At 64.4% G+C, this 57,671-nt stretch carries 37 protein-coding genes and 7 pseudogenes (1 of these 44 cut by a window edge); 18 read left to right on the top strand and 26 right to left on the bottom strand.

Annotation, left to right across the window (positions count from 1 at the left end; genetic code table 11):
- Nucleotides 1-13: 13 nt before the first annotated feature.
- Entirely contained in the window at nt 14-304 is a 291-nt protein-coding gene (locus tag FOM02_RS43195) for a hypothetical protein (protein WP_027563590.1), read from the bottom strand.
- 150 nt (nt 305-454) lie between these two features.
- Between FOM02_RS43195 and FOM02_RS43190 the strand changes: the two genes are divergently transcribed.
- Nucleotides 455-1,090 carry a response regulator transcription factor gene (locus FOM02_RS43190; RefSeq protein ID WP_027563589.1) on the top strand — a complete coding sequence of 212 codons (636 nt, stop codon included), beginning with the start codon at nt 455-457 and terminating at the stop codon, nt 1,088-1,090.
- 78 nt (nt 1,091-1,168) lie between these two features.
- Here FOM02_RS43190 and FOM02_RS43185 read toward each other — a convergent pair.
- The 3 genes and pseudogenes from FOM02_RS43185 to FOM02_RS43175 form a co-directional block, all read right to left on the bottom strand.
- Nucleotides 1,169-4,764 (bottom strand): annotated as a pseudogene (locus FOM02_RS43185) (PAS domain S-box protein).
- A complete protein-coding gene (locus FOM02_RS43180) occupies nt 4,742-5,161 on the bottom strand; it encodes a response regulator (protein ID WP_027563587.1) in 420 nt (139 codons plus the stop codon). Before FOM02_RS43180 ends, FOM02_RS43185 begins: the two are co-directional and overlap by 23 nt.
- A 248-nt stretch (nt 5,162-5,409) precedes the next feature.
- On the bottom strand, nt 5,410-6,114 hold the full coding sequence (locus tag FOM02_RS43175; protein WP_027563586.1) for a GntR family transcriptional regulator: 705 nt from the start codon (nt 6,112-6,114) through the stop codon (nt 5,410-5,412).
- A 94-nt stretch (nt 6,115-6,208) separates the two neighbouring features.
- Between FOM02_RS43175 and FOM02_RS43170 the strand changes: the two genes are divergently transcribed.
- The 6 genes from FOM02_RS43170 to FOM02_RS43145 all read left to right on the top strand — a co-directional run bounded on the left by FOM02_RS43170 (nt 6,209) and on the right by FOM02_RS43145 (nt 12,608).
- A complete protein-coding gene (locus FOM02_RS43170) occupies nt 6,209-7,228 on the top strand; it encodes an ABC transporter substrate-binding protein (protein ID WP_027563585.1) in 1,020 nt (339 codons plus the stop codon).
- The gene (locus FOM02_RS43165; protein ID WP_027563584.1) at nt 7,228-7,989 is read left to right on the top strand and encodes an ABC transporter ATP-binding protein; all 762 of its coding nucleotides are present in this window, start codon (nt 7,228-7,230) and stop codon (nt 7,987-7,989) included. Before FOM02_RS43170 ends, FOM02_RS43165 begins: the two co-directional genes overlap by 1 nt.
- 11 nt (nt 7,990-8,000) lie before the next feature.
- Entirely contained in the window at nt 8,001-8,861 is an 861-nt protein-coding gene (locus FOM02_RS43160) for an ABC transporter permease (protein WP_027563583.1), read from the top strand.
- On the top strand, nt 8,858-10,594 hold the full coding sequence (gene araD, locus FOM02_RS43155) for an L-arabinonate dehydratase (RefSeq protein WP_027563582.1): 1,737 nt from the start codon (nt 8,858-8,860) through the stop codon (nt 10,592-10,594). Before FOM02_RS43160 ends, araD begins: the two co-directional genes overlap by 4 nt.
- Before the next feature lie 126 nt (nt 10,595-10,720).
- Complete coding sequence (locus FOM02_RS43150) at nt 10,721-11,440, top strand: ribonuclease activity regulator RraA (RefSeq protein WP_265441093.1); 720 nt, start codon at nt 10,721-10,723, stop codon at nt 11,438-11,440.
- Nucleotides 11,441-11,516: 76 nt separating this feature from the next.
- The gene (locus tag FOM02_RS43145; protein ID WP_027563580.1) at nt 11,517-12,608 is read left to right on the top strand and encodes an SMP-30/gluconolactonase/LRE family protein; all 1,092 of its coding nucleotides are present in this window, start codon (nt 11,517-11,519) and stop codon (nt 12,606-12,608) included.
- A 212-nt stretch (nt 12,609-12,820) separates the two neighbouring features.
- Here FOM02_RS43145 and FOM02_RS43140 read toward each other — a convergent pair whose 3' ends face one another.
- Nucleotides 12,821-14,926: a S9 family peptidase gene (locus FOM02_RS43140; protein ID WP_265441092.1), complete on the bottom strand. Its 2,106-nt coding sequence runs from the start codon at nt 14,924-14,926 to the stop codon at nt 12,821-12,823.
- 264 nt (nt 14,927-15,190) lie between these two features.
- Between FOM02_RS43140 and FOM02_RS43135 the strand changes: the two genes are divergently transcribed.
- Complete coding sequence (locus FOM02_RS43135; RefSeq protein WP_027563578.1) at nt 15,191-16,627, top strand: MBOAT family O-acyltransferase; 1,437 nt, start codon at nt 15,191-15,193, stop codon at nt 16,625-16,627.
- Nucleotides 16,627-17,730 carry a hypothetical protein gene (locus tag FOM02_RS43130; protein WP_265441091.1) on the top strand — a complete coding sequence of 368 codons (1,104 nt, stop codon included), beginning with the start codon at nt 16,627-16,629 and terminating at the stop codon, nt 17,728-17,730. Before FOM02_RS43135 ends, FOM02_RS43130 begins: the two co-directional genes overlap by 1 nt.
- A 168-nt stretch (nt 17,731-17,898) precedes the next feature.
- Here FOM02_RS43130 and FOM02_RS43125 read toward each other — a convergent pair whose 3' ends face one another.
- From FOM02_RS43125 to FOM02_RS43115, 3 genes are all read right to left on the bottom strand, one after another.
- Entirely contained in the window at nt 17,899-19,086 is a 1,188-nt protein-coding gene (locus tag FOM02_RS43125; RefSeq protein ID WP_027563577.1) for a pyridoxal-phosphate-dependent aminotransferase family protein, read from the bottom strand.
- 106 nt (nt 19,087-19,192) lie between these two features.
- Complete coding sequence (locus tag FOM02_RS43120) at nt 19,193-19,915, bottom strand: thermonuclease family protein (protein WP_027563576.1); 723 nt, start codon at nt 19,913-19,915, stop codon at nt 19,193-19,195.
- A 236-nt stretch (nt 19,916-20,151) separates the two neighbouring features.
- Entirely contained in the window at nt 20,152-21,879 is a 1,728-nt protein-coding gene (locus FOM02_RS43115) for a hypothetical protein (protein WP_027563575.1), read from the bottom strand.
- A gap of 427 nt (nt 21,880-22,306) precedes the next feature.
- On the opposite strand from FOM02_RS43115, the gene FOM02_RS43110 reads away from it, so the two are divergent.
- Nucleotides 22,307-23,155 (top strand): caspase family protein, encoded by an 849-nt coding sequence (locus FOM02_RS43110; protein ID WP_027563574.1) that lies wholly within the window; start codon nt 22,307-22,309, stop codon nt 23,153-23,155.
- A gap of 129 nt (nt 23,156-23,284) precedes the next feature.
- Here FOM02_RS43110 and FOM02_RS43105 read toward each other — a convergent pair whose 3' ends face one another.
- The 3 genes from FOM02_RS43105 to FOM02_RS43095 all read right to left on the bottom strand — a co-directional run bounded on the left by FOM02_RS43105 (nt 23,285) and on the right by FOM02_RS43095 (nt 25,744).
- Nucleotides 23,285-24,172 (bottom strand): efflux RND transporter periplasmic adaptor subunit, encoded by an 888-nt coding sequence (locus FOM02_RS43105; RefSeq protein ID WP_027563573.1) that lies wholly within the window; start codon nt 24,170-24,172, stop codon nt 23,285-23,287.
- A 192-nt stretch (nt 24,173-24,364) separates the two neighbouring features.
- Nucleotides 24,365-25,480 (bottom strand): lactonase family protein, encoded by a 1,116-nt coding sequence (locus FOM02_RS43100; RefSeq protein WP_027563572.1) that lies wholly within the window; start codon nt 25,478-25,480, stop codon nt 24,365-24,367.
- 126 nt (nt 25,481-25,606) lie between these two features.
- Entirely contained in the window at nt 25,607-25,744 is a 138-nt protein-coding gene (locus tag FOM02_RS43095) for a hypothetical protein (protein WP_156950903.1), read from the bottom strand.
- A gap of 132 nt (nt 25,745-25,876) precedes the next feature.
- On the opposite strand from FOM02_RS43095, the gene FOM02_RS43090 reads away from it, so the two are divergent.
- Nucleotides 25,877-26,053, top strand: a complete 177-nt coding sequence (locus FOM02_RS43090; RefSeq protein WP_156950902.1) for a hypothetical protein — start codon at nt 25,877-25,879, stop codon at nt 26,051-26,053.
- Between the two features lie 96 nt (nt 26,054-26,149).
- Nucleotides 26,150-26,272, top strand: a complete 123-nt coding sequence (locus FOM02_RS43085) for a hypothetical protein (protein ID WP_265441090.1) — start codon at nt 26,150-26,152, stop codon at nt 26,270-26,272.
- A gap of 61 nt (nt 26,273-26,333) precedes the next feature.
- Here FOM02_RS43085 and FOM02_RS43080 read toward each other — a convergent pair.
- The 3 genes and pseudogenes from FOM02_RS43080 to FOM02_RS43070 form a co-directional block, all read right to left on the bottom strand.
- Nucleotides 26,334-26,692, bottom strand: a pseudogene (locus FOM02_RS43080) (hypothetical protein).
- 142 nt (nt 26,693-26,834) lie between these two features.
- Nucleotides 26,835-29,531 (bottom strand): EAL domain-containing protein, encoded by a 2,697-nt coding sequence (locus tag FOM02_RS43075; RefSeq protein WP_265441089.1) that lies wholly within the window; start codon nt 29,529-29,531, stop codon nt 26,835-26,837.
- Between the two features lie 234 nt (nt 29,532-29,765).
- A complete protein-coding gene (locus tag FOM02_RS43070; RefSeq protein ID WP_027563569.1) occupies nt 29,766-30,461 on the bottom strand; it encodes a hypothetical protein in 696 nt (231 codons plus the stop codon).
- A gap of 170 nt (nt 30,462-30,631) precedes the next feature.
- Here FOM02_RS43070 and FOM02_RS43065 point away from each other — a divergent pair.
- Nucleotides 30,632-31,551, top strand: a pseudogene (locus FOM02_RS43065) (LysM peptidoglycan-binding domain-containing protein).
- A gap of 136 nt (nt 31,552-31,687) precedes the next feature.
- Nucleotides 31,688-32,958: pseudogene (locus tag FOM02_RS43060) on the top strand (Spy/CpxP family protein refolding chaperone).
- 286 nt (nt 32,959-33,244) lie between these two features.
- On the opposite strand, the gene FOM02_RS43055 reads toward FOM02_RS43060, so the two are convergent.
- The 4 genes from FOM02_RS43055 to FOM02_RS43040 form a co-directional block, all read right to left on the bottom strand.
- Nucleotides 33,245-35,995: a beta strand repeat-containing protein gene (locus FOM02_RS43055; RefSeq protein ID WP_051378265.1), complete on the bottom strand. Its 2,751-nt coding sequence runs from the start codon at nt 35,993-35,995 to the stop codon at nt 33,245-33,247.
- Nucleotides 35,996-36,121: 126 nt separating this feature from the next.
- Entirely contained in the window at nt 36,122-36,988 is an 867-nt protein-coding gene (locus tag FOM02_RS43050; RefSeq protein ID WP_027563565.1) for a hypothetical protein, read from the bottom strand.
- A 226-nt stretch (nt 36,989-37,214) separates the two neighbouring features.
- Nucleotides 37,215-39,662, bottom strand: coding sequence for an adenylate/guanylate cyclase domain-containing protein (locus tag FOM02_RS43045; protein ID WP_027563564.1), 2,448 nt, complete (start codon nt 39,660-39,662; stop codon nt 37,215-37,217).
- A 256-nt stretch (nt 39,663-39,918) separates the two neighbouring features.
- Nucleotides 39,919-41,979 carry an AsmA family protein gene (locus FOM02_RS43040; protein ID WP_027563563.1) on the bottom strand — a complete coding sequence of 687 codons (2,061 nt, stop codon included), beginning with the start codon at nt 41,977-41,979 and terminating at the stop codon, nt 39,919-39,921.
- 235 nt (nt 41,980-42,214) lie between these two features.
- Here FOM02_RS43040 and FOM02_RS43035 point away from each other — a divergent pair, with 235 nt between their 5' ends.
- Nucleotides 42,215-42,889, top strand: a complete 675-nt coding sequence (locus tag FOM02_RS43035) for a Crp/Fnr family transcriptional regulator (RefSeq protein ID WP_027563562.1) — start codon at nt 42,215-42,217, stop codon at nt 42,887-42,889.
- Between the two features lie 31 nt (nt 42,890-42,920).
- On the opposite strand, the pseudogene FOM02_RS43030 reads toward FOM02_RS43035, so the two are convergent.
- The 4 genes and pseudogenes from FOM02_RS43030 to FOM02_RS43015 all read right to left on the bottom strand — a co-directional run.
- A pseudogene (locus tag FOM02_RS43030) lies at nt 42,921-46,069 on the bottom strand (efflux RND transporter permease subunit).
- Nucleotides 46,069-46,998 (bottom strand): efflux RND transporter periplasmic adaptor subunit, encoded by a 930-nt coding sequence (locus FOM02_RS43025; protein ID WP_027563560.1) that lies wholly within the window; start codon nt 46,996-46,998, stop codon nt 46,069-46,071. Before FOM02_RS43025 ends, FOM02_RS43030 begins: the two are co-directional and overlap by 1 nt.
- A gap of 158 nt (nt 46,999-47,156) precedes the next feature.
- Nucleotides 47,157-47,831 (bottom strand): OmpA family protein, encoded by a 675-nt coding sequence (locus FOM02_RS43020; protein ID WP_027563559.1) that lies wholly within the window; start codon nt 47,829-47,831, stop codon nt 47,157-47,159.
- A 146-nt stretch (nt 47,832-47,977) separates the two neighbouring features.
- Nucleotides 47,978-48,556, bottom strand: a pseudogene (locus FOM02_RS43015) (tetratricopeptide repeat protein); the annotation flags it as partial.
- Here FOM02_RS43015 and FOM02_RS43010 point away from each other — a divergent pair.
- Nucleotides 48,456-49,178, top strand: coding sequence for a response regulator transcription factor (locus FOM02_RS43010; RefSeq protein ID WP_265441088.1), 723 nt, complete (start codon nt 48,456-48,458; stop codon nt 49,176-49,178). The pseudogene FOM02_RS43015 and the gene FOM02_RS43010 overlap by 101 nt on opposite strands.
- Before the next feature lie 220 nt (nt 49,179-49,398).
- On the opposite strand, the gene FOM02_RS43000 is transcribed toward FOM02_RS43010, so the two are convergent.
- Entirely contained in the window at nt 49,399-49,698 is a 300-nt protein-coding gene (locus FOM02_RS43000; protein ID WP_265441087.1) for a transposase, read from the bottom strand.
- 100 nt (nt 49,699-49,798) lie between these two features.
- Between FOM02_RS43000 and FOM02_RS42995 the strand changes: the two are divergent.
- Nucleotides 49,799-50,985: pseudogene (locus tag FOM02_RS42995) on the top strand (IS5 family transposase); the annotation flags it as partial.
- A 124-nt stretch (nt 50,986-51,109) separates the two neighbouring features.
- Here the strand turns inward: FOM02_RS42995 and FOM02_RS42990 are convergent.
- Nucleotides 51,110-53,365 (bottom strand): hypothetical protein, encoded by a 2,256-nt coding sequence (locus tag FOM02_RS42990; RefSeq protein WP_265441086.1) that lies wholly within the window; start codon nt 53,363-53,365, stop codon nt 51,110-51,112.
- Between the two features lie 976 nt (nt 53,366-54,341).
- On the opposite strand from FOM02_RS42990, the gene FOM02_RS42985 reads away from it, so the two are divergent.
- Entirely contained in the window at nt 54,342-55,070 is a 729-nt protein-coding gene (locus FOM02_RS42985) for a hypothetical protein (RefSeq protein ID WP_265441085.1), read from the top strand.
- A 256-nt stretch (nt 55,071-55,326) separates the two neighbouring features.
- Here FOM02_RS42985 and FOM02_RS42980 read toward each other — a convergent pair whose 3' ends face one another.
- Together FOM02_RS42980 and FOM02_RS42975 are read right to left on the bottom strand one after the other, a co-directional pair.
- Nucleotides 55,327-56,616 (bottom strand): glutamine synthetase, encoded by a 1,290-nt coding sequence (locus tag FOM02_RS42980; RefSeq protein ID WP_265442268.1) that lies wholly within the window; start codon nt 56,614-56,616, stop codon nt 55,327-55,329.
- Between the two features lie 47 nt (nt 56,617-56,663).
- Nucleotides 56,664-57,671, bottom strand: the 3' portion of a protein-coding gene (locus FOM02_RS42975) for an ATP-grasp domain-containing protein (RefSeq protein WP_265441084.1). 279 nt of this gene lie beyond the right edge of the window; the window shows 1,008 of its 1,287 coding nt (coding positions 280-1,287); its start codon lies off the right edge, out of view; the stop codon is at nt 56,664-56,666.

The raw sequence follows: 57,671 nt of genomic DNA, 5'->3' as shown, positions 1-57,671 counted from the left end.
CGCTGATTGCGACTTACGCTGCGCTGCCAGATTCGGACAATTGTTGCAGGGCGTGACTGAGCTCCGCCCGGCAGGCGTTGAGGGCGGCACTCGCCGTGGCATAACGCGGCGTGACGTCGTCGAGCACGACAATCTCGGTGGAACCCGCGAATGCGCTGTCGTCCTCGCTCTCCATCGCCGCGTCGATCAGACGCATGCTGATCTCGATGCGCGCGATCAGAGAGCGAAGTTCGGCTGCGATCAACTGACGGCTGTCAGTATCGGCCATCGCGGCGAGCGGGGGTATGCCGGCGTAATTTAGCATGGATATTCTCCGTACCCCGCAATTAGGCACCCTGCCGCTACTTGTGCGTTAAGTCCATGTCCCGTACAAATACGGGTGGGCCGAATCCGCGCCGATCGCCATAACGGTTTGGCGCGGACGCGAGTCCTTCATGCCAACTGGATGTGGCACATGGCCGAACAAAGCTCTCGCGGTGAAATCTTCGTGGTCGACGACGACCCTGCCGTTCGCGACACCTTGTCGATGGTGTTGAAGGCGGCGGGTTATGAGGTGATCTGTTTTGCGGACGGCGCTGCGCTGCTCTCCGTCGCGCGAAACCGCACACCGGCTGCGATCCTGCTCGACGTGCACATTCCCGGAAAGTCGGGCCTCGACATCCTGAAGGAGCTGCATGGCGAGGACTATCCGGCACCGATCTTCATGATCTCCGGGCAGGGCGACATCACCATGGCGGTGGGCGCCATCAAGAGCGGCGCGCTCGATTTCATCGAGAAGCCGTTCCGCGGCAGCGAGATCGTCGGCCGGCTCGACGAGGCGATCGGGGCCTATGCTCGCAGGCAGGCGGAAAACGCCTCGCCGAAATTCGGCTCGCTGCATTTCCCCGGACGCGAGCCGTTGACGCGCAGGGAGCGCGAGGTGCTGGAGCAGTTCGCCTCCGGTGCGTCCAACAAGGAAGCCGGCCGCACGCTCGGCATCAGCCCGCGCACCATCGAGGACCATCGCGCCAACATCATGAAGAAGCTCGGCGCACGCAACGCCGCCGACCTGATCCGCATCGTGATGACCGCGGCCCAGCGCGCGTCGTAAGCGCTGGTTCGTTCTGGGTTCCGGCTCTGCACAGCAGCGCTGCGCGCTGCAGTGCGTCCGGGACACGAGAGCGAGGCCTCAAGCGCTCAGGGCCTTGCGGATGATCCGCGCGAGATCCGACTTGCGGTAGGGCTTCGCCAGCAGCAGCACGCCCGAATCCAGCCGGCCGTGATGGATGATCGCGTTCTCGGTATAGCCTGACGTGTAGACCACCTTCAGATCGGGACGCGTCTTCGTCAGCTCGTCGGCGAGCTGCCGTCCGTTCATCTTGCCGGGCATGATGACGTCGGTGAATAGCAGGTCGAACGGCTTGCCGGTGGCGACGATCGCGAGCGCCTCAGCGGCGTTCGCGGCCTGCAAGGTGACGTAACCCAGCGAATGCAGCTGCGCCAGCACGTAGTCGCGCACCAGCCGGTCGTCCTCGACCACGAGGATCGTCTCGTGTCCGCCCTCGATCGTCACCGGTGTCACGCCCTCTGTGGCCACCGTCGGCGTCTTGCCGGGCGGCAGGTACATCTTGATCGTGGTGCCGTGGCCTTCCTCGCTGTAGATCTTGATGTGTCCCGCGGACTGCTTGATGAAGCCGTAGACCATCGAAAGCCCGAGCCCCGTGCCCTTGCCCGGTCCCTTCGAGGTGAAGAACGGGTCGAACACCCTCGCCAGCATGCTCGCCGGAATGCCGGTGCCGGTGTCGCTCACGGCGATCAGCACGTAATGCCCGGGCCTGACATCGTTGACGCTGGCATAGACCTCGTCGAGATAGGCGGCACCCGTCTCCACGATCAGCTTGCCGCCGCCCGGCATGGCGTCGCGGGCATTGAGCGCGAGGTTGAGGATCGCGGTGGTGAGCTGGTTGGGGTCGACGATCGCGACGCAGTTCTCGTCCTCGAACACCGATTCGATCTGGATCTGCTCGCCCAGGGTCGGCCGCAACAGCTTCGCGGTGTCGATGATCAGCGAATTGATGTCGATCTCGCGCGGCTGCAGCGGCTGCTTGCGCGCGAAGGCGAGCAGATGCTGGGTCAGCTCGGCGCCGCGCGCGGCGGCCTCGTCGATCATCTTGGTGATGGCCGCAAGCTGCGGCTCCTTCTCGACCGCCTCCGCCAGGATCTCGATCGTCCCGGTGATGACGGTGAGGATGTTGTTGAAGTCGTGCGCGACGCCGCCGGTGAGCTGGCCGACCGCCTCCATCTTCTCGGCGTGGCGGATACGCTCCTCGGCCGCGATCTTGTCGGTGAGGTCGCGGTAGAACACGTTGAACAGCAGGCCCTCGCGGCGCTTCAGCGCGGTGACGCTCAGCTCGGCCTTGAATTCCTTGCCATCGCGCCGCCGGCACATGAGCTCGCGGCGGCGGTTCAGCGTCCTACCGTCCTCCTCTTCCAGGAAGCGCTTCAGGCCGGCCTGGACCCGCGCGCGATCGCTCTCGGCCACGATCAGGTCGATCGTGCTCTTGCCGAGCACCTCGTCGCGGCGCCAGCCGAACAGCTGTTCCGCCTGCGAGTTCCAGTTCAGGATCCTGCTCGCCTCGTCGGTCTGGACGAAGGCGTCGAGCGAGGTCTCGACGATGTTGCGGGCGAGCCGTTCGCTCTCTTGCAGGGATTCCTGCGCGAGCCTTGCCTCCGTCATGTCGCGTCCGACGAAGAAGAACCGGTGCGCCTGCTCGGACCAGCTGCCGAGCCATGACAGCCAGACCTCGTGCCCGTTCTTGTGGAAGCAGCGGGTGTCGTCGAGCTTGGGGCGGTCACCGCGCCGCAGCGCGCGCATCTCCGCGCGGGAATGCTCCAGATGATCGGGATGAACGAAATCGGCGCCGCTGCGGCCGATCATCTCGGCCGGCTTGTAGCCGAGAATGGTCTCGCTGCTCGGACTGATCTGCGCGACATGGCCGCGTGCGTCCATGATCATGATCAGATCCTGCGAGGTGTCGAAGATCTGGCGGCGCTCCTCGAGCCGCTGCTGCAGCACGCGCTCGGCCCGCCGCGCCTCGGTGAGGCTGCGCGCGCTGCCGGAGGCGCCGACGATCTCGCCCCGAAGGTCCCTCGATGGCGAGAGGCTGAGCGAGATCTCGACCGGCGTGCCGTCCTTGCGCACGCGCACCGTCTCGAAGCGCTCGATCGGCTCGCCGCTCGCGATCCGCCGCAGATAGTCCTTGCCCTGCTCGCGGCGGTCGGGCGGGACTATGATGGAGGTGGGCTGGCCGATCGCCTCGTCCGCCGAATAGCCATAGAGGCGCTCTGCCGCCGGATTCCAGCCGGTGATGATGGCCGCGAGCGTCTGCATCACGATCGCATCGTCGGACGATTCGACCGCGGCGCTGAACAATTGCTCGCGCGCCGCATGATGGCTTCGCGCGGCCTCGGTGCGGCGATGCTCTCGGACCTCGCGCTCGAGCGCGGCCGTGTTCGCCCTGGTCTCTTCGACCATCTGGGCAAAAGCGCGCGCCAGCACGCCGGTTTCGCCGCTGGCGTCGACCGGAATGTCCGCCGGCCGTCCGCTGCCGATGGCCTCCACCGCCGCGGTCAGGCGTCCGATCGGCCGGGTCAATGAGCGCGCCAGCAGCACCGCGAGCGCCGCCGCGGCGAGCACGGCGAGCACGCCGACGAGCAGGGACGTCTTCTGAATGGCGGCCGGCACGCGGCCGAACACGGCCGGGGGAACGGTCACGATGATCGCGATCCACTCCTTGCCCGACGCAGCGCCGGCGCGAGCGCAGCGCCGCTTGACCGGCCCGCGACGTCGGTTGTGAGGTGCGTCGACACGTCGGGCGTGCCGGCCGCGGCTGAAAAATACGGAAAATCATTGCGCCAGTTGGTGGGATGGCCATGCAACGAGCCGAATTCCCGCGTGCGGTCAGGATTGACGAGATAGTCGCCGCGCGAATTCACGACATAGATTTCGCCTCCCGAGCTCGTCGCCGCGCGGACGCGCTCGAGTGCCGGACGCATGTCGATATTGGCGACGATGATGCCGAACGGCTTGCCCGCCGCCGTGAAAAGCGGCGTCGCGACCCGCAGGGTCGGAATGTGCAAGTCCGTGGTCCCGCCCTGCCGGGTCGCGAGGTCAATCGGCGACACGTAAATCTCGCCCGGCGCGAGCTTGATCGTTTCCTGGAAGTAGGTTCGCTCGGTCTTGTGCGCCAGCTCGCTGTTGGGGACGATCCGTGCCGCCCCATTCGGGCCCGAGCGATCGACGCGGACCAGCTCGCGCTGGTCGTCGTCAATGCCGATGATTCGAAACTGCCCGTAGCTGGGCTTGGCCTCGATCTCGGCCACGAGCCGGGTTGCGATGCGCTCGCGCCAGGTCTGCTCCGAGACGCCGTCAGACGCGTCAATTCCGCCGCCGATGTGCGCGCGGATCAGGCCGTTGATGGCTGCGGCGGAGCGATAGCCGATCAGATCGCCGCGAACGCCGGAAACGTAGGATTCGAGATTGGTCGCCAGCAGCCGCGACTGGGCTTCGACCCGCTCCAGCACGCGCGGAATGACGGCTTGCGTGATGTTGCGATAGCCGAGCCAGCCGACGGCGGCCACGGTCACCGCCACCAGCAGGATCATCGCGATGGCCAGCCGCGTCGTGAGCGTCATGGGGATGTTCGCTGGACGTCCCGTATGGCCACGCTTGTTCTGGACTGGAGCAGAGGAGCCGTCCTCGTCATCGCTGGCCGGAGCTGACATCGGACCTCTCCGGCAGAGCCGCCTTCAGGCAGCCATCGACCGCGGCGAGCAGGGCGCCGGGCCCGAACGGCTTTTGCAGGCTCGCCACCGCGCCGAGCTTGGTCGCCATCTTCAGGAAATCCGGCTCCGCATAGGCGTCCGGCGTGGCCGAACGGCCGGAGATCACGATGATCGGAACGGCCGGCCGCTGTGCCCGGATGTGGCGCATCGTCTCCAGCCCATCCATGCCGGGCATGAAGATGTCGAGAAACAACAGGTCGAAATGGCTGGCCTCGAACGCTGCAAGTCCCTGGCGGCCGTCGCCGGCGACGGTGACGTGATGTCCGGCCCTCTCCAGGAGCAGCCGGATCGTGATCTGCACGGCGGGGTCGTCATCCACGATCAGGATGTTGGCCACGTCTGAAATCCTCCGGGGCGGAGGGGACATTCCAGCGCCCCCAAATCAAGCCATCAAATATGAAATTGTTGCGCGGATTCCGCCCAGCCTGCAAGCACTTCGCAACGATGCGGCGGTTTCCCGGCGCGGCACGTCCCGGTGCCGCCATTATGCATGCTTTCGTGCACATGGCTTGCCGGATGTGCCGCAAAAGGCAGTGGAACTGTCCGAACGGTTATTCCAGGGTTCGGTGACGGTTCATCGCAGCCCTAGTCGGTCAGGTACTCGGGATAGCGGCTCCGGATCTTGTCCAGCTCGCTCAGGGTGCCCGACAGGTGCGTGCGCAGGTGCTGCTGCGCGGCATCGGGGTCGCCGGCCTCGATCGCGCGCGTGATCAGCTTGTGATGGCGCACGATGTTCTGGGCCTTGCCGGGTGAGGGCAGATGCAGCCGGCGCAGCCGGTCGATATGTCCGCTGCGGCTGCGCACCAGCGACCAGAGCTCCTGCTTGCCCGCGGCGGCGTAAAGCTGCGCGTGAAAATCATTGTCGCCGGCGATGAAGCTCTCGAAATCGCCGGCCCTGGCGAATTGCTGCTGGAGCGCGATCGCGTGGTCGAGCCGGATCACCAGGGCCGCGTCATGCTCTTCCGCGAGCAGCCGGACGATTTCGAGCTCCAGCGCCTGGCGCAGGAAATGGGCCTGCTCGGCGCGGCCGACATCGACCCGGCTGACCACGGTCGCGTGCTGCGGAAACACCTCGACCAGTCCTTCTTCCTCCAGCCGCATCAGGGCGTCGCGGATCGGGGTCGAGCTGACGCCGAATTGCGTGGCGAGCTCGGTGCGCGACAGCGGCGCGCCCGGCGGCAGTTCGAGCGCGAGAATGGCGTTGCGCAGCCGCTCGAACACCTGCGGCGCGGCCTGCCGGGCCCGGTCGAGGCGGGCGGCCGCGCGCGGCGCGGTATGGACGGTTTCCATGGCAATGGCTCCGGCAGGCTTGCCTTTGATGCACTAATGCATTAGTGCATCAGCGGGGTCGCACGTCAATGGCGGCCGGAGGAAACGAACAACAATGATGAAGCAATTGCAGCGTGGCCTTGCGGCCATGGCCTTGATCACCGCCGCCGCCCTTTTCGCGCCCGCGGCGCAGGCGCAGCAGAAATCCGAGATCGCGCTGTCGCGCCAGCCCGGCATTTTCTACATGCCGAGCCACATCATGGAGAAGCTGAAGCTGATTGAGAAGCATGCGGCTTCGCTCGGCGTTTCCGGCGTCACCACCAAATGGATCACCTTCTCCGGCGGCGGCGCGCAGACCGATGCGCTGCTCGCGGGCGGCGTCGACATCCTCAACACCGGCACCGGCAATCTGCTGCTGCTGTGGGATCGCACCCGCGGCGGCGTGAAGGGCATCGTCGCGACCTCGGCGCAGCCGATGACGCTGATCAGCCGCGACGACAACATCAAGTCGATCAAGGATTTTGGGCCCGCCGACAAGATCGCGGTGCCGACGGTGAAGGTCTCAACCCAGGCGATCGTGCTTCAGATCGCCGCCGCCGAAGCGTTCGGCGCCGACCAATGGTCGAAGCTCGATGCCAACACCGTGCAGCTCGGCCATCCCGATGCTTATGCGGCGCTGTCCAATCCGAAGCATGAGGTGCACACCCACTTCTCGATCCCACCCTTCACCTTCCTGGAGCTGAAGAACGTGCCGGGCGCGCATGTCGTGCTGAACTCGCCCGACGTGATGGGCGGCCCGCTCAGTCAGGCCCAGTTCTTCACCACGACCAAGTTCGCCGACGCCAACCCGAAGATCATCCAGGCCGTGCGCGCTGCCACCAAGGAGGCGCAGGACCTGATCCGCAGCGATACGAAGCAGGCGGTCGAGATCTACAAGGAGATCACCGGCGACAAGACCTCGGTCGAGGAGCTGCTCGATCTCCTCAAGCAGCCCGGCATGATGGAGTGGAATCTCGAGCCGCAGGGCACGATGAAGTTCGCCGCCCATCTCTACAAGACCGGCACGCTGAAGACCCAGCCCAAGGCCTGGACGGACTATTATCTCCCCGTCGCGCACGACCTGAAGGGCAACTGATGGCGCTGCTCGACGTCAACTCCGTGACGCTGCGCTACAAGACCTCGAGCGCAGTCGTCACAGCCACGGAGAGGGTGAGCTTCACTGTCGACAAGTCCGACCGCTTCGTGCTGCTCGGACCGTCCGGCTGCGGCAAGTCCACCCTGCTCAAGGCCGTCGGCGGCTATATGTCGCCGAGCGAAGGCCGCATGAGCATCAGCGGCCGCGAGATTCACGGCCCCGGCGCCGACCGCATGATGATCTTCCAGGAGTTCGACCAGCTCCTGCCCTGGAAGAGCGTGCTCGCCAACGTGATGTTCCCGCTGCTGACGGCGCGAAAGCTGTCGCGCAAGGACGCCGAGGCGAAGGCGCGGGCCTATATCGAGAAGGTCGGCCTCACCCGCGTGGTCGATGCCTATCCGCACACGCTATCCGGCGGCATGAAGCAGCGCGTCGCGATCGCGCGCGGCATGGCGATGGAGCCGGACATTTTGCTGATGGACGAGCCGTTCGCAGCGCTCGATGCGCTGACGCGCCGGACCTGCCAGGACGAGCTGCTCCAGCTCTGGAGCGAGACCAAATTCACGGTGCTGTTCGTAACGCATTCGATCGCGGAAGCCATCCGCATCGGCAACCGCATCCTGCTGCTGTCGCCGCATCCGGGCCGGGTCAAGGCCGAGGTCGTCGACGTCGACAAGGTCAGCAATGACGACGGCAGTGCCGGCCGGCTCGAGACGGAGATCCACGATCTCCTGTTTGCCGGCGAAGCAACGGCGCACTAGGGGAGCCGCGCATGGGCGAAGCGAGAATTCTGCTGCGTGACGCGCCGGTCGCCACCATCGGCGCAGGCGAGGTCGAGCGCAAGCTGAGCGTGCTCGAACTGTTGTGGAACGACGGTTTCGTGCGCAAGACCGTCATCATCCTGTTCCTCGCCGCGGTCTGGGAAGCCTACGGCGTTTACCTCGACAATCCCCTGCTGTTTCCGACGCTGCACGACACGCTTCTGACGCTGTACGACCGCGTGAAGGACGGCACGATCCCGATGCGGGCCTGGACCTCGCTAAAAGTCTTGTTCATGGGCTATTCCGCCGGCATCGTGCTCGCTGCAATCTTCACCATCCTTGCGATCTCCACCCGGATCGGCACCGATTTCCTGGAAACGGTGACGGCGATGTTCAACCCGCTGCCGGCGATCGCGCTCTTGCCGCTGGCGTTGATCTGGTTCGGGCTCGGAAATGGCAGCCTGGTCTTCGTGCTGATCCATTCGGTGCTGTGGCCGGTTGCGCTCAACACCCATTCCGGCTTCAAGAGCGTGTCCAACACGCTGCGCATGGTCGGGCGCAATTACGGCCTGCGCGGCTTGCCTTATGTGGCGAAAATCCTGATCCCCGCGGCGTTCGGCTCGATCCTGACCGGCCTCAAGATCGGCTGGGCCTTCGCCTGGCGAACCCTGATCGCGGCCGAGCTGGTGTTCGGCGTGTCCTCGGGGCAGGGCGGGCTCGGCTGGTTCATCTTCGAGAACCGCAACCTGCTCGACATACCCGCGGTGTTCGCGGGCCTCTTGACGGTGATCATCATCGGGCTCTTTGTCGAGAACCTGATCTTCCGCGCCATCGAGCGGAATACCGTCCAGAAATGGGGCACTCAATCATGACCAAGAAGAAAACACCCGATCAGCTCCGCAGCGCGCGCTGGTTCGCGCCCGACGATCTCCGCTCGTTCGGCCACCGCTCCCGCACCATGCAGATGGGCTACGCGCCGGAGGAGTGGAAGGACCGTCCGTGCATCGCGATCCTCAACACCTGGTCGGACGCGCAGCCCTGCCACATGCATTTCAAGTCGCGCGTCGACGACGTCAAGCGCGGCATCCTGATGGCCGGCGGCCTGCCGATCGAGCTGCCGGCGCTGTCGCTGTCGGAATCGCTGCTCAAGCCGACCACCATGCTCTACCGCAACCTGCTGGCGATGGACGCCGAGGAGCTCTTGCGCAGCCATCCCGTCGATGGCGTGGTGCTGATGGGCGGCTGCGACAAGACCACGCCGGCGCTGCTCTTGGGCGCGACCTCGATGAACATCCCGGCGATCTACCTGCCGGCCGGTCCCATGCTGCGCGGAAACTGGAAGGGCAAGACGCTCGGCTCCGGCTCCGACGGCTGGAAATACTGGGACGAGCGCCGCGCCGGAAAGATCTCCGACAAGGACTGGCTCGACATCGAAGCCGGCATCGCCCGCAGCTACGGCACCTGCATGACCATGGGCACGGCTTCCACCATGACGGCGATTGCGGAGGCGATCGGCATGACGCTACCGGGCGCCTCCTCGATTCCGGCCGCTGACGCCAACCACATCCGCATGGCCAGTGAATGTGGCCGCCGCATCGTCGAGATGGTGTGGGAGGATTTGACGCCGACGACGATCCAGACCCGCAAGGCGTTCGAGAACGCGATTGCAGTCGCAATGGCGATGGGCTGCTCGACCAACGCGATCATCCATCTGATCGCGCAGGCCCGCCGCGCCGGCCAGGACATCGGCCTCGACGATTTCGAGATCGCGAGCCGCAAGGTGCCTGTCATCGCCAACGTCCGGCCGAGCGGCGATGCCTACCTCATGGAAGACTTCTTCTATGCCGGCGGCCTGCCGGCGCTGATGGGGCAGATCAAGCAGCATCTGCATCTCGACTGCATTACGGTGACTGGCAAGACGCTGGGCGAGAACATCGACGGCGCCGAGGTTCACAATGCCGACGTGATCCGCTCGGTCGACAATCCCATCTACAAGGAAGGCGCCCTCGCCGTGCTCAAGGGCAATCTTGCGCCCGACGGCTGCGTCATCAAGCCCTCCGCCTGCGCGCCGCGCTTCCTCAAGCACACCGGGCCGGCGCTGGTGTTCGACGACTATCCCTCGATGAAGAAGGCGGTCGACGATCCCAACCTCGACGTCACCGAGGATCACATCCTCATCCTGCGCAATGCCGGGCCGCAGGGTGGGCCGGGCATGCCGGAATGGGGCATGCTGCCGATCCCGACCAAGCTCGTGAAGCAGGGCGTGCGCGACATGGTGCGCATCTCGGATGCACGCATGAGCGGCACCAGCTACGGCGCCTGCATCCTGCACGTCTCGCCGGAGTCCTACATCGGCGGCCCGTTGGCGCTGGTGCAGAATGGCGACCGCATCACGCTCGACGTCGCCGCGCGCACCATCAACCTCGACGTATCGGAGGCCGAGCTCGCAAAGCGCCGCGCCGCCTGGAAGCAGCCCGAGCGCCGCTTCGAGCGCGGCTATGGCTGGATGTTCACCAAGCACATCAAGCAGGCCAATGACGGCTGCGACTTCGACTTCCTCGAGACCGATTTCGGCGCGCCGATCGGCGAGCCGTCGATCTATTAGCACAACTGTCATTCCGGGGCGCGCCACTTGGCGCGAGCCCGGAATCCATACTCCCGATCGTGGTTATGGATTCCGGGCTCATCGCTTCGCGATGCCCCGGAATGACGAGAAGAGAGGGCGTACCAAATGACCAAACTATCCGAAGCCACCCGCAACAAGCTCAAATCCGTCTCCACCGCCACCGTCGCCACCGCTTTGTTCAAGCGCGGCCTGCGCATCCAGATGATCCAGGATGTGCATCCCCTCGGCCCTGACCAGCCGACCATGGTCGGCGAGGCCTTCACGCTGCGCTACATGCCGGCGCGCGAGGATCTCAACACCATCGATGTGTTCAAGGACCGCTCCCATCCGCAGCGCAAGGCGGTCGAGGATTGCCCGCCGGGCGCCGTGCTGGTGATGGACAGCCGCAAGGACGCGCGCGCGGCCTCCGCCGGTGCCATCCTGGTCACGCGACTGATGAAGCGCGGCGTCGCCGGCGTCGTCACCGACGGCGGCTTTCGCGATTCCGCCGAGATCGCCAAGGTCGGCATTCCCGCCTATCACCATCGTCCCTCGGCGCCGACCAACCTCACGCTGCACCAGGCGATCGAGATCAACGTGCCGATCGGCTGCGGCGATGCGCCGGTGTTTCCCGGTGACGTCATCCTCGGCGACGCCGACGGCGTCATCGTGATCCCCGCGCATCTCGCCGACGAGATCGCCAATGAGACTTTCGAGATGACCGCGTTCGAGGATTTCGTCACCGAGGAAGTCGGCAAGGGCCGCGGCATCTTTGGACTCTATCCCGCCACCGATCCGCAGACGCTCACCGATTTTGCGGAATGGCGGAAGAAGAACGGCCGCTAAAACCAAAACCAGACCACATCAAGAAACAGGCCGGCCGCATCAAGCGCCGGCCTTTTATCAAGCAGGGAGGACTTTTATGAATTTCACACGACGCAACCTCGTGGCCGGCGCTGGCGCCGTGGCAGCATCCACGCTTCTCGCGCGCGCCGCCGGCGCCCAGTCGTTCGCCTTCACGCCGAACCAGCGCTATCCAGATCCCGCCGTCCAGATCCTCGACCCGAGCTTTGGCAAATACCGGCTCTATTCCTCGACGGTCGAGCAGGTCGCGACCGGCATGCGCTGGGCCGAAGGCCCCGCCTATTTCCCTGAGGGCGGCTATCTCCTGTTCTCGGACATTCCCAACAACCGGATCATGAAGTTCGACGAGAAGACCGGTCAGACCAGCGTGTTCCGCGCCAACGCCAATTACGCCAACGGCAATGCGCGCGACCGCCAGGGCCGCCTCGTCACCTGCGAGCACTCCGTCACCCGCCGCATCACCCGCACCGAGAAGGACGGCAAGATCACCGTGCTCGCGGACAAGTTCGAGGGCAAGCGGCTGAACGCGCCGAACGATATCGTGGTGAAGTCGGACGAGAGCATCTGGTTCACCGATCCCCTGTTCGGCATCAACGGCGAGTGGGAAGGCAAGAAGGAGAAGGCCGAGCAGGCCACCACCAACGTCTACCGCATCGCAAAGGACGGCAAGCTCAGCGCCGTCCTCACCGACCTCGTCAACCCGAACGGCCTTGCCTTCTCGCCGGACGAGAAGAAGCTCTACATCGTCGAGTGGAAGGGCACGCCCAACCGCAGCATCTGGAGCTACAATGTCGGCGACGATGGCTCGCTGAGCGGCAAGACCAAGCTGATCGACGCCGCCGACCAGGGCTCGCTCGACGGCTTCCGCGTCGATCGCGACGGCAATCTCTGGTGCGGCTGGGGCTCCAACGGCGCGCTGCAATCCGAGCCGACCGATGTCGGCGGCCGCAAGGTGTTTCAGCTCAAGGGCAAGCCGGAGGATCTCGACGGCGTGATGGTGTTCAGCCCCGAAGGCAAGCCGCTCGCCTTCATCAAGCTGCCCGAGCGCTGCGCCAATCTCTGCTTCGGCGGCCCGAAGAACAACCGGCTCTACATGGCGAGCAGCCATTCGGTCTATGCGCTGTATGTCGAGGCGCACGGGGCGGTGTGAGAGTGTTGGTGGGGCGGTAGCTCGCCCCACATCCCCACTGTCGTCCCTGCGAACGCAGGGACCCATAACCCCAGGGAGCAGTTTGGCGAAGATTAACAGTGAACACTTCTTCGCCGGTACTGCTCTCGCACCCTCCCGATACATCACGCGGTATGGGTCCCTGCGCCCGTGCGCAATTGCGCACTAGGCAGGGACGACGGCTGTGGGTGTCGCTACACCCCGGCCTCCGCCATCCCGGCCGCCCACAGCGCGAACGCATACACGATCGCCACCTCATCGAGCCGGTCGAACCGTCCCGATGCGCCGCCATGGCCGGCGCCCATGTTGGTGCGCAAGAGCACCGGGCCACCACCGCGCATGGTGGCGCGCAGGCGCGCGATCCATTTGGCGGGCTCCCAATAGGTCACGCGCGGATCGGTCAATCCGCCCATCGCCAAAATCGCCGGATACTCCTTCGCTGCGATATTGTCGTAAGGCGAGTACGACAGGATGGTGCGAAAATCCTTCTCGCTCTCGATCGGGTTGCCCCATTCCGGCCATTCCGGCGGCGTCAGCGGCAGCGTGTCGTCGAGCATGGTGTTGAGCACATCCACGAACGGCACCTCGGCGACGATGCCGGCGAACAATTCGCCTGCGCGGTTCGCGACCGCGCCCATCAGCATGCCGCCGGCCGAGCCGCCATGGCCGACGATGCGTTTTGCGCTGGTGTATTTCGCATCGATCAGCGCGCGGGCGCTTGCGGCGAAATCATCGAACGAGTTCGTTTTCTTCTCGCGCTTGCCGTCGAGATACCAGCCCCAGCCCTTGTCCGCACCGCCGCGGATATGGGCGATGGCGTAGACGAAGCCGCGGTCGACCAGCGACAGGCGGTTGGCGCTGAACGAGGCCGGCATCGCCATGCCGTAGGAGCCATAGCCGTAGAGCAGCAGCGGCGCCGAGCCGTCGAGCTGGAGCCCGCGGCGATAGAGGATCGAGACCGGCACCTCTGCACCATCCTGCGCCTTCGCCATGATGCGGGTGGTGACATAGTCGGCGACGTCGTGGCCCGACGGAATCTCCTGGCGCTTGCGCAAGGTCCGCGTGCGCTTGACCATGTCGTAGTCATAGACTTCCGACGGCGTCGTCATCGACGAATAGGAGAAGCGTAAGTTCGTCGTCTCGAATTCGTAGGAGCCCATCGTGTCGAGCGAGTAGGCGGCCTCGTCGAAGGCGATGGCGTGCTCTTCCCCGCCGGCGAGATCGCGGATCACGATCGACGGCAGTGCATTGGCGCGCTCCAGCCGCACCAGATGTCCGGCATAGAGATCGAGGTCGATGATGTAGATGCCGGGACGATACGGGATCAGGTCGCGCCAGTTCTTGCGCTCGGGCGAAGAAAGCGGCGCCGTGACGATCTTGAAGTCGATGGCGTCGTCGGCATTGGTGAGGATGAACAGCTCGTCGCCGCGATCGGCCAGCGAATATTGCACGCCGTCCTCGCGCGCCGCGACAAGGCGCGGCGGCGCCTCGGGGTTGGCGAGATCGATCAGCCGCTGTTCCGAGGTCTCGTGGTCGCCGCCGGCGATCACGCAGAAGCGGCCGCTGGTGCTCTCGTGCAGATGGGTGAACCAGCCGGCATCCTGCTCCTCATAGACCAGCGTGTCGTCGGCCTGTTTCGTGCCGAGCCTGTGCCGCCACACCTGCATCGGCCGGTGATTGTCGTCGAGCTTCACATAGAAGAAGCTCTTGGCATCCTTGCTCCAAACGACGCCGCCATCGGTCTCCTCGACGAGATCGTCGAGATCCTTCCCCGTCGCCCAGTTGCGCACGCGGATCGAAAAATATTCCGAGCCCTTGGTGTCCGCGCTCCAGGCCTGAAGCTTGTGATCGTTCGAGTGCCGGCTGCCGCCGAACTTGAAATATTTGTGGTCTTTTGCGAGCGCGTCGCCGTCGAGCACGATATGCTCGTTGCCGCCATCGCGCGGCATGCGGCCGAACAGCTCGTGCTGCCCGCCCTCGCGGAACCTGCGGAAATAGGCGAAAGGACCATCCGGCGACGGCACGCTGGAATCGTCCTCCTTGATCCGGGAGCGCATCTCGCGCACCAGCGTCTTCTGCAAGGACGAGGTATGCCCGAGCAGGCTCTCGGTGTAGCCGTTCTCCTCGTCCAGATATTTGCGGATATCAGCATCGAGCACCGCGGGATCGCGCAGCACCTCCTGCCACTTCTCATCCTTCAGCCAGGCACAGTCGTCGGTCACGGTGATCCCGTGCCGGGTGAAGGAATGCGCCCGGCGCGGGGCGACGGGGGGCTTTGAAGGTGTCTTGGCGTGGGTCACTCGATCCTCATTGCGTCTCATCGGAACCCATCTCGTCATGCGCGGGCTTGACCCGCGCATCCATCAAAGACGATTTCTTGAGCGATGGATTGCCGGGTCAAGCCCGGCAATGACGGCCGTAGAAAGCGGCGGGTCGCCCATAATATGGCGACAAGCCCGCGAATTGCCAGCATGGCCGTTCCAGCCACTGCGCCAAGTCGCCGGGTTGTTGATCAGCCCCTTCTATGCTTTTACGGGCCATATCCCCGCCGCCGGTCCAGCCTGATGCTGTTCAACTCCTATCCGTTCATCCTGCTGTTCCTCCCCGCTGTGCTCGCCGGCTATTTCTGGCTGGGGCGGCGCAGCAATCTGGCGCCCGTGATCTGGCTGGCGCTGGCCTCGCTGACTTTCTACGCCATCGGCAACTGGCAGTTCGTGGCCCTGCTGCTGCTCTCGATCGCCTTCAACTACGGCGTCGGCCATCTCCTCATCGTGGCGAAGCTCGCCCCCGGACAACGAAAGGCGGCGCTCGCGTTTGGCGTCGCCGGCGATCTCCTCGTGCTCGGCATCTTCAAATATGCCGGGTTTGCTACCGAAAACATCAACGCGCTGCTCGGCACGCACATCGCCGTCCACATCCTGCTGCCGGTCGGCATCTCCTTCTACACCTTCACGCAGATTGCGTTCCTCGTGGATGCCTGGCGCGGCCAGGTCGCGGCCTATGCACTGCCGCATTACGCGCTGTTCGTGACTTATTTCCCGCATCTGATCGCGGGGCCGATCCTCCACCACAAGGACATGATCCCGCAATTCGCGCGCAAGGAAACCAAGCATCCGGACGCGCATCTGATCCTGTGCGGAATCATCATCTTCGCGATCGGCCTGTTCAAGAAGACCTGCCTTGCCGACGGCATCCAGCCGCTGGTTGCGCTCGCCTTCGAGGCGCGCTCGCCGAGCTTCGACCAGGCCTGGCTTGGTGCGCTTGCCTACACGTTCCAGCTCTATTTCGATTTCTCCGGCTATTCCGACATGGCGATCGGCATATCGCTGATGTTCGGCATCTTCCTGCCCGTGAATTTCAACTCGCCCTACAAGGCCGCCAGCATCGTCGATTTCTGGCGCCGCTGGCATATGACGCTGTCGCAGTTCCTGCGCGACTATCTCTACATCCCGCTCGGCGGTAACAGGCGCGGCCGCGTGCTGCGCTATGTCAACCTGCTGATCACGATGCTGCTTGGCGGCCTCTGGCATGGCGCCGCCTGGACCTTTGTGGTGTGGGGCACGCTGCACGGCGCTTATCTTTGCGTCAATCACGCTTTCAACGCGCTGGTGCCTGATGTTCCGGCGTTGCTTGCGCGCCCCGTCCGCATCGCGGGCGCTGCGCTGACCTTTCTTGCCGTCGTCATCGCCTGGGTGTTCTTCCGCGCCGAGAGCGTCGCCTGGGCGCTGCGGATCCTGCACGCGATGGCCGATCCCTCGAACATCGTCCTCGGCCGCGAGGAGATCGCGGCGCTGGTGATGATTGCGATCTACGCGGCGCTGGTGTGGCTGGCGCCGAACACGCAAGAGGTCATGGGATACGATCACGGCAACCGCCGCGTCGGCGAGGCGTTGCGGGCCGGGCGCATGCGTCCGCTGGCCCTCTATGCGGCCTCCCTGGTGCTCGCGTTCGGCATTCTGGGCATTCAGAGCCACAGCGAATTCATCTATTTCCGGTTCTGATGCAGGGCACCCCCACACATCTGAGGCGTTTTCTGCTCGCGAGCATCGTGTGCATGCTGGGCGCGGCAGTGCTGACCTATGTCGTCGATCCCCTGCAGCTGTTCCGCGCCTCGCGTCTCGCCTTCTATTCCGACGACACGCGGGTGCAGAATGCCGGGCTGATCCGCAGCCAGTCGTTCGACACCGCCTTCATGGGCACCTCGCTGGCGATCCATTTCCGCCAGAGCGACATCGACCGCGCGCTCGGTGTCCATTCGATCAAGCTGGCGATGACCGGCTCCAACTCGCGCCAGCAGGCTTTCGTCCTGGAGCAGGCGATCGAGGCCGGCGCAAGGCGCGTGATCTGGGAGATGGACGACTTTATTTTCGTCGATGCCGCGGACATCGCGGCCGATCCTTATCTCTCCGTCGATCTCTATCGCAGGTCGGCCAAGGGCATTGCGTCCTATCTGTTCAGCGCGGCCATGGCGAAGGAATCCCTATTCGGGTTGCTGCGCTCGGTCCCGCCGCTGCGAGAGCCGCTCAGCCGGGCCGCGCCGTATCTCCCGGTCAAGTTCGCACTGGCGAATGTTGACGACATCTACGCCCTGCCGCGGGATTTCGACCTCGCGCGCGATTACAATGCGAACAAGACGCTCGCCTCCTTCGCTTATATCACCGCGCCTTCGCGCCGTCGCTTTCTCGGCGAAGGCTATGGCTATGAGGCCATGGTGCGGCATTTCGAGCAGGACGCCGTCGGTCTGATCACGCGCCATCGCGACGTGACGTTCGACATCTATTTCCCGCCCTATTCGATCCTGCAATTCGTCGCGATGCGCGATGCTTCGCCGGAGACACTGAACATCGTCATGGATCTGACGGCAGTCATTGCGCGGCGCCTGACGCGGCTTCCCAATGTGCGCCTGCACGATTTCCGCGCGATCAAGGCGGTAACGCACGATTTCGCCAATTACGGCGATGTCATACACCATTCGCCTGTGGTGGACGCGATGGTGCTGAAATGGCTAGCGAGCGGGGAGTATCGCGTCGATCCGAAGAAGCCGACGGCATCGCTGGATGAGCTGAAGGCGCAGGTCGAGGCGTATCGCGTGGAGCAGCCCTAGCCAAACATTCCGCTGTCGTCCCGGACAAGCGAAGCGCAGATCCGGTACCCATAACCCAGGGAGAGGTTTGGCGAAGACTAGCGGTGAAAAGGCCTTCGGTACTGCGATCTCGCCCAATCGAGAGATCACGCGGTATGGGTCCCTGCCTTCGCAGGGACGACAGCGCCGTTACACCGCCACCTCTTCACCGAGATACGACACCGCCGCTTCCAGCCCGCCCTTGCCGTGCGGGATCTTCAGTGCGTTCAGGGCGACCTCGACCACTCCGAGCGTGCCGAGCAGCATCGGCGCATTCACATGGCCCATATGGGCGATGCGGAAGGCTTGTCCCGAGAGATCGCCGATGCCGGTGCCGAGCACGACGCCGCATTTGTCCTTGCAATAGCGCTGCAGCACTGCGGGATCATGGCCGTTGCTCATGGTCACCGTGGTCACGGTGTTGGAGCGCTCGTTCGCCTCCGCGACATTGAAGCCGAGCACCTGGCCTTCGGCCCAGACGGCGACGGCGCGGCGTGCGGCTTCGCCGAGCAGGCTGTGGCGGCGGAAGGCGTTCTCCAGTCCTTCCTCGTGCAGCATGTCGATCGCCTGGCGCAGCGCGAACAACAGATGCACCGGCGCGGTGCCGGCATATTTGCGATAATTCTCGGTGCCCTCGCGCTCGCTCCAGCTCCAATAGGGCGTCGACATGTTCGCCTTCTTGTGCACCTCGAGCGCGCGCGTATTGGCGGCGACGAAGCCGAGGCCGGGCGGCGTCATCAGGCCCTTCTGCGAGCCGGACATCGCGACGTCCACGCCCCATTTGTCCATCTCGAACGACATGCAGCCGAGCGAGGCGACAGTATCGACCATGTAGAGGGCGGGATGGCCGGACGCCTTGATGGCCTTGCCGATCGCCTCGATGTCGTTCTGCACGCCCGAGGCCGTATCGACCTGGACCACGACGACGGCCTTGATCGTGTGCTCCTTGTCGCGGCGCAGGCGCTCCTCGACCTCGTGCGGCCGCACCGCACGGCGCCAGTCGCCCTTGAGCACCTCGACCTCGGCGCCCATCAGCGCTGCCGCATTGCCCCAGCCGATCGCGAAGCGTCCGCTTTCCAGCACCAGCACTTTGTCGCCGCGCGACAGCACGTTGCTCAGCGCCGCTTCCCAGGCGCCGTGACCGTTGGCGATGTAGATGTAGGACTTGCCCTTGGTCGCAAACAGTTTCGAGATGTCACCGAGCAGGCTCTCGGTCAGATCCAGCATCTGTTTGGAGTAGATGTCGATCGCCGGACGGTGCATCGCCCGCAGCACCTCGTCGGGCATCGTGGTGGGCCCGGGGATGGCCAGAAATTCCCGGCCCGCGCGAACGGTCATTGCTATCTTCCTTGTGTCGTGAAGACTGTCTGGTGGGTCGCTGATCTGTTCTTTCTACGCGGCGGGACGGCCCGAGAAAAGCACGGAAAACGCAGGTCTGGGGCTCTTATCTCTTAGTCTCCCGGCAACCGGCGGCCTCCGCCTCCTCGACCGAACAGAACCAGCGGGTACCCTTGCTGATCTTCATCTTGATCTGCGCGTACCAGCGGCTGGTCGGCTGGTGATAGATGCACTCGCCTGATGAGTTGACGTTGCCCTTGATGGTGCAGTCCGGCGAGGGCGCGATGGGGCCCGAGGCGGACGCGAGCAGCACTGCATGCGCGCCCTCCGGCGGCTTGGTCGCGCCCAGGATCGGAGTCTTCTTGTTGCGCACGCGCCAGTCCCAGGGCGCGATGAAGGCGCCCTGCCACATCCCGGCTTTTGCCTCACGCGCGGCAGCCTCATCCGGCTCGTAGTCATGGGAGATGCGGGTGTAGGCCAGCGCCCAGCCGCTATGCACCAGCCATTTCTGGATGTCCTCGCCGCCGACCTCGCAGCGCGCCACAGTGCGGCCGCGCCGGTCGATCGATCGGGTATGGCAGACCCAGGTCTTGCCTTCGGCATATTTGGCCAGCTCGTCGCGGGCCGCGACGCCGCAGGTCCAGCGCTCGGCCTTGGTGTTGAGGCAGAGCTGGTCGACCGCGGGCGCGTCGATTCCGCCGAGCCGGATCCGCGTGTTGCCGATCACGACGGCGTCGCCGGCGCGGACTTTTGCCGTGCCGCTGATGTCGGCGGCTTCGGCCAGCGACGGGACGAGGAAACACAGCGCAATCAGGAATTTTCGCAACATGCCGGTCCGCGTGTGATGAAAATGGCGATAGAGGCGCGCAATTGTGGTCGGCTTTTGGCCGGTGGGCCAGCTTATGCCTGGCGATTGAGCTTTCAACTTCCTGTCATTTGAAAGGTCCCGTAGGGCGGGCAAAGCGAAGCGTGCCCACGATGTCTTGCGTGGCGAGAGATCGTGGGCACGGCGCTCCGCGCCTTTGCCCACCCTACGAGACCTGTGTCCGAGGCACGAGACCGGACTCACCCCCGCGCCATCGCCCGCTTCGCCACCGCCAGCCCCATCAACACGAACGCCGATGTCACCTCCGGCCCGCCGACCAAAATCCGCGTCGGCGTCTTCATCTTGTTCCACTCGTAGGCGCGGAACGGGCCGCGTCGGCCGCCTTCGCCAAGGCTTGCGACGATCACGTTCAGCGCCGGCACGAAGGCGCGCGGATCGGCGCCGAGATGGCCGAGCGCGATCAGCGCCAGCGCGGCGTCGAACGCGTTCATCTCGGCGGTCATCAGCTCGCCCTTGACGTAGGACAGCACGCGGTGGCGGATGAAATCGAAATCGCCGTCGGGATCGATCGCCGCCTGCGCCGCCAGCGGCAGCGCCAGGAACGCCGCATAGCAGCGGCCGAAATAGGCGCTGTAGAGCTCCGGCAGATAATAGATGTGCGAGCGCGGATTGGCGAAGGCGCCGCTCGCGGCAAGCCGCTTCTGGAAGCCGATGATCCGGTGCACGGTGGCGAGCCGCGCCGGCGTCTCCAAAATCTTCCAGCGCGCGAGGTTGCGAAAGCTCACCTCGAGAATGTCGAGATTGAGCGTCGGATCGAGATCGTTGCCGTAGGGGCGCTCGCCCCTGAGATTGTCGATCCAGGTCGCAACGCCGCCTTCATAGTCGATATTGTCATTGAGCGGCACGGTCACGCGTGGCTCGTTTACGCCCGCGCGCACTTGATAGCCGGCATAGAAATCCAGCAGCGGCTGGTCGATGATCGCATCAAGGCAGCCGGCCTGCGTCGCCGCCGAGATCGAGCACGCCGTGGTGTCGCAATCCGGTACATAGACGCCGAAGCCGAGGTCCTGCTTGATCTGCGCGAAGTAGCGCGAGAAGCGCGGATGCGGCGGAGGGGCCAGCGCGGTGATGACGTTGAACCGCGCGCCGTCGATGCCCTCGACCTCTTCGCGGCTGATGTTGACGCAGAAATCCACCATGTCGGCGATCGCGCGCTCGGCTGCGGTCTTGTCCGAGGGCGTGGCGAGCCCGGTCTCGACATAGCTCAGCAGCGCCTCGATGAAGAACGCATCGTAGTAGGCCGAGCGGTGACGGATCTGCACCGGCTCCCACATCGGCTCGGCGATGCCTTTCCAGGGCGGATTGACCACGGCGCGCGCGTGCGTGCGCGCGATGAAGACGCGGGCGAGATTGAACAGCAGCGAGGAGTTCTTGTAGCCGCGCGCATTCAGGCCCGTCAGCGCCATGATCAGCTCGCGCCCGCGGAAATCGGGATCGCCGATCAGGTTGAAGGCGGCATAGGTCGGCAGGAAACCGTTCTTGCGATACGAGCCGAGCAGATGTTGCGCGCAGTCGCGGATCACGCCGTCGATCTGCGCTGGCTGCGGCATCGTACCAGTGAACGCCGCCGGCGGCGGTTTGGGATGATCGAGCGCGATGCTGTCGACGAGATCGGCGACGGGCTGGCCGACCGCGGCCCAGTCCGGCTCGGCATCGTCGCGGGCGCGGGTCAGCGCCTCGCGCAGCCGGGTCAGCTTCGTCTCCTCACGCAGCTCGGGCAGGCCGGCGCGGCGAAGCAGAATGCGCAATGCGGGATTGCCGAGCGCGGTCTTGTAGAATTTGGCCAGATGCGGATCGCCACTGGTCGTCGCCGCCAACACGGGATCGCAGACGTCATAAAGAGAGGGGCCGTCCTTGCGCGCTGTCAGCGCCCGGCAGGCGGCACCGGCGAAATAATGAAAGCTCATGAAATACCTGGTCGCGGGGGCCTTGGTCAGGAGCGGCAGGCACGCTCCCATCCGCGCGCCACCCCCGTGCCAAGTCTTTGAAAAAGCTACCCGGATTCGCGGGAAATACAAATGTGATGATGATCACAGAAAAATCCGGCACGGAGGCTGCATGATGAGGCTCCGGAAGGCTACGGGGGACGCAAAAAATCCGCATATTGGGCCGGGAGAATTAGTTAGCATACTCAGTGCCTTAGCTCAAATTTAGGGCAATCTATTGCCCCGCAGGCGATATCCGGTTAAGGGTTTGTTTGGTGCGGCGCCGCAAATTGCGCGCAATTCGGGGGCACATCCCCGGCCACTCCCTCAAACCTAAAGCCGCTATCGCGCTACTCAAACTGTGTGCGCGCGCTTGGTTGGTCTTTGGCACTGACAGGAATGAAGCGAGATGAATTTAAGGCAGCTCGACATTTCCCGACGCACGATCGCAGTCGCCGCAGCCCTCATCGGCACGGTATCGCTGGTGATCGGCGCCCATGCTGCCCTCAACATGCGCGCGCTCGATGCCGCCAAGGCGGTTTCGACCGACCAGGTCACCGGCTCGATCGGCCAGACCTCGCGCCTCGCCCTCGTCATCGGCAATGGACATTACCCCGACGCCAGCGCGCCGCTGACGCAGTCGATCAACGACGCCCGCGCGCTGTCCTCGAGCCTGCGCAAGAGCGGCTTTGACGTCGACATGGTGGAAGACGCGACCAAGGACGACATGGTCCGCGCCGTCAACCGCCTGAAGTCGCGGATCAAGCGCGACACCGTCGTCATGCTGTTCTTCGGCGGCTTCGGCGTGCAGGCCGGCCGCGAGAGCTACATGCTGCCGGTCGACGCCGTGATCTGGAAGGAGAGCGACGTCCGCCGCCAGGGCGTGTCGATCGAGGGCGTGCTCGACATGATGAAGCAGCAGGGCGCCAAGGCCAAGCTCGTCGTCGTCGACGCCTCCCGCCGCAACCCCTATGAGCGCCGCTTCCGCTCCTACAGCCATGGTCTTGCGCCGATCAGCGCGCCCGACAATGCGCTGATCCTGTCCTCGGCTTCGCCCGGCAAGGTCGTCGACGACGGCAAGGGCGAGCACAGCGTGCTGGTCGGTGAGTTCCTCAACAACCTCAATGCGCAGGGCAGCGCCGAAAGCGTCTTCAACAAGACCCGCGTCGCCATCTCCCGCGCCTCCGAAGGCGACCAGGTCCCGACCGTGTCGTCCTCGCTGCTCGAGGACGTGCAGTTCAACGAAGCCGGCGGCTAGTTTCTGCTCTCTCGTCTTGTGAAGCGATCGTAGGGTGGGCAAAGGCGCAACGCGCCGTGCCCACCATCTTTCAAAGATCTCGATAGAAGACGTGGGCACGCTTCGCTTTGCCACCCTACGAAGTCGTCCCTACTTCGCCGCTTCCGCGGCCATCACCGGCCGCACCGGGTCGCCTTCGCGCAGCAGCGCGCCGGCGCGGGCGACGACGATGTCGCCTTCGTTGAGGCCGTCGCGCACCTCGATATTGCCGCCCGACATCAAGCCGATCTCGACGCGCTTGGTCTCGACGCGGTTGCGGCGGATCACCTGCACCACAGTGCCGGCGGACGAATATTGCACGGCGGTGAGCGGCACCGCGACGTTGCAGCTCTGCCCGGTCTTGATCAGCGCGCGCCCGCTCGCGTTGAGCAGCAGCCGCTTCTGCGAGGAGATGCCGATATAGACCATGCCCTGCTGGATGTTCGGCTCGACGGTCGGCCCGATGCGGCGCACCTTGCCGTCGAGATCGCCAGCGCCGGCGATGCGCACCGTCGCCTGCTGGCCAACCGCGAGCTTGCGGATATCGGTGGTCGCGACCAGGCCAACCAGATCGTATTCGCTGCGCGCCACGATCGTGAACAGCGCCTCGCCCTTGGCCGAGGCCAAATTGCCAATCTGCGCCGTCGAGGTCGCGATCACGCCCGCCACGGGCGCGGCGACTTGAAGCGTGCCGCCTTCGGGCAGCGCGAGGCGCGCCAGCACCTGGCCGGCCGTAATGGTGTCGCCGGCTTCCGCCAGCACCTCCGTCACCTTCAGGCCGGGACGCTCGGGCCGCACCGAGGTTTCCTCGCGCGCGATGATGGTGCCGGTGGCCTCGACGATGTCGGAGAAGCAGGATTTTGCCGCCTTCAGCACCGTGACCGCCGGCCCCTTCGGCGCCTCGTCTTCGGCGGCGCGCGCGGCAGGAGCGGACAGCAGCAGCAGTCCGGTGAGCGCAACGAGATGTCTGGAAAAGAAACGCGCAGGCAATGGACGCATCGGTCATTCCGGTTGGGGCCTTGACGGCCTCATCGATAGCAGAAGCAACCGCGGCGGGCCATGGGCCGGCCGGATGAGAATGCCGCAGCGCAGGCGGCGCGATGCCGCCTGTAGGATTAGTCTTTGAAATGACGAAGAGGTTCGCCGTTGCCTCTTACCCTCCCCCTCCAAGGGAGGGTAAGCGAAGCGCCCTCACGGCAGGCTCAAGAACTCCACCCAGTTCGGCTTCTTGCCGGTCGGATAGGACTTCAGTTTCCCCAGCGCGCCGCTGCTTTGGTCGATCGCATAGACCGTCATGCTGTCGGAGAGCTCGCCGACCGCGGCGAGGTAGCGCCCCGTGGGATCGATGTGGAAGCCGCGCGGCTGCTTCTCGGTAGGCACGCTGCCGATCGTGGTCAGCTTGCCGCTGGTCGCATCGACCTTGTAGGCGGCGATCGTGTTGGTGGTGCGCTCGGAGGCGTAGAGGAAGCGGCCGTCGGGCGTGATGTGGATGTCGGCGGCCCACGGTTTGCCGGTGAACCCTTCCGGCAATGCGGTGGTGCGCTGGATCTCGTCCCACGCGCCGCTTTTGGCCTCATAGGTGAAGGCGGCGACGTCGCCGTTCAGCTCGTGGATCATGTAGACGAACTTGCCGTTGGGATGGAACACGAAGTGTCGCGGTCCCGATTTTTCCGGCACCTTGTGGGTCGGCGGATCGTTCGGCGTCAGCATGCCCGCGGTGGCATCGAACGCGAAGCTCAGCACCTGGTCCGAGCCGAGATTGGTCGCGAACACGAAACGGTTGTCGGGCGATGGCAGGAAGGCGTGCGCGTTGAGCCCGGTCGGAATCACCTGCTTCGGCTCGCCGACAACGCCGTTGGCCTGAAGTGGATTGAGCGCGACCTTGTTGCCGCCATAGGAGGCGCTGAACAGGAATTTGCCGCTATGGTCGACGGCGATGTTCGCCATGCTGTCGGCGAGCGGCCCGTTGCCGATGTGGCTGAGCTGGCCCGTCCTGGGGTCGATCGCAAAGCTCACCGCGAGGAACGGCTGCGAGCGTACGCCGGCGATCAGCACGCGGTGGTCGGGCGTGATCGCGAGCGGCGTCGAGGAGCCGGGCTTCTCGACGCCGGTGAAGGCCGCGGTCTGCACCGCCGTCATCTCGCCGTTGTCGGCCAGCTTGAACACGCTGATGTCGTTGCTGTCGGCGTTGCCGACATAGGCGAAGGTCTCGGCCATGCCGGGGCGGACTCCAGAGATGAGGGCGAGCAAAGCAAGTGTGGTGGCGATCGCAGCGCCTGATGCGCCGCGGCGTGTCGGTCTCAACATGGGGCTCCTCCATCAAGCCGGTGCGGCCCGGTCCTTTTGCCCTGGAGGATAGCGGGAGCCGCGCCGCCGCACCAAATCCCAATTAAGATCGATCAATGCCGAAATTGTATCAGTTGTGCGGGGCGGCTAGCGCACCGCCGCCGTCAGGCTGCGGGAGGGCAAATGCGGGCCGGTCGCATAGTCGGGTGCTCCGAGCACGCCCCACACCGCGACCGCAACCAGCGCGCAGGTCAAGATCGTCCAGACCACGAGTCGTTTCCGCATCAGGCCAGATCCATCATCCGTTCGATACCCCCATCGCCGCCAGCGATCGTGCACTGCAAACGGCGACGATCCTATGAACTCATTCACAAGTGAAAACAGCGAACCAATGCCGCGCCCGCGCATTGACCCGTCATGCCCCGCGAAAACGATCTTGAAGGCAAGCCCGACATGGGCGGCAAGCATGGCGGTCAGGCCGGCCAGCCGAAACCGCCGCCGCGCCCGCGCCAGGGCCCGCGCGATGAGGACGTCGTGGCAAAGCGCCACACCGGCCAAACCGATCGCAGCGCCCCGCCGACCAAATCAAAATAGCGCCTCGCCCGCGCCGTACTTTCATTGGGAACAGCGGCCTCGTCTTGCCGTTACCTTGATCCCGCGGGCGGAGGAGAGCGAAAGGGAGGCTGGCACGTGTTTTGGATCTATTGGGACACCGCCTGGTCGCTGATCATCAGCGGCATCTGGGTCGCCACCATCGTCAGCCATCCCGACGCCGAGTTTGTCGAAATCCAGGCGGCCCGGCAGGTGAAGTGAGCCCGCGCACGTCGCGCAGCCGTTGGGCTGACTGATCCGCATTGCGATCTCAAGGTGAAGCTCAGATCATGCTGCCGGGCATGAAGCAGCGGATCAAGGCGCGGCCGTTGACGTAATAGGGCCAGACCATGGTGCGGCCGGCGCGGTTCGGCTCGGTGATCACGGCATCGTCGGGCACCTCGATCCAGGCGCCCTGGAGCCTCACGCGATAATGTCCGTCGCGCGTGTCCCAGTCGACATCGTCGAGCGCGGTGCCGTCGGCATCGGCGCAGCAGGGCCGCCGGCCTTGCTGTGCAGGCTCTCGAACCAGCCCTTGAGCGGCGAGTTGGCGTAGCGGCCATCGTCGCGGGCCTGCGCAGGCAGGCCGATCATCGCGATGGCCGCCAGAAGAGGGATCATCCTGAAAGTCACGACCGCCATGTCGCCTCGCTCGATCCGCGCACGCGCGAGCGCGCAGACGCGAAGCCTGCTGCGAGGCGCGTGATGCATGTTGGCTGCCGCCCGCCGGCCAGAGTTCCAGCCGCCTCGGCAGGGCGATAACCGCAAGGCCTGAGGTTTGATCCTATTTTGGCGCGGTGAGCTCGCCGGGGCTACTACCGCCGCCACCGCCTGCGCCGACAGCAGGCTGTTTCAGCTTCGCGGCCGGTACGGCCGGGCTGAATAGCCAGCCCTGCATCTGGCTGCATCCGAGCTGGCGCAGCACCTCGCGCTGGGCCTCGGTCTCGACGCCTTCGGCCGTCGTCGCCATGTGGCGCGCGGCGGCCATGTGCACCACGGCCTGCACGATCGGCGAGGAATCCTCGGACTGACCGATGTCGCTGATGAAGCTGCGGTCGATCTTGATCTTGTCGAAGGGGAAGCGGTGCAGATAGCTCAACGATGAATAGCCGGTGCCGAAATCGTCGAGCGCGATCCGCACGCCGAGCTCGCGCAGCTGCTGCAGGATGGTGAGCGCCTCCTCGTCGTCGCGGATCAGCACGGTCTCGGTCACCTCGAGCTCGAGCCGGCCGGGTGAGAGGCCCGACTCCGCAAGCGCCGCGGCGACCTTCAGCGCCAGCGTGCTCGATCGGAATTGCACCGGCGAGACGTTGACGGCGACGTGGATATCGCCCGGCCAGCCCGCCGCCTCGGTGCAGGCCTGCCGCAGGACCCATTCGCCGATCTCGCCGATCAGACCGGTGTCTTCCGCGACCGGAATGAAATCCGCGGGCGAGACCATGCCGCGCTCGGGATGGCGCCAGCGCAGCAGCGCCTCGCAGCCGGTGACGACATTGGCCGCGAGGTCGACCAGCGGCTGGTAGTGCACCTCGAACTCGCCGCGGGCGAGCGCCTGGCGCAGATCGAGCTCGAGCTGGCGGCGCTGCCGCGCCTTGGCGTCGTATTCGGGGATGAAGATGCGGAAGGTGCCGCGGCCCTCGGTCTTGGCCGCATACATCGCAAGGTCGGCGCGCTTGAGCAGATCGTCGAGATTGTCGCCATGGTCGGGCGCGATCGCGATGCCGATGCTGGCGTCGGTCGGGATCTCCTGGCCCTTGCAATTCACCGGCGTGCGCAGTGCCGTCAGGATATTGTCCGCCAGCGCGGCCAGCTCCGGCTCATCGCAGGTGCCGGCCTTGATGATGGCGAACTCGTCGCCGCCTAACCGTGCGACGAGATCGTTGCCGCTGACGCAGGCGCGCAGACGGTTCGCCACCTGGCGCAGCAGCTCGTCGCCGACCTCATGTCCCAGCGAATCGTTGACGCCCTTGAACTCGTCGACGTCGATATAGAGGATCGCGAACGGCTTGCCCTGGGCGAGCTCGGCGACGCGGCGCTCCAGATGGCCGCGCATCAGCACGCGGTTGGGCAGGTCGGTCAGCGCGTCGTAATGCGCCATATGTGCGATGCGCTCGTCGGCGCGGATGCGCTCGGTGACGTCGTCATGGGTGGCAAGCCAGCCGCCGGCAGCACCAGGCTGGTTCTTGACCTCGATCAGGCGGCCGTCGGCGGTCTCGACGATGGCGCTCTGCGTGCGGCCGACATTGTCCAGGATGTCGTCGCAATAGGCATCGACGTCGCCGTGGAACGAGCCGGTGTCGTAGCGGTGCTGGATCACGTCGCGGAAATAGGCGCCGGGCTTCACCACGCCAGCGGAAAGGCCGTACATCTCGATGTAGCGGCGATTGCAGACGATCAGCCGCTGGTCCCGATCGAACATCAGGAGGCCCTGCGTCATCGTGTTCATCGCGGTGTCGAGCCGCTGCTTCTCCACCGAGAGGCGGTTGGTCATCTGGCGGAAGATCAGGAACAGCGTGAGCACGAGCAGGCCGATCGACAGCACGGCCACGAACACGAAGAACTTCGTCTGCGTGCGCCAGGTGGCGAGCGTCGCGTCCAGCGACTTGGTCGCGACCACGACCAGCGGCTCGCCGGTCAGGAGGCGCGAGGCGACGATGCGGTCCTTGCCGTCGATCGGGCTTGCGAGCTGCGTGGTGACGAAGGTGCGTTCGAACACCGACCGCTGCTCCGGCGTGCCGTTGCGGAAATTCTCTCCGATCATGGCATCGACATGCGGAATGCGCGCGAGCAGCTGGCCGTTCTGGTGATGCATCGCGATCGAGGATTCCTCGCCAAGCCCGCTCGAGGCGAAGAAGGATTCGAGCTGCTCCGGCGAGATCGCGCGCGAGACCATGCCGAGGAATTCGCCGTGCGGGCCGGAGACGCGCCGCGCGAACACGATGGCGGGACCGTTGCCGAACCGGCCGGGAACGACCTCGATCTCCTCCTGCGACGTCGGATCATTCTTCAGGCGGTCGAAATAGCCGCGGTCGGCGACCGAGATGTCGGCGACCGGCCAGCGCCGCGACGAGTTGATCAGAACGCCCTCGGCATCGAACACGTTGGCGCCGGCGACGTCGGACCAGCCGCTGGCTTTCGCGCGCAGCACCTCGTGCATGGCGAGCGTGCCCATCTCGCTGCGGAAGACGTTGGCGGATTCGATGCCGTGGCTTTCGAGCTCGGCGATGACGCTCTTCTGCAGCACCGCGAAATCGGCGAATTCGCGGTCGAAGTGCCGGGCCAGCAGCCGGACGGAGTTTTCCAGGCTGTCGCGGCCGCTTTCGATCGCATTCTGGCGGAAGCGGTCGACGGTGAGCGCGGTGCCGATGGCCATCGCGACCATCAGCACGAAGCCGCCGCCGATCAGCCACGTCAGCGGCGCTCCCTGCCAACGGCGCAGCAACGCGCGCATCCGCGCGGTCCATCGGATTGATGTGCCCATCCAGCCCTCCCGTGGGATGCAAGATGCAGCAAAACCGACAAGACCCCGTTACCAGTAAGGGTTAGGAAAATATGAATCGGAATGGAATCAGAGGCTTGGGTTCCCTATGCGGGCGCCTACGAGACCGTAGGCTGGGCAAAGGCGCCCTTGCGCCGTGCCCACCATCTCTTCGTGGCGGCAAAAAGCGCGTGGGCACGCTTCGCTTTGCCACCCTACGAAGCTACCAAGCGGCTCTCACCGCTTGATCTCCCACTCCAGCGCCTCCGCATTGCCCTTGGCGAACATCGCCGGGACATCGAACTTGCCGGTCTTGAGGTCATAGCGGCATTTCCAATCCGCCAATCCCTTCACGGCGACGTTCTTCGGATGCTTGTCCATCGCCCCCGACAGCGAGATCACGAGGTAACGGTTGTTGGGCCAGTCGACGCCGAGCCAGCGATAGGCATCTTCGGTGCCTTTCATCAGATTGGCCGAGATGTGGTAGTCGAGCTTCATGTTCTTCGTATCGGGCCGGCTGTGGAAATAGGCCCAGGCAAGATCGCTGAGCGATTTCCGGGTCGCATTGACGAAGGCGCCGTTCTCGACATGGTAGAGGAACAGATCCTGCGAGCCCGAGCCCGTCTTCTGCATCCGCACCAGCCATTGCGAATCGGCGGTGAAGCGGAAGCCGGCGCCATAGCCCTGCTCCGGCTTCAGCTCCGTCATCTGCTCGCCGCGTCGGGCCCAGACCTGCCATTTGACCTCGAAAAGGTCTTCACTGTCCTTCATGTATTGCTCGAGCTTGGTCGCACCGTCGGGCGAGGTGAAGGCGAGATCGGCGTTGTCGGTGAGGACGAAGCCCGGCGGCGGGCCGGATGCGGCGAGCGCGGGGGAGGCGGCAAGGAACAGGGCAAGCGCCAGCCATGGCGCGGGACGGCAAAATCTGGTCACGGAAGAAATCCCTAAAATAAATGCCGCGCTGCGGCCTTGCGCATTGGACTCCGGCGGGGCGGTGCCGGTTCATCCGAAAGAGGGATCATCCCATCGGCCGACTTGCTGCCGCAGCGAAATCGGCGCAATTTGCTGCCATCGGCTGATTTGCGATCCAAGGTTCTGCATCGATGTTGACCGCTTCCAAGGCCTTCATTGCGTTCTGTCTGCTCGCATTGGTTGGCACCGCGCTGGTGATCGGGCCCACCGAGCTGCGCCGGCTGTTGCCGGGCGGGGAGAAGACCGAGGTCGCCGCCAAACCTGAGGTCAAGGCCGCGAAGCCTGAGGCCAAGGCTGAATCCAAAGCCGAAGCCAGGCCGGATGAGTCCAGGCTTGCCGCCGCGCAGCCTGCACCATCGGCGTCCCCCGAGCCGGTCGTCCCGCCAAAGGCGGCGGCTCCGCTCGCCGAGACGCAGAAGCAGATTGCGGCACTCGGCGAGCTCGCCCCGGCCAATCCGCCGCGGCCGCGGCCGATGCCGGCCCCCGGTTCGACGTCGCGCGCGTCGACGATCACGGCGAGGCTGCGGTGATCGCGGGGCAGGCCACGCCGGGTGCCAAGGTCGAGCTGCTGCGCGACGGCAAGCCGCTCGACTCCGTGGTGGCCGATGCGGCGGGCCAGTTCGTGATGACCCCGTCCCAGCTCCCCGCCGGCTCCTATGAACTGACCCTGCGCGCGACAGCGTCCAACGCCACCGTCACCCAGTCCGCCCGCACCATGCCGGTGATCATCGCCGAAGCCGCGCCGCCGCCGGCGCGCCCGGCACCTGCCGCGCCGCGGCTGATGGGGACGCCGAAGCCGAAGGTCCTGGCGCGCGCGCCGGCCGCCAATGCGGTCGCATCGGCCTCGCCGGCAGAGGTCTTCAATACCGCGCCGGCCGATGCGGGCGGCAGCCGCGTGATCTCGCGCGGCGACAGCCTGTGGGCGCTCAGCCGCCTCGCTTACGGCGATGGCGCCCGCTATGCGGTGATCTTCAACGCCAACCGCGACAAGATCCACAACCCGAACCTGATCTATCCCGGCCAGACCTTTGTGCTGCCGAAGGCACACTGATGATTTCTGCGACGCTTTGACCGGCGCGGGGTCGGAACCTTTGGTTCCGCTCTGAGTCATCTCTGTACCGCGCACTGCGTGCCTGGCGCTGGAGGAGGGCCAAGAGGTGGTCAACTCAGTGGTCAATTCGGTCGTCATGCGGAGGCCTCGCATGGGACTGGTGCTGGCGGGCGCAGTCCTCGCGACTTTGGCGGTGCTGCTGCCGAGCAAGGCCGAGGCACAGTTCGGACTACGGGGCGGTCCGCTCGGCGTCGCCCGCTTCGCCGTCGGCCACATGATCGGCATGTCACGCCTGCGCCATTCCCGCATGGCGGTGCGGGGCGGCCGATACCGCTCCGCCGCGCTGAGATCGCAGGATCCGCGCGGTGCCGAGCGCGGTCAGCCGCCCAATCCCTACATCGTGCGTGCGGCGCTCACGGCGCAGGCCGCGCTGTCGGGCTGGCGTGGCGGCCGCCGCCCGCAGGGCTGGTGGCGCCATCCCGACGGCAGCTATGGCTGGGCCGGCCCGGTGTTCTGGCCGTTCGCGCAGGACGATCTCGCCAACGCCGTCATCCTCGGCGATATGACCAGCCTCTCGCTCTATGGTTATGGCGACATCTATGCCGCGATCTTCGCGCCCTATGCCGCGACCGAGCTCGCCGCCTATACCGCGCCGCAAGGCCGGCGCGCGCGCAAGGTTCCGTCGGCGCAGAATGTCTGTGATGCCAGCGATCCCGCTGGCTTCCCCATGGATCGCATCGTCACCGCCGTGCAGCCGAACGAAGTGCAGCGCGCAGCACTCGACGATTTCAGTGCCGCCTGGCTAGCCGCCCGCGACAGCATTCGCGCGGCCTGCCCGGCAGAGGTGCCCGCGACCGCGGCGGATCGCCTCGGCCTGATGCGCGAGCGCATCGAGGCGATGATCAAGCGACCGACGCGGTCGCAGCGCCGCTGGCTAAATTCGAGGGCCTGCTCGACGACGGCCAGAAGAAAAAGCTCGATGCGCTCGGCCAGGAGCGTCGCGCCGCGCTCGCGGCCGGCCAGAAGAAGGATGCGCAGGCGGCAAGCGCCTGCGAGGCCGACAACGATCCGCGCTATGACGTGCAGGCGCAGCGCCAGTACGAGCAGCTCGTGCAGCAGCAATGGCCCGCCGCCGACATCGCCGCGACGCTCAAGCTCGACGACACCGGCCGCGCACGCCTCGACGTGCTTCAGGACACCACGCTGCGCACCATGGAGACGCTGAGCCCGTGCACAGCGAAGACCGCAGCGACCCCGCAAGCCCGCCTCGCCGCGGTGAAGGCGCGGCTCGGCGCCATGCTGGAGGCGGTCAAGACCGTCGGCGATGCGCTCGATGATTTCGAGGCGGATTTGACCGACGAGCAGAAGGCCGCCTTCGAGGCCATCGGCCCGAAGCGGGGCGCGTGAGCGCAGAGGAATCACATTGAGAGCCGTTCCTCCGGCCATCCTTCGAGACGCCCGCTTTAGGCGGGCTCCTCAGGATGAGGACCGAGTGCGCGGCAGCAGCTTCAACCGGCGCGGTGCTGTTTAGCTTCATCCTGAGGAGACCGCTGGAAGCGGTCGTCTCGAAGGACGAGGCGCGCGCTCAGGCCGTCCAGGACGCCATATGCGATCGCCCTCCCCCACAAGGGGGGAGGGACCGGAGAGAGCAATTCTTTTGGCTCGGCTCGTTCGACTTCAACGCATCCCGCTTCTAGCTGAAGAAATGGCCGCCAGAGGCCAGCGAGTAAGCCTGCCACTGATGATCGAGCACGATCGTCTCGTGGCTGCCGTTGCTCTGGCTGATGTCGATGACGAGGTCGTTGGCGCCGCCGCGATGGGCGGTGACGTCGGCCGAGTCCTTGACGAGATCGACCAGCGCCGCCATCGACTTCACCACCGCGCCGGAGCCGGCGCCTTCGCCGTTGTCGAGCACGGCCGCGGCATGCGCACCTGATGAGGCGAAAGTGCCGGCCTCGTAGTCGTAGAACACCAGCGCGTCACCCTTGTTGAAGTTGAGGTCGAATACGGTGTCGGTGGCGCGCTGGCCGGCCGCCTGGTCGGTGCCGTTGAAGCGGAACTGATCGGCGCCGGCGCCGGCGTAGAGCAAATCGTTGCCGCCGCCGCCGTTGAGCACGTCGGAATGCTGGCCACCGATCAGGATGTCGTTGCCGCCCTTGCCGTCGAGGAAGCTGCCGACCGGGCTGAACAGTTTTGCGATCAGCAGATTGTTGCCGTCGTTGCCTTCGACGAGATTGTCGGCGATCGCGGTGATCTTGGTGCCGCCATTGCCGTCGGACGACAGCTGGAAGTTCAGGCCCGAGGCATAGGCATGGGAGTCGAGCTGCAGCGTGATCGTGCCGGACTTGCTTCCGGTGATGGTGAGGACGTTGTCGGCCGACAGCGTCACCTGGCTGGCCTTGCCGATGCCGGCGAGGTCGATGGTGTCGCCGACGCCGAAGCCTTCGATGGTGTTGTCGAGATGGCCGTGGTCCAGCGCCGCCTTGTCGATCTTGAGCGTCTGCGCGCCGTCCTCGAAGGTGATCGCGCCTGTGCCGGCGGCATCGAGCGCCGCGAGCTCCAGCGTTCCGGCATGCAGCGTCGTGCCGCCGGTGTAGCCGTTGCTCTGGCTCAGCACCGTTGTGCCGGTGCCGGCCTGGTCGAAGGCGCCGTTGCCGGAGATCGTCGCATTGAACACGAAGACGTCGGAATGGGTGGACGCGAACACGCCATTGTCGGTGACGGCGCCCGTGAGCGAGCCGCCATCGGCGAGCGCGAGCCTGGCGCCCGCGTCGATGGTGATGCCGGAGGCGAAGCTCTCGGCATCGGTGACGCTCCAGCTGCCGGCCTTGACGTCGAGCAGCTCGAAATTCACCGTATGCGCCAGCGTGCCGGAGCCGTTGCCGAGCAGGTTGAACGTATCGATGCCGTCGCCGCCATCGACCGCCGCGGTGAAGGTCGCGCCGGTGTAGTCGTTCACGATGTCGTCGCCGCCACCGAGCGCGACGCTGCCGTCAATCGTGCCGTGGTTCGTGATGATGTCGGCGAAGGTGTCGGTGATGGAGATCGCCTCGCCATTGCCGCCGTGGATCAGGCCCCAATTCTCGACCGTCGTCGGCGCGAAGGCGTTGCCGAGGTTGGAATCGTCGACCGTAATCGCCCGCTCGACGCTCGAGATCGTGCCGTAATTGACGATGCTTCCGCCGCCGATCGTGATCGCCTCGGCCAGGATGCCATCGCTGTGGCCCGTCGTGGTGATCGAGCCGTAATTCGTCAGCGCGATCAGGCCGTCGACGTCGATGCCGTCGCCGTCGCTGACGCCGTCGGCATGGCCGGTGATGAGGCCGGAATTGAGGATGGTCGTGGTGGTCGTGCTCGCGGTGTCCATGTTGATGCCGGAGCCGGCATCGCCGATGATGCTGCCGCCCGCATCGTTGCTGATCGTGATCGGCTGGTCGCCGGTGATGCCGTGGCGCGTGCCCTCGATGGTGCCGCCGGCATGGTTGTTGACGACGCCGCCGGCATTGCCCTGGAAGTCGACGCCGTCATTGGTGTCGCCGGCCGTGCCGCCGCCGAAGATATTGCCGTAATTGTCGACGACCATGTTGACGCCGCCGCGGACCGCGTCGGCATCGGCCGCCTTGATCACACCGGTCGCCTCGTTGATGAGGTGAATGCTGCCGCTGGTCGAGACCAGATCGGTGAAATCGATCGCCTGGCCGTTGGCGGATCCGGTTCCGGTCGACTGGATGGTGCCGACATTGTCGACCGTGACCGAATAGGTCGCGGTCGTGGTCAGCGTCGAGGCCGTGATGCGCACCGCATCGCCCTGCGACTGGATCACGCCATGCTGCTCGTTATCAAGCGTGAACGAGGTGATGTTGGTGAGGTTCGACGTGTTCAGATTGATCGCGCGGCTCGCCGAGGCGGTCGCGTCGATCAGGCCGTCATTGGTGATGGTGATGATGCCGGCACCGGGGCGGATCGCATCATTGCCGGAGGCGCCGATCACCGCGCCGGTGTGATTGGTGATGTTGATGACTTCGGTGGCCGACACGATCGCGGCGAAGTCGAGCGCCTGCCCGCTCGAGGCCGCAATGATGTTGCCGCTGGCGTCCACCGCGCCGGAGACGATGCTGCCGGAATTGTCGACGGTGATGGTGCCGGTGGAGAGTGCGGTGTTGATGCGGAACGCATCGTCGCCCGTGATCAGCTTCGCGCCGGCCTCGTTGGTGAAGCTGAGATTGCCCGTCGTGAAGGAACCCTTGGTGTCGATGCCGCGGCTCGTCGCCAGGATGGTGCCGGCATTGTCGATCACCACGGTCTGCCCGGCCGCGCCGCCGGTCCAGGTGATGTCGGTGGTGTCGGACAGCGTGCCGCCGGCCTGGATGATGCCGGTGTCGGTATTGCCGACGGTCTTTGCGGACGTGACTGTGGAACCGCTTGCCACGGTGAAAGAAGCCATGATCCCTCCCTGACGTGCCCTGGAAATGCGGCGCCGGCCGGCGCTGCGAAAATGCTTGGGACGAGAGCGGTATCGGGGGGAGATGACGGCGGGATGACGCGGTGTGGATCGCGTCCTATGAAAGACTTAGCCGCACGCCCAATCGAACTTCATATCCCCGAAGTCGAGCTGCGCATTGCCGCCGCCGAAATTGTAGCCGCCGAAATATTCCTCGAACTCGATATAGAACGGGCTCATCTCCGGCACCGCCTGGCACGGCCGCATGGTGCCGCCGAGATGGTTGTGGGCGTGGTCCTTGCTCCAGTCATGCAGGCGGAAATTGTCGCGGCCAGGGACGCCGCCGACATAGTAGTAATAGGGCTGATAGCCGGTCGGCGGGTTTTCCCTGGTGTGCTCGTCCTGCGGCCCCTTGCCGGCATTGGGATCGTTCGCGCGCGGGCTCAAGGTGATCGCGCGGGTCTCGCTCAGATCGGCGCGCGGTGACGCTGAAAACATCTTCTTCGCGTAAGGCGCCGCGGCCTCGAAGAACGCGCAGGCGCCGCCGACATCGAGCCAGCGCGGCCGGTCGGCCGTCGCCAGCGCAAGCGGCGCCGGCGGCGTCGCGAACGCGCCGTCATATTCGGTTTTGGTCAGCAGCAGCGCGGCATATTCGTAATCGAGAATGTCGGTCATGCGCGAGAGCCGCGGATGCGCTGGCCGTGCCATCACCGCTTCGCGGATTTCAGGACCATCGGGCGCGCCGCCGTCATTGTGATCGGGCGCAGTGGCAAAGAACGACACCGCGACGATGTCCGCGCCATGCACGCGATAATCCTCCGGCAGCAGCAGCGTGAAGCCGTGCATCAGCGGATAGCCGGTGACGGGATCGAGCGGCCATTGCTCGGATGTGATGCCCGGCGGCAGCCCGTAAACCCAGCCCTGGTCGCGTGCCCGCTCAGTGGGACGGTCCAGCATCTGCAAATCATACGCGCGCGAAGGCAAGGCAAACGCCACAGGCCGTCTCCCATCGGAAATTGAGCCTCGACGCCGAGGCGATGGTTAGTCGCAGCGAGGGGAGATGTGGTTCGGGATGGGAAGAACGCGATGATGCCATTCTGCCAGTGTTTTGCGCGACGCGTCAAAGGCAATTTCGCAAAATCCGTAGCTCCGGCGAAAATTTGGCGTCGTGCCGGAGCCTCGGCTACTGTGCATGGGGTTGTTTTCGAATCTTAGTTGGCTTCTACCCGCGCCGCCGCGCGACCGACGCATCGACCACGTTCTCGACCCCCTCGCGCCAGCTCAAAATCTCCATCGCAAGCACGGGATGATTAAAACCCTTGAGCTGGAGATCGTCGAGCGCGCGCGCCTCGACCCAGGGCTCGACCATGCCGTAGACGCGGCGGCTGACCACGATCTGGTTCGGCTTGGCCTCGCTGCAGAGACGGGAGGCGAGATTGGTGACGCTGCCGATCGCGGCATATTCGAGCCGCTGCTCGAAGCCGACCTGGCCGAGCGTGGCATAGCCGAGCGCGACGCCGATGCCGAACCCGAGGCTATGGCCGCGGTTGCGCCAGCGCTCGGTCAGCGGGCCGATGGTGTCGCGCATCTCCACCGCCATCTTCACGGCGCGCTTGGTGTGGTCCTCGAACTGGATCGGCGCGTTGAACAGGATCATCACGCCGTCGCCGGCATATTTGTCGAGCGTGCCCTCATACTTGAAGATGAGCTGGCCGAGCGCGGCGTGGTATTCGCGCAGCACGTTCATCGCCTCTTCCGGCTCGGTGGCTTCCGTGAACGCGGTGAAGCCGCGCAGATCGCAGAACACCACCGTCACCTCGCGGCGCTGGCTGGTGAGCAGCCCCTCGGGGCTGTCGGAGGAGGCGATCAGCTGCGCCACCTGCGGCGCCAGGAAACGCTCGAGCTTGCGGATGCGCTCGATCTCGCCGAGCTGGGTCTCGACGCGCTCCTCCAGCGACTTGTTCCAGTCCTTGAGCTGCTCGGTCTGCACGCGCAGCTTGTCGGCCTGGGCGCGCACGGTCTCGTTCGCGGTCTCGAGCGCGTGGCTCTTGTGATCGACCTCGGTGAACAGCCGCGCATTGCGCATTGCCAGCACGGCCTGGTTGGCGAAGGTGCGCATCAGGCCGATGATGCTGGCGGCGAACGCGCCACTGGCGCGGCGCAGTACCACCAGCGAGCCAAGCGTGCCCTGCTGATCGACCAGCGGCACCACCAGCACCGAGTGGAAGCCGGCATCGATCGCGGCATCGCGCAGCGGCTGCTCGGCCGCGTGGTCGAGATCGGCAATCGCGATCGGCTCGCCGCTCTCCGCGGCATCGCTCAGGATGTTCTCGCCTTCGCCGATGGTGACGTGTGCGCCTTCGGCCGACTTGTCGATGCCGCCCGCCTCCACCAGGTTGAAGCTGTGTGCCTCTGCGTCATAGCCGTAGATCAGCACCGCGTCGGCGTGGGTGATCTCGATCGCGCGCGCGGCAATGGTCGGCAGCACGGCGTTGAGATCGAGCGAGGAGGCCACCGCGCGGCCGACCTCTTCCAGCACCTTGAGCTCGTGGTTCGACTGCGCGAGGTCACGGGTGCGCTCCTCGACCTTGGTCTCCAGGTTCGAATAGGTCTCCTGGAGCTGGGTCGCCATGCGATTGAACTGGCCGGCGAGGTCTTCGAGCTCGTCGGAGGTGTGCACGTCGATGCGGTGGCTGAAATCGCCCTCGCCGAGCTTGTGCGCGCCGTCGCGCAGCGCGGTGATCGGGATGATCATGCGGCGGGCGAGCAGCGTCCCGGCGAGGATCGCCACCATCAGGCCCATGCCGATCAGAAGCGCGATGCGCACCAGCTGGTCGCGGATCGGCGTCAGGGCTTGCGTGGTCGGCTGCTCGAACAGCACGCTCCAGCCAAGTTTCGGAACGGTGCTCGCAGCGCTCATCACCGAATGGCCGTTGAAGTCGGTACCCGATGTTTCGGATTCGCGCCCCGGCGCGATCGCAGCCGCCACCTGTGGCAGCTTCGACAGGTCCTTGCCGACGTCGGGCCCCTTCGACGACGTCGCCAGCACGCGGCCGCGCGGATCGACCACATAGGCGAAGGCGGCCTTGCCGACCTGCGCGTCGGACAGGAAGTCGGAGAGGAAGCTGAGATCGATCTCGGCGACTGTGACGCCGGCGTTGAAGCCGGAATGCGCGACCGAGATCGACATGATCGGCCGCTGGTCGACGAAATAGGCCGGCGAATAGCTGACACCGCGAGCCACCGTATCGGTGAAGCGCATGTCGCGGGAGAGGTCGGCATTGCCGCCGGTCGTGGTCGACTGGCGCGAGACGCGCAGCACCTCGCGGCCCTCGCCGTTGAGCTGGAACAGCTGGTTGACGACCGAGACCTGGTGCAGCAGCTGGGCGTAGTCGGCGCGGCGCTTCTCGAGCGTGTCCTGGCTCGCCCGCGTCACCCAGCTGATCTGGCGCTCGAGCTCGGAGATCGACTGTTCCATGCGCCGGGCGACGGCCTGCGCCCTGTCCTCGAGCCCGTCGGTCAGCGATGTCTTGGTGGCGCGGTAGGAGATCCAGGTCTCCATCGCGCCGTTGACGGCGAGCACGAACACGACGAGGCCGACGAGGGAGACGACATATTTGGCGAACAGGCCCTCGCGCAGAAACCGTGTCTTGTCGTTCGCCCCTGCCATCCCGATCCTCTTGCGCCGCCATCGACGCCGGCGCTACGGGCCGTACCAGCCCCGGCAGCCTTCTACCATAATTCGGGCCAAGGGATCGTTCCGTGACCGTCCCGGGACCGGCTGAACAGCAGGTCTGGTTACCCGTTGTGGACGGCGGGGCTGCTGGACGGGCGGTGAAATGTCGCAGCCTCATCCGTTCGGAGGAAGCTGCGGATGGCGGGCTCATGTAAGGGGGAACGTGGAGTCCCGTCCGTTGGTCCGCCAATCACCGATTGAAGAGCTGCCGCAGCACATCGTTCATGGGCTGGCTGTCCTGCTGCGCCGCCGGCGGGTCTTCCAGGGCCGGGGGTGCGGGCGAAGCCTGCGGTGCCGGCGTGGAGGGTACTGCCGGCAGGCTGCGGCTGCGGCCGGTGCCCGTCGCCGTACCTGTTCCGGCACCGCTGGAAAGCCCCTGCTGGATCAGGCTGCCGATCGCCTCGCCCAAGGGGCCGCCGAGCAGATTGTTCTGGCCCGGCTGCTGGGTTTGCGGATTGGCATTGCCGGGCACGTTGCCGCCACCCGGCGCGGTCGCGCCGCCGAGGCCGAGGCCGCCCAAAATATTGCCGAGCCCGGCGCCGTCGGGGCCGAACAGGCCTTTGCCCATCTCGCGCAGCTTGGCATAGGCAGCCTCGGGATTATCGAGCATGCCGGCCATGTCAGGATAGATCTTCGGCTGCGACCAGCTGCCCTGGATCATCACGGGGATGCCGAAGCCGACCGGCTCGTTGGTGCGGCCCTGGCCTTCGGTCGTCATCACCAGCTTCGGCTCGACGCGAAAACCCATCATCTTGGTGTCGAGTGCGATCGTGCCGGCGCCAGTCACCCGTACCAGCGGCCCGATCAGGTTGAGATCGGTCGTCACCGCCTGACCCTTGTCGATGCGGAAGGAGGCCGAGAGCTGCGACAGGTCCGTGCTCTGCTCCTGGCTGCTGTTCTGGCTGTCTTGCCAGCCGGACAGCGTGCCCGATGTCAGCGAACGGATCATCTGCGCGACATTGATGCCGCGGATCGCGCCGTCCTGGAAATTGACGAAAGCCGTGCCCTGCATGTTCGCCATCAGCGCGCGCTGGCTGGTGCCGGCGCTGCGCAGCGCGAGCTTGGCCTGCAGCTTGCCGTCGATGCGGTCGAATTCGGCAAGGCCCTGCAGCAGCGGCAGCGCGCGCACGCCGACGAGGTCGGAATGCATGGCAAAGCTCGGCGCGCCGGTGGTCGCATCCAGGATCACCTCGCCCGAGACCTGGCCGCCATAGGCGCCGAGATTGGCGGTTCCGGCCTTCAGCACGCCGCCGGCGAGCTTTGCATCGAGCGCCAGCGGTGCGAGGCGGGCATCGCCGATCACGGCCTCGTTCGCGGAGAACCTGATTTGCGCATCGACATAGTTCAGTCCGGAGACGTCGATCGGCGCATCGCTCCAGGGCCGCCCGGACGCGCCGTCAGGCGATTTCGCCAGCGGAATCGCCAGCCGCTGGAAGTCGAGATCGAGCTTGACCAGCGGCTTGCTCGCGATGTCGACGGACGCCCAGCCGTTGAATGCGCCGTCGCCGAGCGTGCCGTTGATGCCGTTGATCATCACGATGTCGCCGTTCAGCCGCATCTCGGCGTGGCCGGCGAGCTGGGACTTCAGCACATCGGGCATGTCGATGGCGAAATCCACGGGGATCGTGGGCCGGTCGGTCGGCGGCGCCGGCGTCGCTGCCTTGATGTCGAACCTGGTCGGATGCTCGCCGACGCGCGCGGTGCCGGTGATGTTGACCTTGCGGTCGCGGTCGACGACGGCATCGGCGTTGATGGCGCTGATACGACCTTCGACGCGATCGCGCAGCCGCGAGAATGCGACCTCGCCGTCGGTGATCTTGACGCGGTCGATGGTGGCGCCGTCCGTGTCGAGCGCGAGCGGCTTCGACGAAGTGCCGGCATTCGGCAGGCGCTCGCGCAGCAGCGGCTGATAGAGCACGGGACGGGTGACGACGAGTTCGCTGATCTTCGGACGGCCCGACCATACGCTGGCGAGCGACATGTCGGCCTGCACGCTGTCGACCGTCAGGCGCGTGATGCCGCTACGATCCTTGGGATCCTGGAGCGTGAGATCGTTCAGCGTGACGTTCAGCGTCGGCCAAACGCTGATCTTGGTGGTGCCGTCGATCGACAGGCGATAGCCGGTCGCGCTCTCGACCCGCGAGGCAATCGTCGAGGTCAGGAAGCCGGAGGGGACCCCGACCACCAGCAGGAGTGCGATCACGATGATGACGGCGGCCACCGCCGCGCCGGCGAATTTCACTGCTCTCATGTCGACTTTCCAGCGGCGGACCATCGGCGTCGAAACCGGCAAATACCGGTACTTTGCGCCGCGTCCTTTCCGCCTGAGTTTATCCCGGGACGGGAAGTGGTTCCAAGCGGTCAAAAATAGTCAGGGGGAGCTGCAAAGTTATGTGACTTATGACACACTTCCCCGGCGCGGTTTTACGCGATCCTGATGTTGATGGTTCCAAGCGATTTGCCAAGAAATTCACAAGGACATTGAAATGAGCAAGCAGGCCGAATTTGCGGTCATCCTGAAGATGAACGCGATGTTCGCCGACCTCGGCGCAGATGAGCTCCAGCGGCTGTCCAATCTCTGCCACACCCAGCATCTGGGCAATGGCGAGGTGCTGTTCCAGAAGGGCGACCCCGGCGACGCGCTGTTCGGCGTGCGCCGCGGCCAGGTCCGTATCGAGACCGGCGCTTCCGACGGCAGCCGACTGACGCTGAATTTCATGGGACCGGGCGATTTGTTCGGCGAGGTCGCGGTGCTGGACGGCCAGAGCCGCACGGCGGACGCGACCGCGGGCGAGGCCAGCGAATTGTTCGTGCTGCGGCGCGAGGATTTCCTCGGCTTCCTCGAGCGCGAGCCGAAAGTCGCGATCAAGATCATCGCGCTCTTATGCCAACGCATCCGCTGGCAGAGCGAGCGCATGGAGGAATCCATGTTGCAGCCGCTGCCGGTGCGGCTGGCACGGCGGCTCTGTGCCCTCGCTGCCGATTTCGGCTCCGAGGTGCACATCTCGCAGGAGCAGCTCGGCATCTTCGTCGGCGCTGCCCGCGAGAGCGTCAACCGCCAGCTCCAGGCCTGGCGCAAGGAAGCGATCCTCGATCTTCAGCGCGGCCGGATATTGCTGCGGAACATGGCCAAGCTGACGGCGATCGCACGGAACGAGTGAAGTCACTAGCTCCGCGCTTCTGGCATCGCGGCTACTCCGCCGCCGGGTGCACGATGTTCTTCGGCGCTGGCCCCGCTTCCGCCGATGCAGTCCCATGATGCCCGTCCGTCTCGGCATCCTCGCTGTGCACGATCAGCCGCTTGCCGAAGCGCCAGATCAGCGCGCCGAGATCGTCCATCACCATGAACATCGCGGGCACGAACACCAGCGACAGGATGGTCGAGAAGATCAGGCCGCCGATCACCGCGAGCGCCATTGGCGAGCGGAACTCGCCGCCGGCGCCGACCGCGAGCGCGCTCGGCATCATGCCGGCGGCCATCGCGATCGTGGTCATCACGATCGGACGGGCGCGTTTCATGCCGGCGTCGATCATCGCCTCGTCGCGCGGCTTGCCGCCGTTGATCGCCTCGATCGCGAACTCCACCAGCATGATGGCGTTCTTGGTGACGATGCCCATCAGCATCAGGATGCCGATCCAGACCGGCGTCGTCAGCTGCTTGCCGGTGACGAGCAGGGCCGCGATCGCGCCGCCGATCGACAGCGGCAGCGAGAACAGGATGGTGATCGGTTGCAGGAAAGTGCCGAACAGCAGCACCAGCACTGCATAGACCATCATCAGGCCGGCTGTGATCGCGGTGGCAAAGCCGTCGGATAGCTCGTTGAGGCTTTCGGCATCGCCGGACGGTGAGACCTTCACGCCCTTCGGCAGGCTCTTCATCACCGGCAGTTCGTAGATCTTCTTGGTGGCATCGCCGAGTGCCGCGGAGCCGACGAGGTCGGCGGCGACGGTGGCCTGCCGCTCACGATCGTAGCGGTTGATGCTGGTCGGGCCCTGGTCGAGCTTGACGTCGGCGATGACCGAGAGCGGCACGCCGCCCTTCTCGCCGTGCTCGCCGAGCGGCACGCGCAACTGCTCCAGCGTCTTGAGATTGCCGCGCGCGGCGTCCTCGAGCTGGACGCGGATCGGCACCAGGCGGTCGCCGACGTCGAACTTGGCGAGCGCGGGGCCGACGTCGCCGATGGTGGCCACGCGGATGGTCTGCGACAGGCTTTCGGTCGAGACGCCGAGGCGAGCGGCAAGGTCCGCACGCGGCTCGATGCGGAGCTCAGGGCGCTCCAGCGCGGTTTCCGAGATCACGTTGGAGATGGTCGGAATCCGCTTCATCTGCGTCGCAAGCTCGCTGGCGACGTTGTTGACGATGTTGGCGTCGACGCCGGTCACCACCAGCGAGATCGCGCGCAGGCCGTTCTCGTCCAGGAACCAGAAGCGGATATCGGGAACGTTCTCCAGCTCCTGGCTGATCGAGAATTCGAGCTCGCGCTGGGTGATGTCGCGGTCGCTCTTGGGCGTGTAGTTGATGATCAGGGCGGCGCGCCGGACTTCTTGGGTCCCGGGCGGAACGCGGCCGCCGTCGACGAAGATGCTCTTCACCTCGGGTCGCTTGCGCAGGCGCGCGACGATGTCCTCGGTGACCTTTTCGGTGTAGGCGAGCTGGGTGCCTGGCGGCAGCTCGAGGGCAAGCAGCGAGCGCGCGCTGTCCTGCGCCGGCAGGAAGCCCTGCGGCAGCAGCGTGATGCTCCAGATCGAGGCGGCGAAGATGCCGAAGCCGATCAGCACGGTGATGAAATAGTGCTTCACCGACCACGATACGATGCTGTGATAGGTCCGCAGGATACGGCCGGGCGGCGGCTCCTCGTGTGCGTGATGCTTGAGGAAGTAGGCCGCCAGCATCGGCGTCACGAAGCGTGCCGCGAGCAGCGAGAAGAACACCTGCACCGAGACGGTGATGCCGAACTGCTTGAAGAACTGTCCCGCGATGCCCGACATGAAGCTCGCGGGCGCGAAGATCGCGATGATGGTGAGCGAAATCGCGATCACGGCGAGGCCGATCTCGTCGGCGGCTTCCAGCGCGGCGCGGTAGGGCGATTTGCCCATGTTCATATGCCGCACGATGTTCTCGATCTCGACGATGGCGTCGTCGACCAGGATACCTGTCGACAGCGTGATGGCGAGGAAGCTGACGAGGTTCAGCGAGAAGCCGAGGATGTCCATCGCCCAGAACGCCGGGAAGATCGACAGCGGCAGCGAGATCGCGGCAATGATGGTCGCGCGCAAATCGCGCAGAAACAACAGCACGATGACAACCGCGAGGATGGCGCCTTCGAACAGGGTCGAGATCGCCGCCTCGTAGTTGCCCTTGGTGTATTCGACCGAGGTGTCGATCAGCTTGAGATCGACGTCGGGATAGCGGCCTTGAGCGCGTCGATGCGCTTCTGCACGGCGGCGGCGACCACCACGTCGCTGGCGCCCTTGGAGCGCTTGATGCCCAGCGCGACCACCGGCTCGCCGTTGAAGCGGGCGAAGGTGCGGCGGTCGGCGATGGTGTCGGTGACGGTGCCGAGATCGTCGAGACGGACCTCGCCGCCGCCGAACAGCGGGATCATGGTGCCGGCGAGATCGCTCAGCGTCTTGGCGCCGGCCAGCGTGCGGATCGCCTGGTCGTTCTTGCCGATCTCGGCGCGGCCGCCGGCGACGTCGACATTGGTGCCGCGCAGGCTCTGGCTGACATTGACGGCGGTGAGCCCCATGGCCTGGAGACGGTCGGGATCGAGTGAAACCAGGATCTCGCGCTCGACACCGCCGATGCGCTCGACCTGGGCGACGCCGCGCACGCCTTGCAGCGCGCGCTTGACCACGTCGTCGACGAAATAAGAGAGCTGCTCGGGCGTCTTGCCGGGTGCGATCGCGGCATAGGTGACGATCGGCAGGCCGATCACGTCGACGCGCTGGATCAGCGGCTCGGTGACGTTCTGGGGCAGGTTCGACCGCACACGCGTCACCGCGTCCTTGACGTCGTTGAGCGCGCGATCGGTGTTGGTCTCCAGTGCGAACTGGATCGTGGTCACCGACAGGCCGTCGGTGATCGACGAGGTGATGTGCCGCACGCCCTCGACGCCGGAGACGGCGTCTTCAACCGTCTTGGTGACCTGGGATTCGAGCTCGGCGGGCGCCGCGCCGAACTGCGAGACCGCGACCGAGATCACGGGAATGTCGGCCGAAGGCAACCGCGTCACCGCGAGCTTGGTGAAGGAGACCCAGCCGAGAATCAGGAGGATGATCGAAAACACCACCGACGGCAGCGGATTGCGGATCGACCATGCCGAGATATTGAGAGCCATCAGCGTACCCGCGTGCGATCGAGTTCATCGGCGAACATGGTCTTGATCTGGTCGCCGTCATGCAGCGAAGAGCCGGCGTCGGCCACGACGATCTCGCCGACCTCGAGACCTTCCAGGATTTCCGTCGCGGTGTCGGACGTCAGCCCGACCCGCACCTTGCGCGTCTCGACGATGTTGCCTTTGACGACCTGCACGGTGAGATGGTCGATCGCGGTCTTGGGAACCGCGACGCCGCAGCTTCGCTTGGCATCGATGGAGGCGCGGGCGAATACGCCGACCTTCAGCGAGGGATTGTTGGTGACGCTGATGCGGACGCGGCCGAGCTGGGTGGCGCGGTCGATCTCGGGCGCAACCAGGCGGACCCGGCCGATCAGGTCGGGCGCGTCGTCGCGGCTGATGCGCACCGTCGCGCCGGGGCTGAGCTTGGGCATGTGCACGGCCGGGACCTGAGCATCCAGCTCGATCTCGTTGTTGACGGCGATGCGGAACATCGGGCCGGCCTGTGGGGAAGCGGGCGCTCCGACGACGGTGCGGACCTCGGTGACGAGGCCCGGCGCGGGCGCCTTCAGCGAGATCGGGCCTTGCTGGCCGGGCCGCTGCGGCTGACCCGGAATCTGCGGCGGCGGGGTCAGGCGCGCCAGCTCCTGGTTTTCGGTGACCATGGTGCCTTCGGTGACGAAGACGTCGGTGACCCTGGAGCCTTCCTGGTCGGCGACGACGACGGCCTCGCGGCGCGGCACGAAGAAGCCGGTCACGCGCACGAGGTCGGAGAAGCAGGCATTGGTCGACTTCGTCACGATGACGAGCGCCTCGCCCGGCGTTTCCTTCGCCTCGGGACGATGCCGATGCTCGAACAGATAATAGCCGACGCCGAGTACGACGACGAACAACACGGTTCCGGCGGGTTTGAGATATTCGGAGACGTTCATCGCCGGATTGTCCTGGCCTGGCTCACGGCCATCCGCACGAGGCCTATCAAGAGCGTTTCCCTGAAATAAAGCGGCGCCCCGCAAGGCTGCGGGACGCGCTCCGGAAGCAAGACTTTACACCACATCACGACGGGTCATTGCAAAGGATTGCGTCGCGCTCACTTCGATGCGGTGGTCTTGTTTTCCATGTTGACGACCTGCACGCGGCGGTTGACCTCCGCCATCGGCTGGCTCGGATCCTTCAGCTTGCTCTTGCCGTAGCCGACCGTGACGAGGTCGGTCGCGGAGATGCTGTATTTTTCGACCAGATAGCGCTTGATCGAGTCCGCGCGGCGCTCCGAGAGGTCCTGGTTGTAGGCCTCGCTGCCGGCAGCGTCGGTGTGGCCGGCGACCACGAAGGTCGAGCCCTTCAGGTCGGCGCTGGTCAGCGCGCGGCCGAGCGCCTGCACCGAGGGCAGCGACTTGGCGCTGATATTGGCGGAGTTGTAGTCGAACGTGATCTCGAGATCGATGTTCGGCTTGTCCTTGGCGACTGACGCGATTTCCTCGCGCTCGGTCGACGACAGCGAGCGGGTCGAGCGGCCGCGCACGGACTGGATCAGCTTGGTCTCCGCCGCGTTCGGCGCGGGATCTGCCTGCGGAGCGCCAGTCGAGAGGCCGCGGGTCAGCGGCTTCTTCGGCGGAGGGGCCAGCGCGCGGACGATCTCGTCTTCGGTGACGTTCTTGCTGTTGCCGTCGTCGCCGGCGACGGCGGGTGCGGCCTGCAGCGACAGCGCGGCGCCGATCGCCATGACCGACAGGATCGCGGTAAGTCCTTTTGCAGCAAATCTCATTGCCAGTCCCTCCTGCGCAGCCGACCTGCGCGGTTCCCAAAATTCCTTGCAATAAGCCCCCGGAAAGGCCGCTTGCGGCATCCGTTGTTTAGTCTTGCTTGGGCCGCCGAGGTTCGAGGCGTGTGCTGCCTCAACTCAAAAAAATACTAGCGTACTCCGTAGCTTGCGAATTCCTGAACGATGTTCGGATCCATCGCCTTGGCATTGGCGATGTCGAGCGCGCCTTCCTGGGCCGAGCCGTTGCGCTGCTTGGCGAGCCCCCGCCCGTAGAGCGAGGAGGTCAGGCGCGGGTTGATCCGCAAGGCCGCGTCGAAATCGGCGATGGCGTTCTTCACCGCGCCCGATTTGAGGTTGACGAGCCCCCGGCTGTCCAGCGCATCGACGAAATTCGGCCGCAGCCGCAGCGCCTCGTTGCAATCCTTCAGAGCGCCCTGGAGGTCGCCGACCACGGTGCGGGTCCAGCAGCGGTTGTTCAGTGCCTCGACGTCCTTCGAGTTGATCCGCAGCGTGTCGTCGAAATCCTTGATGGCGAGGTTGTAGGCACCCTTGCTGGCATAGACCTGGCCGCGCCGGTACAGCGCGTTCACGTCATCAGGATTGGCGGCGATCTTGGCGGTCAGGCCCTTGATGGTGGGGTCCTCAGCCAAAGCGGCCGCGCTCGGCCCGCTATCCACGCTCGGGGCGGGGGTTGTCTCGGCCGGCTTCGCCGGTGGTGGCGGCGGGGGCGTCTTCGTCGTGGAGGATGACATCTCCATGCGTCGCTCGCTTACGAACCTTTTTCGATCGGTAGGGTTAGGCGTCATTGCATTCGGATCGGCGCGCGAAATGCTGCAGAGCCCAATCCCGGACATTATTAGCTGCCTAGTTCTTGATGTCCGGCTGCCAGGCTTGAGCGGCCTTGACTTCCAGACCGAGCTATCGAGGTTGAACATACATATTCCGATCATTTTCATTACCGGCCATGGCGACATTCCAATGACTGTCAGGGCTATGAAGGAAGGAGCGGTCGATTTTCTCAGCAAACCGTTTCGCGATCAGGAACTGCTTGATGCCGTGGTTGCGGCGACCGAACGCGATCGCAAAAGACGGGAGGCTCAGCAGACGGTCGCGAACCTGCAGTCTTTATTTGAGACCTTAAGCCCGCGCGAGCAGGCGGTGATGAAACTGGTCGCTGCCGGTCTGATGAACAAGCAGGTCGCCGCCGAGCTTGGGCTCGCCGAGATTACGGTCAAGATCTACCGGGGACACGTAATGAAAAAGATGCGTGCACGCTCGCTGGCCGACTTGATCAGAATGACTGAGACGCTGGGAGTTCGCACTAATCGTCCTGAACAAACGCAAGTATGATTTTACAAGTTCATCAGTCGAGCCCACTTTTCGCGCAAGGTGGCTAATCTTTGCAGCCGCTATTCCCGCTTCAGGAGGGCTCGTCTTGTCCACGCCTTTGATTTCCGTCGTTGACGACGACGCCTCAGTCCGTGCGGCGACAGAGAATCTTTTGAAATCGCGTGGCTACATCGCCCAAATATTTGCGTCGGCCGACAGAGAATCTTTTGAAATCGCGTGGCTACATCGCCCAAATATTTGCGTCGGCCAAACACAGAGGAGCCCGGAGCAGGCTAAAACGCTTTGAGAAGCCGTACGGTTGATTGCGATTGCTGCGGTTTGGAATAACCGGCTTGGTTCCGCGCTCATCGAGTTCTTCACGCAATTCGGCGCTATCATAGGCTTTGTCACCGAGCATCCGTTTCGGCCGCTTGACCCTGCGGATCAGGCGTTCTGCGATCAGACAGTCGTGCGCTTCGCCTCCAGTCAACAGAATGGCGATCAGGCGCCCCTTAGCATCTGCGAGTGCGTGTATCTTCATGCTGCGCCCTCCGCGCGAGCGACCAACAGCCTACTTCTGCCCGCTTTTCCGCCCGCTGCCGAGCGATGCGCTTTGACGTGGGTGGAGTCGATCATCTGGGTGTCCGCTTTACAGGGAGAACGGCCGGCCCGGGATCGCGACCCGCTTCATGATCGGGCTCTTGCTGCTCAAGCACATTTACGGGCAGCCCGGTAAGGGGGTGTGCGAGCGCTGGGTTCATGACCTAGAGTTCTTCCAGCACGCTTTCACGCACGAGCGCTCGGACCTGAGCCATTGGCGCAAGCGGCTCGGCGACAAGCAGGAGCTGCTGCGGACCGAGCGCCTGCGGGTGGCGCACGAGGCCGGCACGTTACGCAGCCAGAACCTCAAGCGCGTCACGGTCGATACCACAGTGCAGCCGAAGGCCATCACCATTCCGACCGATGCCGAGCTGCTGCATGCGGGCAACAAGGGCCTCAATCAGTTGGCCAGAAGGCACGGGGTCAGGTCCGGCAATCCTATGCTCGCATGGCCAAGGCCGCCGCGATGATGGCTTCCCGCTACGCTCGCGCCAAACAGTTCAGGCAGCATCAGGGACAGTTGCGCATCCTGCGTAGCAGGCTCGGCCCAATCATTCGCGACATCCGCCGCAACGTCGAGGGCCAGCCGGCACTGGAGGGGGCCTTCGCCCTATCGCTCGGCTGGGCCGCGCAGTTTCGTTCGCAGCAGCAGCGCCAGCGCGGCTGGAAGCTTTATTCCTTCCATGGTCCGGAGGTGGAGTGCATGGGCAAAGCCAAGGCCGCCGCGCCTTACGAGTTCGGCGTGAAGGCCTCCGTCGTCACCAACAATCGCCGCGCTCCCGGCGGAGTGTTCGTGCTGCACGCGAGCGCAATGCCCGACATTCCGTATGATGGGCACCCCTGCGGGCTCATCGAGCGTACCGAGACGCTCACCGGCTGTCCGATCGAGCGGGCCTATGTCGACAAGGGGTACCGCGGCCACGATGCGCAGAATCCCCGTCGCGTCGTCATCTCCGGCCAGAAGCGCAGCATCTTCGGTGTCATCAAGCGCGAGCTGCGCCGTCGCTCTGTCATCGAGCCCATCATCGGGCACATGAAGGCCGAAGGCCACCCTCGGCCGCTGCTACCTCAAAGGCCGCGCCGGCGACGCCGCCAATGTCGTCCTCTCAGCCGTCGGCCACAACTTCCAGCCGCATCCTCGCCCGGCTTAGAGAACTCTTGGGCCTCTTCCCCGAGTTGCTAATGGCGAACGCTCGCCTCTCCAACACAGCTCAATCTGGCTTCTTAACTCAGGAGTTGGAGCCTGGAGGCCAAAGTGCGGTTCATTCGGCCACTGGATCCGGATGCGAAGAAGACGGATGCCGTACCACAAGCGGCGCTCTATCGAGTCGCTTAACTAGTCTCGTCTCGCGTCACCTGCGTGCCCCGCGCTCCGTTCCGGCAAAAGGATACCCTGGATAGCCGCTAAAAGCGGAACCTAACAAGGACTTGCAGAACGCAGGCGTGAGCTTGCCGCGGTGGATCACGACGTCTTCGTGACCCGTTGCAGCTCGAGCGTTCTGCCAGAGGCGATTGTAGCCGCGCTGTTCGTTGGATTTCACGTGGCAAGCGGCGAATTCGGCGTCATCCAATGTCGTTAACTGCCACGCATAGACCGGCCGCTTCGTATGGATGTGCACCCACATCGGATTCACCGTACCATTGCGCAGTGGCGTAGGCTGCAGCTTGAGCTCGAACAGCGTTCCCGGCTCACCCTTCAGCGCGCGCGGTGACTCCAAGGGAGCCAACTCCTCGGCCGCCTGCAACCGTTCGAGGTACTTCTGCGAGGGAAACGCATAGGTCTTCATGCAATCGATCTCGATCGAAGCCTTTTGCGCCGTCGCAGTACGTGCCTGCCCCTTAACCTCCGACAACATCGCCTTGAGGCGGACTATTTTTTTTTGCACTTCGGGCACTTGGATAGGCGTGAGTAGGCCGCGCCGGCGAGGTTCGTCCAGCGCCTTTACACAGGCCTCAATCTCCGCGGATTGGCTCTGCAGCCGCTCAACCACGGTGTCCACGACGTGCTCGGCATCTTCGGGCTTCATGTGGCGCGCTTGCGAAACGGCTCTTTGCTCACTGGGCAGATCGAATTGCAAGAGTTCGTCCAATCGCGCGAGCAGGCGGGTCAGTGTCTCCTTCGATGGCGGGGCCTGCCATATTGCCAAGTGTTCCCTCGCGGACGATGACATCCTCGTATGCGCCTCTTCCGCGCTCGCGAGTTTCTTCGTGCCCAGATCCGAGAGCACAATAACCTTGGTGGTTCGCGCCGTGTCGGCTTCGGGCCTAGCGAGCTGCGGCTCGGGCTGCCCGGCTGCCGAGCTCCCCGCACCTCCGGCCTGCCTCCGCTTGCCCTTCCCTTTCCTTCGCGCTGGACTGCCTTCGGCCGCCGGGTCGTTGCCGGCAGTGTCGGCCGGTGACGCAAGGCCAGGCCCCGTTGGCGGTGCAATGATGGCTGGTGTCTTCGGCTGCACTGCTAGCAGGCGCATGACCTCATGGGCCGTGACCCACGATCCTTCCACGATCTGATCCAACAGATCCAACGGAAGCTCGGGACTTGCTCCCTTATTCCTTAGCTCGGCAACCATGTTGGGCAACGCCGACGCAAATTCCGATAGCCGCTCCATGACCCCTTCCAGAACGGCGCAGTGCTCTGCGTCGAGGGCTTGTCCTTTGCTGTTCAGAACAGCGTCGCCCGTTGAGAGGAATGCCGGAACAACATCGCCCATGAAGGTTCCGAGTAGACGCGCCCGACCGTTCTCACCCAAGAGGATTTGCCTGACGGCCGGGTCGAGCGTGCTCGCGTGCGACTCAATCATGACCCGCGCGAGAAGGACTTGTGATTGCAGATGCACGCACCTCGTATTCAGTGCCCAGCCGGTATGCAGCCGTAGTGTCGCCTGTTCGGCCTGTCGCCTTTCGGCCGTTGCACTTGGCAAGCTGGCAGTGGCCGCGCAGACGGACTGCATCCGTTCAGAGCGCAATGCCTTCTTTTCCCACCACTCCGTGCAGGCCAAATAGTGTTTCGCCACACCGGAAGCCGCTCGGATCAGCTGGTCGGGCGGAGCATTGGATTGGCGCATCCGCTCGAGTATCTTTCCCGCATTCTCCCTACTCTTCTCCAAGGCGTAGATAGTCGGTTCGGCCAGCGCGTTGCATTCGTTCCCCGCATTCAGAGTCCGGTCACGAATTCGGCAAGCCTGCTCTTCGGACAGAATGCTGCGCGCCACATCTGGAGACAGGCTCGCGTAGTAGTCCAGAACTGCTGCGCCTGCTTTGACAACCTGATCGATCAGCTCTTGCGCCTCAGACGAGCTCTGAGCGCCCATGGCAGCGCTGTGGCAAGCATCAAGTTCCTCAAGCAGGCCGTCCATATTTTGTTTCGCTGCGTTGATCCCCTCCTCGCTTGAGGAAATGGGGACTGCCACACCCGAAGCTGAGGGCAGGCTCGCGAGCGTCGCCATTCTATCTTCAGACGCGAAGCGCATCCGCTCCACGACGGAGTTGAAAACTCGGTCGCCTTCCGCAGGGACAAACTTTGGCTCCAAATGCGCACTGCTCGATACCGACGTGGTGTCGGCTCCCGCAGCCCCAACGTGCGGTTCGCCAGGTCGGCCAATGCCCGTCATGTTCCATCTCCAATACGGTCAACAATGCGCAGCGTCCCTGGATAGGCCGCCTGGCTGACGGCTGGCTGACGAAGGATGCTCTCCGAATGCACAACCCCGCCGTCGGAGTTCCAATTTCATGGAAGCTGTTGTGGTGCTGAGGCAGCAATCGGGCATGACCCATAAGGTGCGGGATAGTCGATTGTAGCGCCGGTCCGCATTCCGCCGCCTCGCCGTGACCAGTATGGAAATGTGCGCTGCCAGAAATAGCCCTGCCAAAGTCATTCCCGAATACCGAAAGCCGTCGAGCATGGCGAACCGCACGGTCGATTGTCAGGCTTTCGGCAGCAGCAAAGCTCTTATTAACCGGGACGAGATGCTATTGGTCGACCAAAGAGTTTCGGATCCAACTATGCGTAGATCTGGCTCGATGTGGAACGTTCCGTCAACTCGACCTCTTCTTCTCGCGTTCGAGTGAGCAGAACCTACGCTGCGCAAATCCTTTTCAGAATAGGACCTCGCCGAGGATGCTGCCCAGTTAAACGCACTTAAATTAAAAATAGCGCAGTGAGCGTGCCAAGCACACCGAGCGCCAATCTGATATCGGCGAACTACCGTTAGCCGGTCTCGAAGCAGCAGAAAGCGTGAGAATCGGTTCCACCACCAAGATTGCTCCGACCGATATCGCGACGATTATGCAGATATTTCGAGATGCATGTATCCCAGTGCATGTCCGAAGACGAGAAGGATACCGCCGAAGGGTATTAGCAGAAACATCGGCAAGAGCGTTGTTAGGTCCCCGCCGGCCTTTCCAAACTGCTCTGAGGCAATCAACCCTGCGATTATCGAAAGCGCTACTAAGAAATGGCGTCCACCACTCACTCTTCAATGCTGAGCACATGATCCGAGGCTGGCGGCATGGGCCTGAACACGACCTCGGTCCGGATCAAGGTCACCTCTCAAGGATGTGAAACCGGAGGTGACGCGATGCCTTGTCGTGCCGCTCACGCTGCGCCTTGATCGGCCGCATCTGACGCTTCAGGCGGCGTTTGGCTGGACGAACAGCCATCTCTTGGAGTTCCTGGCCGACGAAGGACGTCGGGGTATCCCTGATCCCAGAGGAGATTTTTGGCCTTCAGCCCATCGATGCATCGCAAGACGCGGCTCTTCAATATGTTCAGGAGACCGGCGCGAAGACGATCCATTTATCTCTATGATTTCGGTGACAGCTGAGATCAAACTCGAAAAATGGTTCGACACCACGACGATAGAGGGACTTCCCTTCTGCTCAAGGACGTCGGCGGTGCGCCCGGCTATGCCGAATACCTCGATGCCAGCGGCGACCCTACTCATCTGGAATATGAAAATATGCGCTTCTGGGGCCCGCACAGTTCGATCCCAACCTCGTCACCCCGAGGATGCTCGAGGCCGGCGCCAGCGCATTGTCCATAATTTGGAAGCCGCGGCGTCGCGGCACGCGGCTCAAATAGATGTCAAGCGTCAATCATCAAAAGGGCCGCAGAGCTACGCCTACAGTCCGCTTAGCGGTCTGGCGCGCCAAGTCGGCAATGAAGAGGCGAGGAACTTCAGCTCGTTCACTTCAGCCGGAGTGAGTTTCTGGCTGACGGACCGCAACGTTTGTCTTGCCGCTTTGGGACCAACCCCGGCAAGCGCGCGCACGCTCGACGGCTTGCGAGGGATAGCTGCCAACCGGGCGCATGCTTGAGCTCCACCATCTGCTTGCCGATGTAAAGCTTACGAGAAGGACCGGACATTAGATATAATCTAGCATCCCAACGGAGCAATCGCGGTTGCTGCCACAGAGCAGATAACAGCAGACCTCCGCAACGTTCCCGAGGTCCTCACTTAACGAGTAACGCACATTTGCTCTGTATGAAGTCCAACATCAGCGGAGCAGGCAGCCGCAATAGTGTGGCCGGCAAGCCAGAGGAATGAAGTTCAGAACTGTCGAAGCGCTCAAGCTAAATGATCTCGAAGTATCTCCGACGTTCAAAGTCGGTGACCCGATGTTGAACGGCTTCCCACTCCCAACGGCGCGAGCAAGAAAACGCTTCAACAAACCTTTCTCCGAAGACATCACTTGCCGCCGCAGACTCTGCAAACCGAGAAGTTGCCTCCGATAGGCTTTGAGGCAGTCTCGCGGACGGCCGACACATTTCCGCGCTTGCATCACCGACGATCGAAGCCGGCAGTGCCGGACCTGTCTCGACACCCAATATTCCCGAACCAATCGCACTTGCGAGCGCGAGATATGGGTTCAGGTCTGCGCCAGGCAGCCTATACTCCAGGCGATGGGCAGATGGCTCACCCGGAATGGCGCGAATTGCGCAGGAGCGGTTGTCAACTCCCCAGCTTGGACAAATTGGTGCCCAGCAGCCAGGTACCAATCTCTTGTAGCTGTTGAAGTTCGGCGCAGCGAGCACACAGAACTCATTCATGTATTCTAGTTGTCCGGCGATGAATCGCCTCATAAGCTTCGAGACGTTGCCGAACGCATCACTGTCGTAAAACGCATTCTGACCATCCGAGGACATCGAGATGTGAATATGCCCGGACTGGCCGGGCCATTCCTCGGAAACCTTGGCCATAAATGTAGCCATCATGCCTCGCGTTTGCGCCCAGGCCTTTATCATCGACTTGAATATGGTTGCTCGATCGGCAGCCTCCAGCGCATCACAATGACGAAGTGACGCTTCGACCACGCCAGGTCCCGTTTCAAAGTGCAGTCCGCTGAGAGGTATTCTAGCCTTCTCACAAAGCGCCAAGATCTGATCAAACAGCTCATGTTGCGCGACAGAGCGCGCAATCGAGTAGCCGAACGGGCCGCGAGTTAAAGGAGCCCACTCGCCGAACGGCTTTTCTTCAATCGTGTCTGCGTTCTCCTTAAACAGCATGAATTCAAACTCGAACCCGGCAGTGCAGTCGTATCCGTGTTCAGCAGCCCTTCGCAGGACCTTACGCAGAATACCGCGCGGGCAGATGTCCTCATGTGCGCCCGTGAACTCCGCGAGATAGAGATATTGATCGCCAAGATGAGACACCGAACGGCCGGTGCCTGACAGAATACGAAGGTCAGCATCTCCGAACGCTGATAGCGGCTTTTGCGTGAAACTGGCCGGAATGACCCGGTCCGTACAATCCCACGCCAGCACCGCTTCAGAGAACTTGATAACTTTATCTCCATCCGAGAGATCTTCACCCAAGACGTGTTTGCCTCGCAGAACGCCATCGAAGTCGCTTGCGCCGACCATCGGCACGCGGGATGGATTCGCTGCGGTCAACCTGGGATCAGTTGGCATTAGTCGCGGTCCTGCATCACTAAATCGAACACCTGGTCCATCCGCATTGCTCGCAACTTGCGATAGTCACTCTCAAGCTGAGTCAAGTCGCTATTCACGAGATAAACGATGCCTGGTGTTGACGCCAAGTCGATCGTGGGAACTAGCTCTTGACCAATCGGAACGAATGCAATGGCATCCGCGAAACTTGGGAGCTTGCGGATTGCTTCGAGACCCGGGTAACCGGCAACGACACCGCCCATATCTGAGATCAGCGAGACGCAAAGTGCGTGAGCCCGCCGCTTGTAAGGCCCGCGCAGCCTCATATATTCACCAAAGCCGTTGGGATCTGCGTAGCGCCAGGCCGTCAGGGTCATATGGTTGTGCCCCAACGCCATCGTTCGTGCTTTTGCCGACATGGTCCCTTGAAGCCTCGCTCCGAAGTCCACCAGGACCGGTCCCCGATGATCGACGATGATCTCAGCATGAGCCGGTCCGTCGACGATCTGTAGTGCCTGCAACGCACGCTCCAAGTAGTCTGACAGTTCCTGAACGATTGGTTCGCTGCCCTCCAACAATCTCTCAAGTGAGCAGACCGATGATGCCCCCTCAATTGGAACCGTGTCATATGTCCAGGCCTCCGTAACGAAGGCTTCCCCGTCCATCGATACGGCATTGACCGTGTATTGCTGGCCATTTATTTTTTCTTGCCCAAGGGCAAAACGATTCAATGCTCCGACACGGTTCGTCTTCCCGACAATTGCGCTAAGAGCACGCTGAATATCAGCATCTGTCGAGCAAAAGAATACATCCTCGGTACCCGTACTGTTCAGAGGCTTGATCACGATCTGATCGAACTTCGCTTCGCGCTTCCAGCTCGCGATCTCTACAGGACTGTCGGACACGATTTGTCTGATCGATCGCACGCCTGCGGAGGTGAGCGCGCAAGACAATCGCGCTTTGTCACGCCGAGCAGCGGATAGCGCGGTCCCATTTGATGGTAAGCCCAGCCGCTCCGACAAAGAATC

The sequence above is a fragment of the Bradyrhizobium sp. SEMIA genome (assembly GCF_014844175.1).
Classification (GTDB): domain Bacteria; phylum Pseudomonadota; class Alphaproteobacteria; order Rhizobiales; family Xanthobacteraceae; genus Bradyrhizobium; species Bradyrhizobium arachidis.
Note: the sequence above shows the minus strand (reverse complement) of the source record. Positions and strands in the feature narration are given on the sequence as shown.

What these genes read in the sequence shown, in the direction of transcription:
- FOM02_RS43195 (WP_027563590.1), bottom strand. Translation starts at nt 304, where the DNA reads ATGCTAAATTACGCCGGCATACCCCCGCTCGCCGCGATGGCCGATACT.
- FOM02_RS43190 (WP_027563589.1), top strand. Translation starts at nt 455, where the DNA reads ATGGCCGAACAAAGCTCTCGCGGTGAAATCTTCGTGGTCGACGACGAC.
- FOM02_RS43175 (WP_027563586.1), bottom strand. Translation starts at nt 6,114, where the DNA reads ATGGAAACCGTCCATACCGCGCCGCGCGCGGCCGCCCGCCTCGACCGG.
- FOM02_RS43170 (WP_027563585.1), top strand. Translation starts at nt 6,209, where the DNA reads ATGATGAAGCAATTGCAGCGTGGCCTTGCGGCCATGGCCTTGATCACC.
- FOM02_RS43165 (WP_027563584.1), top strand. Translation starts at nt 7,228, where the DNA reads ATGGCGCTGCTCGACGTCAACTCCGTGACGCTGCGCTACAAGACCTCG.
- FOM02_RS43160 (WP_027563583.1), top strand. Translation starts at nt 8,001, where the DNA reads ATGGGCGAAGCGAGAATTCTGCTGCGTGACGCGCCGGTCGCCACCATC.
- araD (WP_027563582.1), top strand. Translation starts at nt 8,858, where the DNA reads ATGACCAAGAAGAAAACACCCGATCAGCTCCGCAGCGCGCGCTGGTTC.
- FOM02_RS43150 (WP_265441093.1), top strand. Translation starts at nt 10,721, where the DNA reads ATGACCAAACTATCCGAAGCCACCCGCAACAAGCTCAAATCCGTCTCC.
- FOM02_RS43145 (WP_027563580.1), top strand. Translation starts at nt 11,517, where the DNA reads ATGAATTTCACACGACGCAACCTCGTGGCCGGCGCTGGCGCCGTGGCA.
- FOM02_RS43135 (WP_027563578.1), top strand. Translation starts at nt 15,191, where the DNA reads ATGCTGTTCAACTCCTATCCGTTCATCCTGCTGTTCCTCCCCGCTGTG.
- FOM02_RS43130 (WP_265441091.1), top strand. Translation starts at nt 16,627, where the DNA reads ATGCAGGGCACCCCCACACATCTGAGGCGTTTTCTGCTCGCGAGCATC.
- FOM02_RS43125 (WP_027563577.1), bottom strand. Translation starts at nt 19,086, where the DNA reads ATGACCGTTCGCGCGGGCCGGGAATTTCTGGCCATCCCCGGGCCCACC.
- FOM02_RS43120 (WP_027563576.1), bottom strand. Translation starts at nt 19,915, where the DNA reads ATGTTGCGAAAATTCCTGATTGCGCTGTGTTTCCTCGTCCCGTCGCTG.
- FOM02_RS43115 (WP_027563575.1), bottom strand. Translation starts at nt 21,879, where the DNA reads ATGAGCTTTCATTATTTCGCCGGTGCCGCCTGCCGGGCGCTGACAGCG.
- FOM02_RS43110 (WP_027563574.1), top strand. Translation starts at nt 22,307, where the DNA reads ATGAATTTAAGGCAGCTCGACATTTCCCGACGCACGATCGCAGTCGCC.
- FOM02_RS43105 (WP_027563573.1), bottom strand. Translation starts at nt 24,172, where the DNA reads ATGCGTCCATTGCCTGCGCGTTTCTTTTCCAGACATCTCGTTGCGCTC.
- FOM02_RS43100 (WP_027563572.1), bottom strand. Translation starts at nt 25,480, where the DNA reads ATGTTGAGACCGACACGCCGCGGCGCATCAGGCGCTGCGATCGCCACC.
- FOM02_RS43095 (WP_156950903.1), bottom strand. Translation starts at nt 25,744, where the DNA reads ATGCGGAAACGACTCGTGGTCTGGACGATCTTGACCTGCGCGCTGGTT.
- FOM02_RS43090 (WP_156950902.1), top strand. Translation starts at nt 25,877, where the DNA reads ATGCCCCGCGAAAACGATCTTGAAGGCAAGCCCGACATGGGCGGCAAG.
- FOM02_RS43075 (WP_265441089.1), bottom strand. Translation starts at nt 29,531, where the DNA reads ATGGGCACATCAATCCGATGGACCGCGCGGATGCGCGCGTTGCTGCGC.
- FOM02_RS43055 (WP_051378265.1), bottom strand. Translation starts at nt 35,995, where the DNA reads ATGGCTTCTTTCACCGTGGCAAGCGGTTCCACAGTCACGTCCGCAAAG.
- FOM02_RS43045 (WP_027563564.1), bottom strand. Translation starts at nt 39,662, where the DNA reads ATGGCAGGGGCGAACGACAAGACACGGTTTCTGCGCGAGGGCCTGTTC.
- FOM02_RS43040 (WP_027563563.1), bottom strand. Translation starts at nt 41,979, where the DNA reads ATGAGAGCAGTGAAATTCGCCGGCGCGGCGGTGGCCGCCGTCATCATC.
- FOM02_RS43035 (WP_027563562.1), top strand. Translation starts at nt 42,215, where the DNA reads ATGAGCAAGCAGGCCGAATTTGCGGTCATCCTGAAGATGAACGCGATG.
- FOM02_RS43025 (WP_027563560.1), bottom strand. Translation starts at nt 46,998, where the DNA reads ATGAACGTCTCCGAATATCTCAAACCCGCCGGAACCGTGTTGTTCGTC.
- FOM02_RS43020 (WP_027563559.1), bottom strand. Translation starts at nt 47,831, where the DNA reads ATGAGATTTGCTGCAAAAGGACTTACCGCGATCCTGTCGGTCATGGCG.
- FOM02_RS43000 (WP_265441087.1), bottom strand. Translation starts at nt 49,698, where the DNA reads ATGAAGATACACGCACTCGCAGATGCTAAGGGGCGCCTGATCGCCATT.
- FOM02_RS42990 (WP_265441086.1), bottom strand. Translation starts at nt 53,365, where the DNA reads ATGACGGGCATTGGCCGACCTGGCGAACCGCACGTTGGGGCTGCGGGA.
- FOM02_RS42980 (WP_265442268.1), bottom strand. Translation starts at nt 56,616, where the DNA reads ATGGTCGGCGCAAGCGACTTCGATGGCGTTCTGCGAGGCAAACACGTC.